This is a genomic window from Mesorhizobium sp. CA8 (assembly GCF_020164955.1).
GTDB lineage: Bacteria > Pseudomonadota > Alphaproteobacteria > Rhizobiales > Rhizobiaceae > Mesorhizobium.
Genome location: NZ_JAIUHG010000007.1, coordinates 55,186 through 112,856 on the forward strand (window position 1 = coordinate 55,186; position 57,671 = coordinate 112,856).

Sequence of the window (57,671 nt, forward strand, 5' to 3'; positions counted from 1 at the left end):
CGAGGTGATCTTCAAGGAAGCCGGCCTCGGCACATTCGATCCGCTGGCGCAGCGTCGCCGCGCCTGGATCTGGCGCGGCGCGGCGGCCGCCTGCGCGCTCGCGGCGCTGCTCGCCGGCGGGCTATTCACCTGGTCCTATCTCGACAACCGCAATGCGATCACCGAACAGGCCGGCCAGTTCGAAGCGTTGCAGCAGCCGCTGACCGACGTCGCCGCCACGCCGGCCGCGGTCGAGCAGCCGGCCATGGACGGCGCGCTGGCGGCGATGGACGCGGTGGCGGCGGCAAGAACCGCGCCGCCGGATGCGATCCATAACCTTCTCGGTCCGACCGCTTCGGCCGAGCTGGTGCGCGCGCAGACCGACACTTACGACCATGCCCTGCGCAACGTGCTCGAGCCGCATATGGTCGCGCTGCTGGAGGCCACGATGTGGCGGCAGATCCGCGATCCGGATTTCATGCTCGGCGCGCTGAAGACCTACCGGATGATGACCGGCCTGTCGCAGATGGACACCGATTTCGTGCAGAACTGGTGGGTGAACAGCCTGCCGCAATTTGCGCCTGCCGCACCCTTCCCAACCGCGGACGCCGAAGAGCACCAGCTTGCCGCGATCCGCCGCATGGCCGTCGACGACAGCTACGTCGCGCCGGACAAGGAGCTGGTCGCCGAGGCACTGAAGACGGTCTGCACGATCTCGCTGCCGGAGCGCGCCTACAAGCAGCTTCTGGCCGACCCGGAAGTAGCGGCGATCAAGGAATGGGTGCCGGCCAATTTCGCCGGACCGAACGGCGCCAAGGTGTTCGCGCGCCGCTCCGAAAAGACCCTGCGCGTCGGTGTGCCGGGCCCCTACACCTATGCCGGCTTCCACGACGCGATCCTCGACCGGGTCGAGGATGTCGCCGGACAGGCGGCGCTCGACCGCGCGGTGTTTGCCGGCGGCTGTTCGGAGAATTCCGAGACGTCGGTCTCGGCGCTGTCGGAAGACATACTGAAGCTCTATTACGACGACTATATCGCGCAGTGGGACAGTTTCCTGCGCGACATGCGGCTGGCGCCGCTGACCGACCTCAACGTCGCCAGCGAAAACCTCAAGGACCTGTCCAGCGCCGATTCGGCGCTGAAGCGCCTGCTGACCGCGGTGGTGCAGGAGACCGACCTGACCCGCTCCGACGAAGCGGCGGCCGACGACAAGACCGGTTCGAAGCTGCTCAGCAAGCTCGGCAAACTGGGCAAGGTGGTGAAGACGGGCGCGAAGCTCCTGCCCCGCGCGGGCTCGGCCGACCAGGTCGACATGACCGGCAGCCTCGTGGCCGAGCATTTCAAGCCGCTCAAGGGCACGATCGCCCAGGTCGACGGCCAGCCGCCGGCGCTCGACGCCGCCATCGTGGCGCTGACGGCGCTGTCCAATGTGTTGCAGACGGTGACCGCCAATCCCGATCCGCAGGACGCCATCAAGAAGCAGGGCGGCCTTGCCGAACTGACAGGCGCAGTCGCAAGGCAGGCGCAGATCCTGCCCTCGCCGATCAACGACTGGCTGGGCGGAATTGCCGGCGACACAAGCGGCCTGTCGCAGAAGGCCGTCACCAACGAGCTCAACGCCATCTGGCGCGCCGACATCCTGCCCTTCTGCCAGGCCGCGCTCAACAACCGTTATCCGTTCAGCCCCGATAGCGCGGTCGACGTCAATGTGCGCGACTTCCAGCGCCTGTTCGGGCCGACCGGGCTGATCGACGCCTTCACCAACGACCACCTGATCAACTATGTCGACACCGCCAGCGAGCCATGGAAATGGCGCGCCGATTTCGGTCTCGACCCGGCGGCGCTCGCCGCCTTCGAGCAGGCGCGCCACATTCGCGACGATCTGTTCCCCGGCGGCACCGGACCGGTGATGAATTTTACGCTGGAGCCCAAGGACCTGTCGCCCAACGTGGCGCGGGTGACGCTCAACCTCGATGGCCAGAACCTCGTCTACTACAACAACGCGACGAGGCCGCAGCCGATGACATGGCCGGGCAAGGACGGCACCGGCGTGATCTCGCTGGCCTTCCAGCCGGTCGACGGCTCGCCCGAAGTGATGCTCAACGAGACCGGCAGCTGGGCGTGGCTGAGAATGCTGCGCGGCGGCCGCTTCAACGCGACCAAGCTCACCGACGTCTACAGCCTGCGGCTCGGCACAAAGGGGATGTGGGCGGACTTCGAGCTCAAGGCTGCCAGCGTCGAGAACCCCTACACGCTCGAAATGTTCAAGAAGTTCACATGTCCGCCGCAGATCTGATCCTGCCCGGCTTCTACGGCAAGATGCCTGCCGCCGGCGACTTCGTGACGCGGCGGCTGCCGGGCGATTTCGTACGCGTGTGGGACCGCTGGCTGGCGCAGCACATCGTGCCACTGTTCGGGCTCGAAGCCTGGCCGCAGAACACGGCGCTGCGTTTTCTGGCCGGCCCGGGTTCCTTCGGTGCCTCGGCGGGCATCGTGCTGCAGAGCGCCGACCGGGTCGGCCGGCGGTTCCCGCTCAGCGTCGTCGCCCGGCTTTCGGAGGCGCCGCTGAAGCTGGCTTATGTGGATAGGTGGTTTGACGGCATCGAGAATGCCGCCCTCGCCGCGCAACGGGGCGAGCTGACGCCCGACGAACTCGACGCGGCGCTTGCGGCCCTGCCCATTCCGCCCGTCGAGGGTGAGGGCGATGTCATCGACGGCCTCGTGGCATGGACGGCGCATACGGATATTTTCGACGTCGATCCGCAGGCGCCGCAGCCGGTGCTGGAGCAGATTTTCGCGGCTGGTTGGGAGACCAGCTGATGCAGATCTGGAACCAGATGGGCTATCCGCACCAGTTCACTATGGGCATGGACAAGGCCGGCCATGAATGGCTCGTGGTCGTGGTGAAGGGTACGTTCGACTTTCCTGAGAAGCCTGGCGGACTGGTGCAGAAATCGGCCGAGCAGGTGCCGCTGGTGATGGCCGACACGCACACCGGCGTGCCGGGCTATTCGGCGACGCTGTGGGAGACGGATTTCGCCTTCCGTAAGCCGCGCTGCGATGTCATCGCCAATGGCTGCGCCTATGCGCCGGGAGGGCGCCCAGCCGAGCGCGTGCCGGTCGGCATCAAAGTCGGCAACTGGTCGAAGCTCCTCGAGGTCGTCGGCCACCGCGAGTGGCGCGCCATCGGACCGGTGTTCAACGCGACGGCGCCGCAGCCCTTTTTGAAACTGCCGATCTCTTACGATGTCGCCTGGGGCGGCATCGATCGCCTGGATCCGGAGGACGAACTGCCCGCCAGCTACAAATACAACCCGGTCGGCACCGGCTGGTCGCGAACGAAGAACCAGCGTCTCATCCCAGGCCTGCGGCTACCGAACACGCAAGCTGTCAACGAGGAAATCCGCTCGCCCTTCGGCGACTACAAGCCGATGAGCTTTGGGCCGATGGGCCGCGGCTGGCCTGGCCGCATCGAATATGGCGGCACCTATGACGACAACTGGACGAAGAACATTTTTCCTTTCCTGCCGCCGGACTTCGACGAACGCTATTTCCAGATGGCGCCTGAGGACCAGCAGATCGATCACCCGCATGGCGGCGAGGAGATTGCGCTTGTGAACCTCACGCCCGATGGGCGTGTTAGCTTTCGGCTGCCGTCGACTGCATTGCCCATCACCTTGTTCAAGGGGAACCAAAAGGCCTACGAAGGTGATATTTTTCCCGACACCGTCCTCCTTGACCCCGAAAGGCGTCGCTTCTCGCTGGTCTGGCGCGTCTCACAGCGAATCCAGCGGACCGTCCTCGATTTCTCCGAGTGCTGGGTCGGTCCGCCCACGCCGGCAATGCTGAAGGCGCGCGCGACAGGCCGCACCTATATCCGCGCCAACGGCACGGCGCCGGAGGAGGAGGAGGAGGAAGCATGACCTCCCCGGTCGAGATCGTTTCGGTTGGTATGGTGACGGCCGTTGGCCTTGACGCGCCCTCAGCCTGCGCAGCGATGCGCGCTCGGCTCGATGGCTTCCAGGAAACCCGTTTCGTTGGCTCACCCGCGGGCTGGCTTACGGGTGCGCCGGTGCCGCTGCCACGCAACTGGATCGGCGAAAAACGAATGGCCCACCTAGCAGCAGGGGCGATATCGGAAGCGTTCGAAAATCGTCCGCAAGCTCGAGGGCAGACGGCGCTCATCCTCTGCCTACCGGAGGAGGATCGCCCCGGCCGCCCGGTCCGGGACAATCTCGCCTTGCTCCGCCGGATCAGCGAAATCGTCGAGATCGAACCTCATCTGCGTTCTCGCATCGTGGCTTATGGACGTCCTTCCGGGCACGTAGCGTTCGATCAAGCGCGCAGACTGCTTGCATCTGGCGAAGCTCCCTATGTCATGATTGCAGGCGTCGACAGCTATCTGACCGGATCAACAATTTCCCACTACCTCAGCAAGCGCCGCTTGCTTACGGCGGACAATTCCAACGGCTTCATTCCAGGCGAAGCCGCTGCGGCCATTCTCTGCTCGAGACCGCAGGGTAACGGTTTCCGGCTGTTCGGCCTCGGTCTTTCGCGCGAGGAGGCTTCTATTTACAACGACCAAGATCTGCCGTTGCGCGCCGATGGCATGACGGCTGCCTACGATGCGGCGTTCCACGAAACCGGGATTGATATGAACCGGCTCGGCTATCGCATCGCCGACCTGATCGGCGAGCAATACTGGTTCAAGCAGACCGCGCTGACCTCGATCCGCCTGCTGCGGGGGCGCCATGAGTTCCAGGACCTATGGTCGCCCGCGGAGTCTCTGGGCAACATCGGTGCCGCAGCCGTTCCGCTTATGGTAGGCATGGCGTGGACCGCAGCCGGCAAAGGATATGCCGCCGGCAATCCGGTCCTCATCGAGGCGTCTTCCGACGCAGGTGCGTGCGGCGCCGCGGTGTTCGCTTACGGGAGAAGGGCATGACCGTCTACGCCAATAGTCTTGAGATTGCCTGCAAAGCGCAGGCTAACCAGGTCATCGCGGCCTTTCCTTACGTCTGCTTCACCCCGCCACAAACTCCGGCAACACCGCCCGGCGTCCCGGTACCCTATCCAACGTTTGGAATGGACAGCGACACGGACAACGGAACAGGCACAGTCAAGATCGGCGGAAAGACTGTCACGCAGAAAAACAAATCTTACTACACCAGATGTAGCGGCAACGAGGCGGGCTGCGCGCCAAAGAAAAACATCATCACCTCGGTCAATACGGGCAAGGAATACGCCCATGCCTGGTCCGGCGACGTCAAGATGGATGGCGAGCCGATCAGCCGTTTCACCGACATTTCATCGAACGATCACGCCTCCCCTACCGCGGGCGGACCTCCAATGCCGAAGGTCGCTACGGCCACGCCGGCAACCTTCAAATGCTCGGATCTCGAGATAAAGCCGTACAAGGAGCTGGAATGCCCGGAAGGCTATGAAAAGGAGCATACCGTTGAGGTCCAGTTCTTCACGGCCGAAGGTGTGCGCGACCTGACTCTGGACTGCTGCAAGGACTACGACGACAAAGAAGCGCCATGCATTTGCATGAAAGCGAAATGGATGGCGGGCGAAGCGGCAAAAGCCAAGGCTGCGGGCGCGCCCGGCAAAAAGGTGGTCGGCAAGAAGCGCAAAACCCCGCACAATAAAAAGTCTGCGGATGCCCGCAACTGGCTGAGCAACAATTCTGCCGGCAAGCTGGGCGATTTTACTGACGAATGCGTGAACAGCACGGTGAAAAACCTTGACGACCCCAAGATTCCGCCTGCCGTGCACGCCGCTGCCACAGAATGCCTCAAGACTGCGAACATGGAATACTTGAAGAAGAGCATGAATAAGTCCGAGAAAGAGGTGAAAGACAAGAAAGCCTGCCACGGGACTTGCCCTAAGGCGAAGGATCAGGCTCGTCTTGTTCAAGTCGCCAAAAAGCGCCTCAGGAAGGCGGCGGGTGGGGAATCCGTCGTTGTGACAGCCGCGGATGTAGCCCCCTCGAAAGTTTCCTGCTAGCCGGAAAGGACGAAGCGAATGAAGATGGACAAAGAAGACCTCGAGGGATTCGCAACCGATCCGGACACCGACATCGAATGCCTGCAGGTTGCGCCGTTGAGCGGCAACAAAGTGGCCATCCTGTTCCTGCTCAGCGATGCCGACTACGTCACCACTGTCTCGGTGATTTTCGTCGTCGAGAATTTCGACCCCAAGAAATCCCGTGGTGCCCTGGTAACGTCTGAATGGCTGATGGCGCTCTCAGCCGCGCCTTCTGGCGAGTTGTTCGCACTTGAGGCGACCACCTGGATCTGGCGATACGCTGGTACGACTTGGACACGTGACAAAGTCAGCGACAAAAGCCTCAGGCAGGTCTGGGCAGAGGATGCCGGAGGGCCGATCACGGTTGGCACGGACGGCGTGGCCTTCCGGCTCGTTGGGCCGCGATGGCAGGCGATTACGCCGCTCGGATCCAACGAGTACTTGGATATTCATGGACACCGCAAGCACGGCATCTATGCATGCGGTGAGATGGGCACTCTCCACCGCCTGATGGGTGCAGGCTGGCAGTCCTTGGAAACACACCGGCACGATCAGTTGCGCGGTATCGACGTCGCGCCTGACGGCAAGATCAGGGTCGCCGGCGATGACGGCGTCTGCCTTCGAATTGCAAATGACGAAATAACCGAGATAACCGCTACCGCCGACATGACTTATCTCTCCGTGCGAACCTTCAATGGCAATGCCTATTGGGGCGACGAGGCCGGGCTGAACATCGAAAAGGCCAACGCGCTTCTGCCATTCGAGGACACCGGCATTGCCTCAGACCTCCGCACGGATGGCGAGTTCCTGTACGTCGCCGGCATCGACACGGCGTGGCGGTTCGATGGCCGCAGATGGAAGACGCTGACTCTTGTCTACGATGACGGCCTTCGACTTATCTGAAACTGCACAGCGGGGGCCGTATTTCTTTACCTCCGCAGACAAGGTTCACACTACGGACGTCTCACCAGACTGATGGCCGTTCTGCGACAGGTACGCTCGCACCTTGGCAAGGTCGAGGTCGGCAACGCGTTTCGGCGCGCCGTCGATCAGCATGCGCAAGACGAACATCTCTCCCGCTTCGGGATACTCGGCATAGAGGGCCTCAGCAATTTCCCGTCCGGCATCGCCGGCGGTCCGGAGGCCATCGAGATGAGCATCCAGCCTTTCGGCAAGGCGCTCGAGCCGCTCCTCGTCCATATCCGGATTCTCGTCGGGATGCAGCAAATGATGGTCATAGACGGTCCAAAGAAACGCCGCCATTTCCGCGTGCTGACGCACGATCTCGCGCAGGACAACCATGGGCATCAGTTGAGATTCACCGATGCCCCACGAACACGGTTGGTTGCGCTGGCATGGCTCGTTACGTAGGTGCCGCGGATCGTGATGCGTCCGTCTTTTTCCATGATGATCGTGGCCTTTCCGCAGCGAAGTTCAATGCGCTCATTTGCGTTGATCCTCACACGTTCTCCGTCCCGAACCACGTGCGGCGCATCAGATTTATGCGCGGGGTCAACAATCCGCCCGACAATCAGCGGCCGGCCTGGATCGCCCTCCTGGAAGAGCAGTGCCACCTCGGCGCCGATCATGTCCGAGGTCAATTCCGCGAGGCTTCGCGCCGACACGGCAGTTTCCTTTCGATTGCCCGGGAAAACCACAAGGGGGGAATCCTCACCGAAGCCCAGGAAAATGCCGATCACAACGCCATCAATCCGTTCTTTTGTCACCGCCATGGCCAGCCCTCAGTTCTGCTTTATCTCTGACCCCTTCATCGTGATGTCGCTCGAGGCCTTAACATTGATCTTGCCGGAGCCCTTGATGGAGATGTCGTTGCCTTCGATGGTTATGGTGCCGTCTTTCTTCATCGTAATCGCTGCGGAGCCGCATTTGAGGGCAATCGAATCGCCGGCCTCGATCAGGAATGTCTTGCCGACATTTATCTTTCCGTCCTCGCCGATTTGAACCATGCTCCCTTTGGCGATCCGCAACTCGTAGGCGCCCCCCACCTTGGTTCCGTCGTCGGCGGCGATTTCGGCACGCCTTCCCTTGCCGATCTTCGACTTCTGATCGCCGGCGATGTTGACGCTTTGGCCGCCGCCGATCGTTACGTCCTGATTTGACGCGATGTTCCAGCTGTCGTCGGCACCAATTTGGTGGCTCTGCGCCGACCCCACAGTGACCGACCGTGTCGCCCCAATCGTGTTCGTCTGCGAAGCGCCGACAGTTCGCGCTTCAGCCGCCCCCACCGTATCCACACGCGCCGCGCCCACCGTGACCGTCTGCACCAGCCCCACCGTCTGCGAATGGTTGGCGTCGATGTTCTCCGTCGAATTCGAAACGACGTGAATCGTCTCGTTGGCCAGCACCGTCAGCGAGCGATTCGCGCCCACCGTCTCGGTGTCGTTGCTGCCGATGTTGGTGGTCTGGTCGACTCCGATCTTGACCGTCTTGTTGTTGCCGACGTCCTCATCGAGGTTGTGGCCCACGGAGTGCTTGGCATCGTGGTCGATGCGGTCGGACTGGTCGTGCTGGACCGTCTTGTTGCGGTCGTGCTTGATCAGCAGATGATGGTCTTTTTGGGCTTGGAAATTGACCAGCTCGGAGCCGGCCTTGTCCTCGAACATCAGCTCGTTGTAACCGCCGCCGCCTTTCGAGGAATTCGACTTCCAGCCGGATTGCGTGGCGTTGCCCGGCAGCCCGTAGGGTGGCATCTGCGAAGCGTTGTAGACTCGGCCGGTGATGATCGGCAGGTCCGGATCGCCCTCAATGAAGTCGACGATGACCTCCTGGCCGATGCGCGGGATCTGGATGAAGCCCCAGTTGCTGCCGGCCCAGGTCTGCGAGACGCGCACGAAGCAGGACGAGTTCTGGTCCTTCTTGCCGAGCCGGTCCCAGTGGAACTGCACTTTCACCCGCGCATATTTGTCGGTGAAGATTTCCTCGCCCGAAGGACCGACGACGGTCGCTGTCTGCGGGCCGCGCATGATCGGCCGCGGCGTGATGCGCGCCGGCCGGTAGGGCAGTTTGGCGGGCGCAACCCCCAGAACCACCTTGAAGTTCTCGCTGTGGGCCTCGTTCTGGGTGCGGTAGCCCGGATCGAACAGCCGGTACTCGGCGCTGACCACCAGATAATCCTGGTTCTGGTCGTCGCGCGGAAAGCTTTCAAGCGTGAACTTGCAGCCGGAAAAAAGGCCGCGCACGGTGCCAACCGCCGTGCTGTGCTGGTGCACCGCCTGGAGTTCCTCGCGGCGGATCCCGGCGATCTTGTCGCCCCGCCCGACATCGAGATGCGCGCCGGGCTGGCGGTAGTTCTCGCCCGAGGCTTCTTTATGGGCGAAAGGCTGGGCGGATTTCGCCATCAGATCGGCGCCGGGCTTCTCGAAGTCGTAATCCGTATGCGCATAGGCGCCCGGCCGCACCGCGCTGCCAGGTATCCATTCGGTGATGTACTCGACATCGCGCCGCGAGGCCTGGCCCTCGAAATTGTAAAGCACCTTCTCGTAACCGGGCGCCGGCTTCAGCTTGCTCATCGCGTCGCACAAGATGAGCGTATGCTTGCCCTCGTCATGCTCGAAGAAATAGAAAATGCCTTCGTGCTCGAGCAGCCGCTGCACGAAATCGAGATCGCTCTCATCGTACTGGACGCAATATTCGCGCTGGGGATAGGACCCCTGCAGCCGCTTCTCGAATTTGGCGATGCCGTATTTCGAGAATATCTTCTCAACAATCTCCACCGCGGTCATGTTCTGGAAGATACGGCAATCGGTGGTGTTGCCGAGGAACCAGAGCCATGGCCTGACGGTCGCCTCGTAGAAGGCCAGCCGGTCCTCGATGCGGGTCAGCTTGAAATCCGACACGAGACCGCTGAACCAGCGCTTCGGATCGGATTCGCCCTCGACCGAAACGACGCCGCCCAGCATCTTCAACGGATCGACGTCGCGGTTCTTCGAGACGAAGCCGACCGTATAGGCAAAACAGCGGCTGATCTCATCGCGGCCGATGAGATGGGTGAAGGTCAGGTCGGCGCCAGCCGGCGTCTGCACAACCGTGGCGCGTTCGTTCGGCATGGTCGTGCCCCTCCTGGACGCGGCCGCCAGTATGATGGATTGAAGCCCCCGCTATGTTAACCGCATCACGTTCGGGAACTTTTCACGCCCACCGCACCGGACCGCTTTCAGCCTAGCACATGTTTGGCGGCGGCCAAATAACAGCTGTGGCTAAACTGGCCCGTGCGCCGGTGTGAAACGCTCCTCTCCCGCCGCGCTCGCAAGCTGCTAGAATGTCAAGGCAATTCCAGGAAAGGTGCGTTGGCGTTTCCGCCTGGAATTGCGCGGAAAATAAGCATTTGTTGACCAAGTTGGGCGACGCTTCCGGATGTTCATCTCGCTCCAGATCAGCAATGTCGACAGGCTGCCGGCCGGCACGGCCGCCAGCTATGCCGCCCGCGACCGCAGTTTCGAGATCGGCCGCGAGAATTGCGACTGGACGTTGTCCGATCCGGACAAGGTCATTTCGGGCCGGCACTGCGAGGTCCGCTACCAGGCGGGTTCATTCTGGCTCTACGATGTCTCGCGCAACGGCACTTTCATCAACGGTTCGAGCCAGCGCATGGCCGGGCCGCATCGGCTGGCCCAGGGCGATCGGCTGCTGATCGGCCGCTACGTCGTCGGCGTTTCGATCGAAGAGGAACGGGCCGCGACCGGACATCCGCAGGCCAGTACGGGATCGACGCAGCGCGAGCTGCCGCCCTCCACCGGCGGCCCGCCGGATCCCGGCCATGAGCCGTTCTTCACTCCGGCGGAACAGCGCTCGACGGGGGCGGCGCCCGCCTCCAGATCTTCGGCCCCGCAGCCCGGTCCGGCGGCCTCGGCCAATCGGCCGGCCGAAGCGGACGCGATGCTGCGGGAGATCGCCAGGGCGGCGGGCATCGCGCCTGAATTGCTGCAGTCGCGCGACCCGCACGATGTCGCGGCCGAGATCGGCGCGGTGCTGAGGACCACGGTCGAGCAACTATCCCTGCTGCTCAAGGCGCGCGCGGCGGCAAAGGTGCTCGCCAAGAGCGCGCACCGCACGATGATCGGCGCCGAGGACAACAACCCGTTGAAATTCGTGCCGGGCACCGACGACATATTGGAGATCATGTTCGCCAAGCGCAGAGCCGGCTATCTCGATGCCAGGCGCAGCGTCGAGGATGCGTTCCGCGATCTGAAGACGCATGAGATCGCGACCTATGCCGCCATGCAGGCCGCGCTGTCCAGGCTGCTCGACGATCTGTCGCCCGAGGCGATCGCCAGGAAGATCCCGCCGGCGTCCTTCTCGTCCAGGAAGAGCCAGGCCTGGGATGCGCTTGTCGCGACCTGGCGGACGATGGAAGACAAGCATGAGAACGGCATGCTGGATGTCTTCCTCACCTATTTCGCCGAAGCCTACAGCAAGGCCGACAAGCAGAAATAGCCGCACGGCACAGACCCCGCCAACCGTATGTGACGGGTCTCATAGAAGAAGCCGCCTCTTCGAGCATCTTGCTCTCCGATTTCAATCGGCGGCCCGTTTCAATTGGCTATCCGGGCGACTAGAATGCACAAGGACGCCAGCCCGGCGGGCAAGGCGGCGAGGCTTGGGGCGTGTGCAGCAATGTCATGTTTCGGCGAGATGAGCCTTTCCATGCGGCCCGCCGCTGAGGCTCAGGCTGAAACGCATTTTCCCGGGCAAAAACCTGCTCATTGCAATTCGACGGCGGGGCGTCGCCGATGAGCTCCAAGGACGATCCCTCCAGGCCGGCGGACAAGACCGTCATCCGCGCGCCGCGGCCGAAGCAGAAGCCCCTTGCGGCTCCCGAGAGATCCGGTCCGGAAGGCGCACGTCCTGCTCCACCGCCTGCCCGCGAAGCGACAGTGTTCGACCCCGGCGGCGGTCGGCAGATGCCAACCGGCTGGTCGTCCGGAACCGTGCTGTTTCAGGGGCCAACCCCGGGAGCGGAGGACAATGCGACGCCGGGACTGCCGCAGGACACCTTGCTCGCCGCCGCCGAGGGCGTGCAATACGCCGCGACAAATCCGATCCTCGCCGCGGCGGCGCCGCTGCTGATGCTCTTCGGCCAATTGCGGCTGATGCCGGTCGAACGGCAGGCCGCACCCCTGGCGGAGCGTATCGCTGACGCGATCGAATCCTTCGACCGCGCGATCGCCAAAGCCGGCGTAGCCGAGGAAGACGCACGCATCGCCAAGTTCGCCCTTTGCGAAACCGCCGACGACCTCGTCGGCAATCTACCTTGGCCGGACAAGGACAGCTGGCCTCAGCACAGCCTGGCCGCGCGGTTCTTCCATACCCAACCGACGGGCACGGGCTTCTATGGAGCGTTGAACAAGATTCTCGCCAAGCCGGAAGCGCATTACGACCTACTCGAATTGATGCATGCGTGCCTGTCGCTGGGCTTCGAAGGCCAGTATCGGGGGCTGACGGGCAAACGAAACATGCTCGAACGCGTCCGGCGCGACGTCTACGACACGCTGCGCTACTTCAAGCCGCGCGCCAACGATGACATCTCGCCACGCTGGCAAGGCATGGCGGCGGCGCTGCCGAAGCCAAGGGCGCGGCTGCCGCTCTGGGCGGCAGCGGCCGCCGCGGCGACGCTGGTGACAGCGGCCTTCTTCGGGCTGCGGGTGCTGATCACCGACGAAGGCGACGCGACCGCCGGCGAATTGCTGGCGCTCAACCCGTCGACGCCCGTCACCATCGAGCGCGCCAGCGTGGCGGCGCCCACTGAGCCCGCGCAAGCCAGCCCGCCGCCGCCCGCGGTTCCGGACACCACCCAGATCGACCGCATCCGCGCCGCACTTGCCAAGGAGATCGCCGGCGGCGGACTGAGCGTCGGCGAGAAGGGCGAGTTCATCGTCGTCGAGATCAATAATCAGCTTTTGTTTGCGCCCGGCCAGGCGGAGCTGAAGCCGCAGTTCCAGCCTGTCGCCGCCGACATCGCCACGGCGCTCGATGCTGAACCGGGGCCCATCAATATCATCGGCCACACCGACAATGTGAAGCCGAAGAAATCGAGCACATTCAAATCGAATTTCGATCTTTCCATCGCTCGCGCCAACGCTGTCCAGGCATTGGTGGCCAAGCAATTGAAGGACCCGTCGCGGCTGAGCGCCGAGGGCAGGGGCGAGGATGAACCGATCGCCGACAATGGCACGGCGGAAGGCCGAGCCAAGAACCGCCGCGTCGACGTGATGATCCCGAAACAGGAGACCTTGCAGACGAGCGCGGCGGCGGAGAACGGCGACTGATGCGCTGGATGCTGCGGATCTTCAGCCTGGCCGCGCTTGCCGGTTTCTCGGCGGCGGTCTGGTATGCCGGGCCGCTGATCCGCTTCGCCGATACGCGCCCGCTTGGACCTGTGTGGCTCAGGGCCACGATCATCGGCGTCACCGTTGCGGTGCTTGCGCTGTTCTACGGGGTCCGCTTCTGGCAGCGGCGCAAGGCGCAAAAGGCGCTCGAAACGGCCATCGTACGCAGCGACGAGCGCAACGATGATTCACAGGTGCTCGAAGCGCGCATAAGCGAAGCCATCGCGACGCTGAAGCGGACGAGCGGCAAGCGCAATTTCCTCTATGACATTCCCTGGTACATCATCATCGGCCCGCCAGGCGCCGGCAAGACGACGGCGCTGGTCAATTCCGGGCTGAAATTCCCGCTTTCCGGCTCCGGCAGCGCGCAGCCGCTGGCCGGCGTCGGCGGCACGCGGTCCTGCGACTGGTGGTTCACCGACGAGGCGGTGCTGATCGATACGGCCGGCCGCTACACGACACAGGAATCGGACCGCGAGCGCGACAAGGCGAGCTGGCTCGCCTTCCTGGGACTGCTCAAGAAGCACCGCACCCGACAACCGATCAACGGCGTGATCCTCGCCATCAGCCTTGCCGACCTGATCGGCTTCGACGACCGGCAACTCGACGCGCATGTCACCGAGATCAGGAGCCGCCTGCGCGAATTGCACGAGACGCTGAAGGTCCAGTTCCCGGTCTATCTGTTGTTCACCAAGGCCGATCTCATCGCCGGCTTCATGGATTATTTCGGCGATTTCGATGAAGCGCGCAGGCGAAAGGTATGGGGCGCGACATTCCAGACCGCCGACCGTACCAGAAACATGGCCGGTGAGGCGCCGGCAGCCTTCGACGAACTGGCGAAGCGGCTCGCCGAAGAACTCGCCGACCGTTTGCAGGAAGAGCCCGACCCGGTGGCGCGGATCGCGCTGTTCGGTTTTCCTGCCCAGTTCGGCGCGCTGAAGAATCGGATAGCGCGGTTTGTCGGCAGCCTGTTCGACACCTCGCGGTCACAGGTCAATGTCAGCCTGCGCGGGCTCTATTTCTCTTCGGGCACCCAGGAAGGCACGCCCTTCGACCAGGTGCTGGGCGCGATCGGACGCAGTTTCGGCAACGCCTCGCAGGCGCATCTTTCCGGCGCCGGCAAGAGCTTCTTCCTGCACGACCTGCTGGCCAATGTGATCTTCCCGGAATCGGGCTGGGTGTCGTTCGACCGGGCGGCCGAGCGGCGCGCGAAGCTCGCCAGGTTCGGCGGCCTGGCCGCGATCGCGCTGGCGGCCCTGGCGGCGCTCGGCCTGCTGGGTCTGAGCTTCTTCGCCAACAAGCAGCTGGTCGCTTCCACACGCCAAGCCATGGCGCATTATCGCGACAGCGCCGATAGCCTGCTCAAGAGCACCACGGTGACGGACGTCGACCTCGAAAACGTCATCGGTCCGCTCGACCAGCTGCGCAACCTGCCGGCCGGTTTCGAAAACAGCGACCAGGGAAAGCCGATCGAGGAGACGTTCGGGCTCAGCCAGCGCGATAGGCTGCTGTCGGCCTCCAAGACGGCCTATCGGCAGGCGCTGGAGCGGACCTTCCGCTCGCGGCTGCTGGTGCAGGCCGAACGGACGATCCAGGCCAGGATGGCCGATCCGGTCGCGCTCTACGAGCCGCTCAAGATCTACCTGATGCTGGGCGGCAAGGCGCCGAAGGTCGATGACGAGCTGATCGTCTCGTGGATGAAGCAGGACTGGGAGGAAAACCGCTACCCCGGCGAGAACAACCGCGAGGGCCGCGCACAGCTCGAAAAGCATCTGCGCGCCATGCTGACGCTCGACGACGCCTACGATCCAAGCTTCGAGCTCAACCAGCCGCTGATCGAGGCCGCGCAGCGCTCGCTCGGACGCATGAGCCTCGCTGACCGCGCCTCGGCGCAAATCAAATCGGCGGTCTACGCGGCAAAGCTGCAGGATTTCTCCATCGCCGCGAAAGCCGGTCCGGAAGCGCAACTGGCGTTCGAGCGCACGGATGGCAATGAGCTCGCCGATCTCCACGTTCCCGGTCTTTACACGCGCGCCGGGTTCAATCGCTTCTTCCTGCCGCAGCTCTCGCGCATCGCGCAGATGCTCGTAGACGACCAGTGGGTGCTCGGCGGCGGCGGGGAACAGGGCGGCATCGACCAAGACCTGCCCAAGCTCGGTCCCGAACTCATCGATCGCTACGGCAAGGAATTCGCCGCCGCCTGGAACGGGGTGCTCGACCAGCTGAAGCTCAGGGCGATGCTGAAGGACAAGCCGCAGCATCTGGCGCTCTCCGCCCTCGCGGCGCCGGACTCGCCCCTCGATCAGCTCTTCACCGCGATCGCCGACGAAACCGCATTGACGAAGGACAGCGGCGCCGAGAAGGATATCGGCACGGCGCAGCAGGATCCCGCCAGCATGGCCAAGGGCCTGGCCCGCATCGGCCTGCAGATCGCCGGCGGCAAGTCGCAAAGCCGCGCCGGCGCAAGCTCGGCCGTTGCGCAGAATGCCGGCGCGAGCGTCGAGGCGCAGTTCCGCTCGTTCCAGGCGCTGGTCGGCGGGGCCGCCGGGCGCCGGCCGCTCGATGCGCTGACGCAGAACTTCCACGACATCTTCCAGAGCCTGAAACTCGCGGCCGATGTCCCCGCGCAGACCGAACGTGTCAACGCAAACCTGCAACTGCAGATCTCGACGCTACGCGCCAATGTCTCGCGCCTGCCCAAGCCGCTGGCGCGCATGGTCAACGCGGCGGCGGACGAGCTCGAAGCCAATGTCGCCGAGGCATCCGTCGCCAACCTCAACCAGACCCTCGACCAGACGGTGACGCGCGTCTGCGAGGAGGCAGTCAACGGCCGCTACCCCTTCACACGCGACGGCACCGACGAGATTTCGATGGCGGATTTCACCAAGCTGTTCGCGCCTGGCGGCCTGATGGACCGCTTCTTCGCGCAGAACCTCGCACGGCTGATCGACATGACCGGCCAGGAATGGACCTGGAAGCAGGATGCGCGTTCCAGCAAGGACCTTGCAAAATCGACCTTGAAGGCGTTCCAGTCGGCGGCGGAAATCCGCAGCGCCTTTTTCCCTTCCGGCGGCTCGGTGCCCTCGGTGTCGATCACCATCACACCCACGTCGGTGAACAGCGAAGTCGACATCGCTGTGCTCACTATCGACGGGCAGATGGTCCAGAGCGCGCAGGCCGGCAACGCGCCGAGCGTCGTGACATGGCCAAGCGGCGCCGCTTCCGGATCGGCGAGTCTTACCCTCGTGCCGGAAATGCCCGGTCGCGAGTCCGCACTCAAATTCGACGGGCCGTGGGCGTTGAAGCGGCTTTTCGACAAAGCAACTATCACCAGCGACGGCGCCAACGCCGAAGCGCGTTTCGTCATCGGCGGACGCGATGTCGCCTACACGATTCAGACGGGATCAGGCGCCAATCCGTTGCTGCTGCCGGCCTTGTCCGGCTTCAGCTGTCCGAAGGCGTTCTGACATGGCCGGCTCGAAGCTTCATTTCGATACTCTAATGTACACGCTTGTGGCAGAGTGGCGTGGGCACGCGGCCCGTGGCTGGTCACAGAGGACGCTCACGAAGCGCTTGGTGGCAAATTGAGCACTGTCGCCCTCCCCATCGAAAGCTTCGGCGTAAGCCACAAGGGCTGCGTGCGCGACCACAACGAAGACAACTACCTCATCGAACCGCAGACCGGGCTCTGGGTGGTGGCCGACGGCATGGGCGGGCATGAGGCCGGCGAGGTCGCCTCGGCCAGCATCGTCGACCATCTGGCGACGATCGGTATTGCCAGCTCGGCGCCGGATCTTCGCGCCCGCTTCGAGGACCGGCTGAGCCGCGCCAATGCCGAAATCCGCGATATATCGCGCTCGCGCGGCACCACCATCGGCTCCACTTTCGCGGCCCTGCTTGCCATGGATGGACGCTTCGCCTGCCTGTGGGCCGGCGACAGCCGCATCTACCTCGTGCGCAACGGCTCGATCTTCCAGGTTTCGAAGGACCACACCGAGGTGCAGGAATTGCTCGACCGCGGCATGATCAGCGCCGAGGAAGCACGCAACTGGCCGCGCCGCAATGTGATCACGCATGCGGTCGGCGTCAGCGACGAGCTCGAGATCGATTTCCAGCAGGGCGAGCTGATGGCGGGCGATGTTTTCGTCCTGGGCACCGACGGACTGACCGCGCATGTCAGCGACGCCGAGATCGAGGCCGCGGTCAAATCCACCACGCCGCGGGCGGCATGCCAGACCCTGCTGGACATGGTGCTGGCGCGCGGCGGAACCGACAATGTGACCATAGTGCTCGTGAAGATCGGCGGCGGGCAGAGTGGCGCGCTCCATCGGGATCGGTCCGCAGCGGAGGGCCTGGCCAGATGAGCGACGACGACAGGACGCGAATTTCGGCGAACGTCACCTATGCGGGTGTCGGCACGCAACTCAGCGGCATCTACGAGCTCGACGAGAGGATCGCCTCCGGCGGCATGGGTGAAGTCTATCGCGGCCACAACATCCAGACCGGCGACCATGTGGCGATCAAGATCGTGCTGCCCGAATTCGCCCGCGATCAGACGATCCTGTCGCTGTTCCGCAAGGAAGCATCGATCCTCAACCATCTGTCGCACGACGCGGTCGTGCGCTACCACGTGTTTACGATCGATACGGGGATCGGCCGCCCCTATCTGGCGATGGAGTTCGTGGACGGCCAATCGCTGTTCGACGTCATGCGGCGCGGCCCGATGCCCGGAGAGGACGTGCGCCGGCTTTGCCATCGGCTCGCATCGGGGCTCGCCGCGGTGCATAAGGCCGGCGCGGTGCACCGCGACCTCTCGCCGGATAACATCATTCTGCCGGGCGGGCAGGTCGAGCGCGCCAAGATCATCGATTTCGGCATCGCCCGGTCGGCCACCGTCGGCGGCGAAACGCTGATCGGAGGCAAATTCGCCGGCAAATACAACTACGTCTCGCCGGAACAGCTCGGCCTCTATGGCGGCGAGGTCAGCGAGCAATCCGATATCTACAGCCTCGGCCTAGTGCTGGCCGCGGCGCTGCGCGGAAAGCCGCTCGACATGAGCGGGTCGCAATATGAGGTCATCGAAAAGCGCCGGGCGGTGCCGGACCTGTCGGATATCGATCCCGATTTCCGCGAGCTGATCGAAGCCATGCTGCAGCCGGATCCGCGCGACCGGCCGGCCAGCATGGCCGAGATAGCCAGGGCCTCGCGCGGCGAGAATCTCGAGGCGACATTGCCGCCGCCGGTGTCGTTTGGCGCACGCGAACGCTCCGGCCTGCCGCGCGCCGGTTGGACGGCGCCGCCCGATTCCAAACCGCAGCCGCCGGCGTCTCCCGGCGAGCCCCGCTTCGTTGAGCATGTGCGTCCCGCATTTCTGTCGGAGCCACGGCCCGCGCCGGCAGCCGCCCCGGCCAGCGCGCCCGCACCGGCCGCACCCAAAAAGACTTCGCGCATACCCGCCATCGCCGGAGGGGTCGCGGCTCTCGCTGTGCTGTTTGGGGGCGGCGTTTATTTCAGCGGTGTCCTGGCGCCCCCGCCGGCAGCGGGAACATCCAAGCCGCTGACGCCGAAGCCGGTCCCCGAGACCGCCAAGCCGGTGGCCGAGGCGCAGCCACCGGAGGCGCCGAAATCTCAGCCGCAGGCGCCGGCCGCGGCTCAGCCGCAGGCGCCGAAACCTGACAGCGCCGCCACCATCGAGACGGCGAAGCCGCCCGCCCAACCCGATGCGGAGGCCAAGACGCCCGTCGAGAAGCCGGCCCTGCCTGCCACTCAGCCGGAGAGCGAGGCCAACAGCCAACCGCATCTGCCACAGGTCGAGACCAAACCGGCGCAACCGCCGGCGGCGCAATCGCCGACGCCTGCGCCGGCTCCGGCGCCAGCGGCGGCCGAAAACCAGAAGCCGGCGCAGCCTGCAGGCAAGCCGGCGGCCAAGACGCCGGAACCGAGCCGGGCAGCTGAGAACAAGCCGGCGCAAGAGGCAAATCCGCCCGCGGCCAAGCCGAGCGTAAAAGATCTCGTGGAGATGCTTTCCAAGTTGCCCAAGCCGGCAGCTTCCCCGCCCCCGGCTTCGCAAAGCCAGGCATCGACGCAGCCGACCCCTCCGCCGGCCGAGCCGAAGGCGCAGACCCCAACATCCAGCCAGCCGGAAACGCCGATCGCGCCGGCACAGCCAGCGCAGCAAGCGCAGAGACCGGCGGCCAAGCAGCCCGACAACGCCGACGTTGCCATCAATGTGCCCAGGCCGGCGCTTCCGTCAGCGGAAGACGATATGACCAAGTGGAACGACCAGCGCTCCTGGGTGCGTGATTTCAGCGGCGGCAGCTGTTTTTACGCGAACGTCACTTCCGGACCTGGCGCCACCCCGACGATCGAGGGATACGCAACGGCGGTGCAGCCCTTCGAACAATTGCTCAGCGATTTCCAGACGAGGTTCCATGTCGAGCCGGATATCAGCGTGCGCCTCATTACGCTCTCGCAGTGCGGCGTGCCCACTTTCCTTCGCTTTCTCGACCGGAGTTCTGCCGCGAAGCCACAGCTTGTGCTCGACCGGACAGCGGTCCCGGACGGCTCGCCGGTCAGCGGCGCGCTCTATACGGGCGGCGGGCTGATCTCGAACGTCATGCTGATCGACCATAAGGGCATCGCCTTCAACCTCGATGACCGCATGGTGCCGCAAACCGACAAGGTGACCTTCAACATCCCGATCGGCCTTGCCGCCGCGGACAAAGCAGCCGGCAAGGCGGTGCCGCAGATCATGCTGGTGATCACCGGGCCCAAGGACATCCAGGCCGCCATGTTCTCCAGGCCGACGCCGGCCTCGGAGCTTTTGCCCAGGATCCTCAAAGAGATCGAGGCCGACGGATCGCAGTTCTCCGCCACGGCCACCTATTTCCGGCTTGGCGGATAGCATGCACGCCGATGGATCTTCGCCGCCCGCGTACCTTGAGCCGGTTCTCGCCACGCAAGCAGCGTAGCCGGGTCCGATTGCTGTTCCCGGGCCGCATGTCGCTTGCGGCGCTCGGCGCGGCGCTGCTCTCGATGCTTTCGCCCGGCAAGGCGCATGCCGAATTCACCGTCTGCAACCAGACGCTCGACGTCGTCAATCTGGCGGTCGGACAGAAGGTCGACAATGCCGACCAGACGGATGGCTGGTGGACGATCGGCGCCAACCAATGCGTCAACGTCATCCGCGAGGAGCTGACCAACCGCTACATCTATCTCTATGCGACGGACGTCTTTGGCCACGCGATCGTAAACGGATCGACCGAGATGTGCATCGACCGGCGGCGCTTCTCGATCCGCGGCATCGAGGAGTGCTGGCAGCGTGGCCATATCGCGGCGCGCTTCGTCGAGGTCGACACGCTCGAGCAGGTGCGCTGGACCTATTTCCTGACCGGAAACAGCCCGTGACGCACTCGATCGACGCGAGCTTCAGGCAGAAGAAGCTGGCGCGGCTGGCCGAGCGGCGGCGCAAGCTCTGGCGCCGGGCGCTCGCCGTTCTTGCGACGCTCGCCGTCGTCGCCTTAGCCACCGGCTTCTACCTGACCAAGGACTATTGGTCGTTCGGCGATGAGGACGAGGAGCTGCACCCCGTCGAGGGCATGGAAGACGTGCCGCCCGACGCCTCGGTCTATGTACCGGCGATCATCGATCTCGCCGGCGATCCGATGTGGATCACGCTGGCGCCCGATGCCGACACCGCGACGAAAGGCAAGACCGTCGCGCGCCCTGCCGAGCTCGACAGTTCGGGCGCCTCGCCGCAGATCGAAATCCTCTCCGACGTGATGCTGAGCGCCAGCGAAAAGTTCATGACCACGATCCCGTCGACGCAGGAGGATTTCGCTTTCTTCCAGGCGCAGCGGCAAGCCGCTCCCAAGCCTTCCGCAGCGGCGCCGGGTGATGAGCAATCGGCCCCGCCCGCTCCGGCCGCAGCCCCGGACGATCAGCAGGGCGCTTCGCAAGGCGACCTGCAGAACGACTTGCAGGCGGCGCCGGACGAGAGCGAGGCCGGCTCGGCGCCCAAGGCCGACGCCGACGACCCTGAGGCCGGCTGGGGCGAGACCATCGACCAGGGCGAAGCGGCGCTCCCGGCTTTCAAAAAAACCGCGATCGAGAACAATACGACCGTTGCGACTGTCACCAGCGAGTATCAGCGCTTCGAGGCGACCGAGGACACGTTCGTGAAGATCCTCAACGACCGCAGCCTGGATAGCGTGGCGCTCGATGCGCATTTCTCCGCCGACGATGCGAAGCTTGCGGGCGAAGCGCTGAAGACGCTGTTCAATCGCGATGGGCTGGAGTCCGGCTTTGTGGTGGCCATGCGCGGGTTCCGTCCGAACCGCGAGACGACAACCATGTCGCTGATGCAGGTCTCGATTTATGCCAAGAATGTCTATGTCGGCACGTTGACTCGCAATGCGGCCGGTACCTTCGTGTCGGGCGTCGACCCCTGGGTCCGCGAGGATCTGTTCAACTATTCCGGCGCCTCCGACCAGGGCGGGCCCAAGCGTCAGTACCGCCTGCTCGACGCGATCTATTCGACCGCGGTGCGCAACAAGGTGCCGACCAGCGTCATCGGCGAGGCGATCATGTATCTGTCGCGGGGGCAGGATCTCGACGCCTTCGCCAGCGAGGATCAGCGCCTGGTGCTGATCTATTCGCAGACGCCGCGCGGCCAGGGCGAGATTTCCGGACGAGTGCTCTATGTCGGCGTCCAAGGCACGGATAAGAGCCTCGACTGCTTCGTCTTCCGGCAGAGCGATGGCCAGTATGCCTGCGTGACCGGCGACGATCAGGTGCGGTCGTTGACCGTCACCAACGGCATGGTCACGCCGGTCGCCGGGGTGATGACCTCGACCTTCGGCCCGCGCAAGCATCCGATCCTGGGCACGGTCCGCATCCACAAGGGCGTCGACTGGGCGGCGCCGGTCGGCACGCCGGTGATGGCCGCCTTCGACGGCGAGATCTCCTTCCAGGGCGATGGCGGGAGCTACGGCAATCTGGTGAAGATCACGCATGCCAACGGCCGCGAGACGCGTTATGCGCATATGCAGAAATTCGCCATCACCAACGGCGTCGGCACCAAGGTGAGGGCCGGCGACGTCATCGGCTATATCGGCACAACAGGGCTTTCGACCGGCCCGCATCTGCATTTCGAGCTCTACCAGAACGGCGAAGCGATCGACCCGCTGGGCACGGTCACCTCGGTCGCCACTTCCGTCTCGGTCAGTTCCGGCGGCTCCGGCGATGCCGCGGTCGAGACGCTGACCGACCGGATCGTGCATGTCGAAAGCGGCGGCAGCGCCCGCGCCAAGAACCCGCTTTCCTCGGCAACCGGCGCCGGACAGTTCATCTCCAAGACCTGGATCCGGATGATGAACACCTATCGGCCCGACCTTGCCCGCTCGCTGTCGACCGCCGACCTGCTTGCGCTTCGCTACGACGCGACGCTGTCGCGTGAAATGGTGCGCAACCTGGCGCGCGAAGGTGAAGCCTATCTGCGCGCCCGCGGCCACCAGATTTCTGCCGGCCGGCTCTATCTGTGCCATTTCCTCGGCATGGAGGGGGCGCATCAGGTGCTGGCGGCGCCGGGTTCGTCGCAATTGAGCGCCGTTCTGGGATCGGCCGTCATCCAGGCCAACCCGTTCCTGACCGGCAAGACCGTCAGCTACGTCGTCGACTGGGCCGAGCGGAAGATGGGGCAGAAGGTGCCGCGCGTGGTGACCGATCAAGGCCAGCCGAGGACGACCACGACCGAAGTCCGGCAGACCTCTCCCGAGTTCGAGAAATACAAGCAGGCGGTCACCGCGCTGATTGGTTCAATCCAGAATACGCTGGCGCCCGGCTAACCGTGGTCTTTCGGCTCATCAGGCAACAACGTTTTTTCGACGCGCGGCGAGCTGGAACATTTCACGGGATTCGACGTTGCCGGCCATGGTCAAAAAGCAATCCAACGACAACGGTTCATACTTCGAATTCGACGTCATGCGCGAAGCGTTCAGGCGCTGGGTCGACGAGGATAAGGTTCCTGAAGATCAATGGCGGCCGCGCGCGACGAAGCTGGTGCGTATCATGACCGGGGACGATTACGTCGACCCCAACATAGTCGAATGGATTATGCGTAAAAAACCCCAGCGCTGAGGGGGATCGGCGCTGGGGCTCTGTGGGCATGTACGCTGTACCGGCATGGCCGAACATCAGCCTGCGCTAATATCGTAAACGAGTGGTAAATCGCTTCCCCCAAAGGCGCATCGCGCTGAAACGGTTTCAATCGACGCGTTTTAAGCCATTGTTTTGATGCGTCTCGTCACCCAACCGCGGTGCACCTTTGGGCGACATGCATTAAGGCCGCGAAGGCCTCGGCTGTACGAGGTTTCCATCGACCGCGTTTGGCAAATGCGGATGTGTAGTCGCTTTGATCGATCCCGTTGTGATCGCGTCGGCGGGCGGGAGAACCACCATCTGTCCCTTGTGGTGGTCTGGCCAAATCGGCTGCGTGGCGACAAGGAAAACGGCCCCGAGAATACATGCCAGCAACAGGGCGGCGAACAGGTTTGCAATGATTTCGCCAAGCTGCATGCGGGCACTTTCCTGACAAAGAAACACCCGCCGCTTCGCAGGTCGCGGCGGGTGTTTTCTTCTTGCAATCGCAACTGACGATGAAGGGACGATGCTCGCCAGTCTGAGATTCAAATGGAATAGCTGACGGTTTGTTTCAGCCGATGGACCATTGCGCAGCAACATCCGACTTCGGTCGGAATCGAAGGTCGAGGGGGCCGGGAAAGAAGGGCTGCCGACAGCCCGGACCAGCGGATGAACGCGGTATCTTGCCGATGAAACGCCTTGCCAAAATCAGCTAACCGGCCCGGCCGGAGATGGGCAGCATCCACGGTCTCAGCATCATGTGTTTGATGAGGGCCGCCTGATGTTGCGGTGGGCGGCGCGCTTTAGAACTGATCGAGCATGCGAGCCCTGCCTGTCGGCAGGACCGGCAGTTCGCTAAGAGCTGATCGGCGCCGGCAGCCTATTCCGTCCTGATCCGCATTTCGACGCGGCGGTTGACCGGGTCGTAGGGATTGGCGACACGCGGGTGCGACTTGCCAAGGCCGATCGCTTCGAGCCGTGCCGATTCAACGCCGTTCGCTTCGAGGAAGGCGGCCACCGATTGCGCCCTTCGCTGCGACAGGTCCTGGTTGTAGCGATCGGGCCCGGTCGCGTCGGTGTGGCCTTCGACGACGAAGCTGAACGTGCTCAGCCGATTGTCTTTCAGCGCCTTGGCGAACTCGTCCAGCTCCTTGCGCGCGGTCTGGTCGAGCTGGGCCGAGTCCAGGGCAAAATTGATCATCATGTCGAGCCCGGCCTTCTGGGGCGGCGCTTCGTTCTTTTCGGCCTTGCTCTTGCATTCTTCCTCCGTGCCGACGCAGATGCCGCGCGACGCGCCGAGGTTGCTCTGGCCGGCGAAGAATTTTACGATGTCTTCGGATTTCTGAAGCGGATCGGCGTAAACGTGCGTTGAAAAAAGCACGACCGCCAATGCCAAGGCTGAGCTGCCCCACCGCATGACCGTCACTCCTGTTTGAACGGGCCTGTTTGAACGGGTTTTTGCTGGCGCGACTATATCAAATCTTGAAACGATTGTCTGTGAACAAGCGCACGTTGCGAATGGCTGCGGCCTGTTAGAGGTTAAGGCTTGACCGCCGCTTAGCCGCGGGTTTCAGTGCTATTTGTGCCGGTGCTCGGGGTGTGGCAGCGATGGCCAATGAACTCGGATACAGAACGGCGAGGGATTTGTTTCTTGCCTGTCCCGCGATCGCCCGGGACATGAAATCGCCAGCCGCCACCCAACCCCCGTTGGAGTTCTGCCGCGCCTTGCTCGCCGGGCGGGTGCCGGAGGAAGCCGTCACGTTCTGCGCCTACCTTCTGCCCGAGCGCGCCGCGGTCTGGTGGGGACATGAATGTCTGAGCAATGTCGCCGAGCTCCTTGCCGAAAGGGATCTCGAATTGCTCGCTCTCGTCAATGACTGGGTGGGCGAGCCCGGCAATCCCCGCCATCGGGCAGCGCTCAGCAGCGCCGTCGGTCCGTCGCCAGCGACGCCGGCTGCATGGATCGCCCTGTCTGCGGCGTGGCGTGACCCGACCTTCGATATGCTGTCGACGGGATTTCCTGCCGCCCACGCCGTCAATGCCGGGATCCTGGCGGGGCTGGCCCGCGTCTCGACCGCGGACCGCTTTGGCGTGCTTTCCGCCTTCGTCGAAATGGGCATCCAGATGGTGGAGATGGAGGCGCAACGCCAATCGGTCGACGCGTATTAGGGCGGGCTTACAGGCCGCCGCCGAAGCCTGAGAGGCGAGCTCGACCGCCTGGGCGCGCCGTTCGACGACCGCCTTGTTCGCCTCGGGAGACCCGTCGGAATCGGCGAACGCAGCGGGCGTTACCACCCGCCGCCGCCACCGCCGCCGCTGCCACCCAGCGGCGCAATCACGGGCGCGGTTTCGGTCGTGACCGGTTTGACCAGCTTCTTGGCGGCAACCTTCTTCTGCTGGACCACCTTAACTTTGGGCTCGGTCGTCGTCTGAACGGCCTTCGTACGATATTTCGTCGTTGGCGCCGGCTCGACCGTAGGCGCCACGGTCGTGCACCCTGCAACCGCGAACGATAGGAATGTTGCGATGACCGCCTGCTTCAATGCCCTGCCCACCACTGCCTCCTTCTTGATCAAAACAGGTCCCGACGCGGATTGGCTTGCTCCCAGACGGCCCTGGCCGTCTTGATCAGTTGGTCGTCGACCGAGCCGCCCGCCGGGATCTTCGATTTGAGTTCCGAGCGCAGTTGCTTCAACGCGGCCGACTTCGGCTTCACGCCAAACTGCGCCAACGTCTTGCGCGCGCCCGGCAACTCGTTGCGGAGATCAAGCCCTGCGGCAAACGCCAGATACCGGACGGCTATGGCCTGATCGGATTTGTCGCCTTTCTGCATTTCGATGGCCGCGCGGTCGTATGCCGCCGAGTAGTCGCCGCGGTCCGTCGCCAGTTCGAACAGCCTCTGCGCCTCAGCAAGGTTCCGGTCCACGCCCTCACCGTCCCTGTACATGCGCGCCAAGCTGCCGGGCGCATAAGGCTGGCCGAGCTCCATCGCCTTCTGGAACAGCGCCTGCGCCTGCTTGGTATCCTTCTCGACGCCGCGTCCGCTGAGATAATTGCGTCCGAGAATGTTCATCGAATACATATCCTGGCGCTCCACGCCAGCCTTCAGGAAAGCGACAGCGCGCGCCGGGTCGGCAGGCACGCCGTTGCGGCCTTCGGTGAAGATCGCGGCGAGATCGTTCATGGCGTAGGTGTGTCCCATGGCCGCTGCTTTCAGCAGCAGGTCCAAGCCCTTGCCGGTATCGCGCTGGACGCCGAGACCGTTGAACAGGGCACGTCCCCAGGCGGTCATTCCATAGGGGTCCCCTTTGTCGGACGCCTTCGCATAGAAGCCATTTGCCTTCTTGGGGTCCACGGCCGTTCCTATGCCGGACGAGGCGATATAGCCGAGCTCGAACACCGCGCGGACATGACCCTTGTCGGCAGCCTCCTCGATCGCCTTCTTCGCCTCGTCAACTTTGCCGGCGGCAAGCAACGCGCGGCCGAGTTCGTAGTGGAAGCGGGCGACATCGGGATAGGCCTTCACCGCCGCTCGGCAGGCCTCCACCGCGCCTGCGCCGATCTCGTTCGGCAACAGACCAGGGACGACGCCCTGCAGGTCCAAGGGTTCGCCTGCTTGCGTGTCGCACGGGTCGACACTCGGCGAAAGCTTCATCGTCGCCGGCTTCGACGGCGTGTTGTCAGCCGTGACCTCGAAGCCGACGATCAACGGTTTTGCAGCGCCTATCTGCGGTTCGTAGCGCAGTTGATCGACTTCATCGGCCATTAGGCTCGATTGGGGCGACAAGGTCCGATCCGGCAGGGACAGCGTCCCGGTTGCCGGATAATTCGCGAGCTTCACGCTGACGCCCGGATCCTTGGTCGGGACATCCAGCTTCAGCGGCACGGGGCCGACACCGACCGGAACCTTGACGTCGCGGTTCTCGATCGCCTCGGCGGCGCCGGCGATGTGGATGCCGCGCTCCACCACCTCCTGCTTCTGCTCGGACTCCAGCGAGGCCACGAGTTGCTTGCCCGCGGCGCCATCGCCATTCTTGACCCGGAACACCAGTATGCCCTGCGATCCGCCGCCCCACTCGTCATGCGCGGCATAGGCCAGCATATCGACCTGGTCCTCGGCGTCGGCGCCCTTCGGCACATCCATCGCGAGTCGCGGCAGATCCTTGCCCTCTATCGGCTCGCCCGTTGCGACCGGCTTGCCGTCCAGGATCAGACGCCCCAGTGCCGGCGGTCTTTCGATGCTGATGGTGACCGCGCCGCCGTCGACATCGACCGGCACCGGCAGGTCGAGCGCGACCGGTCCGACGCCCGACGGCACGGTCTTTTCCAGCACTGGCGGCAAAGCCGGCCGGTTGGCGCGGCGCATCAGCACCACCTCGTCGATCAGCGAGGAATTCTCCCACGGAACCTGCGCGCCCTTGGTGGCCTCGACCACGTCTCGGCGCACGGCCGCCATCACCGAGCGTATCTCCTGGTTCGGCGCCAGCGCGCGGCGGGAGAAGGCGGATGAAAACGGACTGAGATCGCCGGACCCGTCATAGGCGACGGCGCCGGGCTCCGTGGCGAAGGCGATCAGCGTGTTCAGCGAACTTTTCACCTGCGCTAGGCCGGTGCCGCCGGCCGCGATCAATTGGTCGCGCAGCCAGTAATCCTTGCGCGGGAACGGGTTGTTGCGGCAGGCATCGAGGATGATGACCTGGATCTTCGATTTGGCGCGTAATTGCTGAAGGACGTCATCCAGCTTGACCGCCTGGACCTCGATGTCGGCCGCGTCCTTGAGCGACGCGTCGACCGGGATCAGGAAATTCTCGCCGCCGATCTGAAAGCCGTGGCCCGAATAATAGACGACCGCCAGATCGGCGCCGTCGGCCGCCGCGAGATAATTGCGGAACTCCTTCTCGAACTGGAGCTTGGTGAGGTCCTTGGCGACGAACACATCGAAGCCGGCCAGCCGGAACGTGTTCGACACGTCTTCGGCATCCTTGTCGGGATTCTTCAGGGCCGGGATTTCGCGGTATTCGGAATTGCCGATGACAAGGGCAACCCTTCGATCGGCGTGCGCCTGCACAGTCGTGAGGCCCACGAGGATCAAGGCTGCAATCAGCGCGCAGCATCGCAGCATGGCAAAATCCCTAACTGCTATCATCCTGTCGGCCACAAGAACGCAGCTTGCGGCATCGTGGTCTGTTAAAGACTTCACAATCTGCCACGACGGCAAGGCGACGCGCCGCCGATGGCAAGGCAGATCGCATATCCAATAAACTGCTAAAATAACTCAGAGGCCCGGTCGCCGCAATGACCTGGGCAAGCGCATCGCTGCCGTTCGGCGCAGGATCGCCATCAGCGAGCCATGCCGGCCCTGGCAAGCATCCAGCTCACCGGCCATTGCCTCCGCGCCGCACTCCGCGTTTATTAAAAGCGCCGAATGCAACTGCCGAGAACCGGATGCTGATAGAGACGAAGCTCCAGCCGCCTTATTTGCGCGACGTCCTGGTGCGCAGGCCTCGGCTGCTGCGCACCCTGGACACTGCGACCGCGGGAAAGCTGACTGTGGTGACCTCGCCTGCCGGCTTCGGCAAATCGACCCTGCTCTCGCAGTGGGCGACCGGGATATCCGGCGGCATAGCCCAGGTCGCGTGGCTATCGATCGACCGGCTCGACAACGATCTCGCCCGCTTCCTCAAATATCTCGCCGCCGCCTTCCACCGCGTCGACCCGGACATTGCCGCCAACGCGGAATCGCTGATCGACTCCAGCCCGGTGACGCCGGTCGATTCCATCCTCACCGCCATTATCAACCAATTGTCGCGGCGCACCGCGCCGATCTACCTCGTCCTCGACGACGCGCACCTGATCGTCTCCGGCGAGATCGCCGCCTGCATCAACATGCTGGTCGCCTATGCGCCGCCGGCTTTGCGCATCGTGCTCGCAACCCGCGGCGAGCTGCCGCTCGAGCTCGCCCATATGAAGATGAAGGGGCATGTCGTCAGCCTCGGCGACAGCGACCTGCGCTTTTCGCTCGAGGAGACCGAGGATTATCTTGCCAATGTCTGCGGCCTCGACCTCGCCATCTCGGCCGTTGTGGCGCTCCACCACAAGACCGAAGGCTGGCCGGCCGGGCTGCAGCTTGCCGCTTTGGCGTTGGCGCATGAGGGATCGAGAGAAGCCTTCATCGCCGAATTTTCCGGCAGCCAGCGCGACGTGGCGATGTTCCTGACCCATGACGTGCTCGCCCGGCAGGCGCCCGAAATCCAGGATTTCCTGCTCAGGACCTCGATCCTCGACCGCTTCTGCCTTGGCCTCGTCGAGGCGGTTTGTCCCGGACGAGACTGCGCCGCGGCGCTGGCCTCCATCGAGCACTCAAATCTTTTCCTGATCGCGCTCGATTCCACGGGACAATGGTTCCGCTATCACCACCTATTCTCGGAATTCCTGCGCAACAGGCTGGATGCGTGGGGGCCGGAGGCACGCAGAGAGCTGCATCGCGCCGCCGCCGCCTGGCTGGCGGCCCGGGGCCATATCTCCGACGCGGTCGACCATGCGCTTGCAAGCGGCGATGCCGACCATGCCGCGCGCCTTGTCGAGGAATGCGCCATGCCGCTCACCATGCAGGGTCACATTCCCAGGCTGACGGAGTGGCTGAACCAGCTTCCCCCCGAGCTGATCGCCGTCCGCCCTCGCCTGCTCCTGGCGCGTGTCTGGGCACAGTTCCACATGAGCAGGCCGCGCCAGGCGGTTCGTATCCTCAAACAGGCCAAAACCCTGGTCGGGCAGCTTTCCGAGCGCGGCGAGATCGACCGTGCGACCACCCGCTCGCTGAAGGCCGAGCTGCAGACGCTGACGGCCGGCGTCATCAGCGCCACCGACCGCTCCCGCACCGCGACTCGCGTCGCCTCGCGCTGGCTGGCGGACTTTCCCGAAGACGAGCCTTTCGCGCGCGGCACGCTCGCCAATATCTGCGCCTTCAGCCACTATTCGCTTGGCGAGCTGGACGCCGCGCGCCTGCGCAGCCTCGCGGCGCGCGACCATCACGCCGCCGCCAATTCCGTCTTCGGCATCGTCTATTGCGACCTCTTGCTGGGACTGGTCGAGATTTCCGCCGGCAATCTCGCCGAGGCGCACCAATTGCTCGACCGTGCCTGCCGGCTCGCCCGCGAGCGCCTGGGGTCCGGTTCCTACGCGGAGGCGATGACGGCGATCTTCCACGTCGAGCTCGCCTATGAATGGAACGACCTGCAGGGCGCAGAGCGCATTCTGCACCAGCACCGGCAGATCATCGAGGAATGCGGACTGGTCGTGCACGAGATGGCCTGCAAGCTGCATCTGGCGCGACTCTCCGCCGCGCATGGCCGACACGACGAGGCCATCGTCTTCCTCGAACGCGCCGAACGGCTGGGCATCGAGAAGCGTTACCGCCGGCTGACGGCAGCCGCGCTGAACGAGCGGGTGCGGCTGCTTCTGTCGCGCGGCGACGTCCACGCCGCCCGGCTGGCGCTGCGCTCGCGCGGCATCGAGCCTTCGGCTGAAAGCCGGCCCGCGCCGATCCATCCGCTCGACGAATACGCCCATATCGGCGCCGCGCGCGTTCTGATCGCCGAAGGTCATCCGGCCAAGGCCATTGCCGTGCTGGACCGTATTGCCGAACGCATGCGCCGCGACGGCCGCCTGCGGGGCTTCATGCAGGTCCGCGCACTTGTCGCGATCGCCGCGCACAGCGCGGGCGAAACTCTGCTGGCACTGGCAGCAGCAGTCGATGTCGTCACCCTGGCGCTGCCGCAGAACGCATTGCGCTCGCTGATCGATGAGGGCCTGCCGATGCGCGAGGTGCTCGAATTCGCCCGCTCACGAATTCCGGCCTGGTCGCGCAATTCCAGCACGGCCACTTTTGTCGACACGCTTCTGCGCGAACTGAGCAAGGCCGCGCCCGAACGCGCGCGTCCGATCGCAATCGCCGGGAGGAAGCAAATCCTGAGCAGCAAGGAAACCGATGTCGCCGCCCTGCTTCTGCGCGCCTACACCAATCGTCAGTTGGCCGAAACGCTGTCGATGGCGCCCGACACGGTGAAATGGCACTTGAAGAACATCTTCGGCAAGCTCGGCGTCTCAAGCCGGACGGAGGCCGTCCTCAAGCTGAAGGAAATCGGGCTCGACGCCGCCACCGAGCGGCAATTGGCGGGCTAACCACCCGAATGGGTGGGCTTAAAAAACCACCCATTACCCGAAGGTGTCGGGACAGCGCTCATGCAGCGGGCCATCATCCGGCCGAAATATGCTGGGTGGGAGCCGCATGGCGACTGGTTTCGTTTTCCACGAACTTTATCTTTGGCACAACACCTGGAACTGGGCCCAGGTCTTTCCGCCGAGCCTGACGGTCCAGCCCGGCACCCATGCCGAAAATCCCGAGACCAAGCGTCGCCTGCGCAACCTTCTGGAAGTGAGCGGCATCCTCGACCATCTGATCGCCATCAAGCCGCGGCGCGCCACCGTCGAGGAACTGTCGCGGGTCCACACGCCGGCGCATATCGCCAAGATCAGGGAGATCAGCGACCGCGGGTACGGCGACGCCAGTTCTCTGACGCCGCTCGGCGCCGGCAGCTATGAGATCGCGCTCCTGGCGGCCGGCGGCGCCATCAAGGCCATCGAAGCCGTCATCACGGGCCAGGTGGACAACGCCTATGCGCTGATCCGCCCGCCCGGCCATCACGCCACCTCCGATATCGGCATGGGCTTCTGCCTGTTCTCGAATGCCGCCATCGCCATCCGGCATGCGCAGCAACTGCACGGGCTGACCCGCATCGCGACCGTCGACTGGGACGTGCATCACGGGAACGGCACACAGGCGATCTTCTACGACGATCCGAGCGTGCTTTCGATCTCGCTGCATCAGGACAATCTGTTCCCGGCCAATTCCGGCGCGATCGCCGAGAATGGCGAGGGCAAGGGCAAGGGTTTCAACATCAACGTCCCGCTGCCGCCGGGGTCCGGTCCCGGCGCCTACGCCGCGGCGTTCGAGCGCGTGGTGATCCCGGCGCTGACGCGCTTCAAACCGGAGCTGATCGTGGTGCCTTCGGGCTTCGACGCTTCCGGCGTCGATCCGATGGGCCGCATGCTGATGAATTCCAGCGGCTACCGCAGACTGGCGCGCATGCTGCTCGACGCGGCGCGCGAGCTGTGCGGCGGCCGGCTGGTGATGACGCATGAGGGCGGCTACTCCGAAATGCACGTGCCCTATTGCGGCCTTGCCGTGATCGAGGAGCTTTGCGGGCACCGCACGGGCGTCGAGGACCCCTGGGACCAACTGATGGGACAATGGGGCGGGATGTCGGCGCAGCCGCACCAAACGGCGATCATCGACCAGGCGGCCGAACTGGTCAAAAACATAAGCTGACAAAAACTCACAAGGGGAATTGAGATGAAGCGCAGTTCGAAACTCACTCGGCCGAATGTGATTGCCGGCTCGCGCCGCAATTTCCTGATCAAGGGCGGACTTGCGACCGCCGCGACGCTGACCGGCATGCCGGCCATGCTCTTTGCGATGAACAACGAGGCGCGCGCCGAAGGCGATCCCATCCCGGTCGGTCAGTGCGGCCCGACCACCGACTTCGCCGCGCCCGACGGCATCGAGTTCAAGAACGGCCTGACGCTCGCCTGCGAGGAGATCAACGCGCTGGGCGGCATCCTGGGCCGGCCGCTGGAACCTTCCTTCGAAGACACCGCGCAGATGGGCGACGCCACCAACGTGCAGGCGGCCCAGCGCCTCGTCGACCGGCATGGCGTGCATGCCATCCTCAACGGCTACAATATCGGCTCGGGTGCCGCGATCCAGGAGGTCGCCGCCGACAACGGCATCATCTACGTCCATTACGACACCACGATCGGCCACAACAATTTGGTGAAGTCGAACCCGGACCGCTACTGGGGCTCCTTCCAAGGCGATCCCGCCGAATACTGGTATGGTCCCGGCTTCCTGAAGTTCCTGCAGCAATTGGAGGAAAACGGCGAGTGGAAGCGCAAGAACAACAAGATGGCGGTGATCCTGTCGGCCGGCGTCTATGCCTCCAACATCGCCAACGCCGTCAAGGAACAGGCCAAGAGCTACGGCTGGGACATCAACCTGTTCGAGACCGTCAGCGTGCCCGCTTCCGAATGGGGACCGACGCTCGCCAAGATCCGCCAGGATCCGCCGGCGGTGATCTGCATCACCCACTTCCTGCCCGCCGATCTCGGGCAGTTCGCGCTGCAGTTCGCCTCGAACCCGACGCCGAGCCTGGTCTACATGCAATATGGCCCGTCGATCCCGGCCTTCCGCGACATCGCCAAGCAGGCGGCCAACGGCATCATCTACGCAACCGTCGTCGGCGCGCTGCAGGACGAGATCGGCACCGCCTTCGAGAAGCGCTACAAGGGGAAGTTCGGCCCGAACGCAGGCCACAATTCCGGCGCGCAGCCCTATGACGGGGCCTATGTCTGGGCGACCGCCGCCGCACTTGCCGGCGGCACGGGCGAACCCGGCAACAATGACCAGAACCGCAAGGTTGCGGCCCGGATGAGCGCAATGATATGGCGCGGCGTGACCGGCACGACCCGCTTCATGCCGCTCGAGAACGCCGCCTACACCTATCCGACCCAGGTCAACGATTCGTCGCTCGGCATGCCGCATCAGTTCCTGCAGATCCAAGACTACACCAAGGGACCCGGCCTGATCGCGCCGGCGCCATACGGCACGACCAAGTTCATGATGCCGCCATGGATCAAGGCCTAGCCGTATGACGGGAGACGCCGCCGCGACGCCATTGCTGTCGTGCAGGCATGTCGGCAAGTCCTTCGGCGCGCTCGCGGCGGTCCGCGATCTGTCCTTCGATGTCGGAGCCGGAGAAATCCTCGGCATCGGCGGGCCGAACGGCGCCGGCAAGACGACGCTGTTTGAGGTGATATCGGGCCTGAACCCGGCCACCAAAGGCGCGATCGTGCTCGACAGCGAGGACATCACGGGGCATGCGCCCGAGCAGATCTGCCATGCCGGCGTTGCCCGTACCTTCCAGCTCAACGCCGGCTTCGACAGCATGACCGCGCGCGAGAACGTGCTGGTCGGCGCTTATTTCGGCCGGAGCAACCGGGCCGTGCCGACGCTGCGCGCCGGCCGCGCCGCGCATCAGGCCGCCGATGCCGCGCTCGAGATGCTCGGCATCGCAGACCGCGCCGACAAGGTTACCGGCAAGCTGCCGGTGCTCGACCGCAAGCTCTTGATGATGGCGAGCGCCATGGCGACGAAGCCGAAGCTGCTTCTGATGGACGAGCCGGTCGGCGGCCTCACGGCCCGCGAGGTCGACCGTGTGATGGATGCCGTGCGCGCCATCAAGGCGGCGGGCGTCACCATCATCCTCATCGAGCATGTGATGCGCTTCCTTGTGCGCCTCTCCGACCGCATCATGATCATGCATCATGGCGAAAAGATCTTCGAAGGCCTGCCGACAAAGCTCCTCGACGACCGCACCGTCGTCGAAGTCTATCTCGGCCAGGGCGCCTCCGAGCGGCTGCGCTCCTTCATGGAAAACACGCATGGCTGAAGCGGCGCTCGAGATCGTCGACGCCAGCGCCGGCTATGCCGGCCGCATGGTGCTCGACGCCATCACATTGTCGGCAAGGAAGGGCGAACTCACCGCCATTGTCGGCCCCAACGGCCATGGCAAGAGCACCCTGCTCAAGGCGATTTCCGGACTGGTCCCGGTGACGTCGGGCGAGATCCGCCTCGGCGGCTCGCGCATCGACCGCCTGCGCCCCGACCAGATCGTCGAACGCGGCGTCATCCAGGTTCCGCAGGGCGATCTGCTCTTTCCGGCGATGACCGTGCACGAGAACCTTTTGATGGGCGCCTATGCCAACAGCGGCGGATTGGCCGAGCGGCTCGACTTCGTTTTTGCGCTTTTGCCCAAGCTGAAGGAGCGCCGCAACCAGACCGCCGGCACGCTTTCGGGCGGCGAACGCCGCATGTGCGGCATCGGCCGCGGCCTGATGGGGGGCGGCGAGGTGCTGATGCTCGACGAGCCTTCGCTCGGACTGGCGCCGATCGTCATCGAGCATATCTACGAGGTCATCTTCAACCTCAGACGCGAGGGCCGCACCATCCTTCTGGTCGAGGAGAATGCCGTGCGGATCGCCGAGCATGCCGACATGATCCACCTGCTCGACAATGGCCGCATCGCCTGGTCGGGCCTGGGCGCGGAACTGATGGCGCGCCCAGAAATCGTCGAAACCTATCTCGGAGTGTGAGCGATGGACGTCCTGATCCAGATCGTCGCTTCCGGCCTGACGCTCGGCGCCATGTACGCGGTCGCCACCATCGGCCTCTCGCTGGTCTACGGCTCGCTCAACATGCTCAACATGGCGCATGGCGCCATCCTGACGCTGGGCGGCTATATCTGCTACGCGGTGATCGTCCACGCCGGCCTCAATCCTGCGCTGGCGCTTCTCGCCGCAGCATTCGTCTGCGCGCTGGTCGGGCTGCTGATCTATTTCAGCGCGGCCCTGCCGCTGCTCAGGGCCGAGAATTTCGAGACCAACATCTTCATCGCAACGATCGGCATCGGCAGCGTCATCGAGAATTTGATGCTAAAGGGTTTTGGACCCTATCCGATCCCGCAGCCGCTCGCGGTCGGCGGCCAGGTCGTCATCGGCAATGTGCACATTCCGCTGCAGAACGTCTTCATCCTCGGCGTCGCCATCGTGCTGATGGTGGGGGTCGCGATCCTCCTGCAGCGCACAAGCGCCGGCCGCGCCATCCGCGCCACCTCGATGAACCGCGAGGCGGCGCAGCTTATGGGCGTCAGGGTCGGCCGGGTCTACGCGCAGGTGCTGGCGCTCTCCGGCGCGCTCGCCGCCGTTTCCGGCATCATGATCAGCTCGATCGCCACGCTGACGCCGGTGATGGGCGGCGACCCGATGCTGAAAGCCTTTATCATCTGCGTGGTCGCGGGGCTCGGCAATGTCTACGGCGCCGTGATCGCGGCGATCGCGCTCGGCCTGCTCGAAGCGGCTACCCAGTATGTGCTCGGGGTGCGCTGGAGCTTCGCCACTTTGCTGCTTCTGGTGATCCTCGTGCTCATCTGGCGGCCCTACGGCCTGTTCGGCAAACAGCAGGTGGTGCGCCTATGACGTCCATCCGCCGCGATGTCCTGATCGGCCTTGTCTGCCTGGCTCTCGCTATCGCGCTGCCGGTCGCCATGCCCGGGCGCTACGTCATCACGCAGTCGACGCTGTTCTTCATCTGGGCGATCGTCGTGGTGCAGTGGAACCTCGTGCTCGGCATAGGCGGCATCTTCTCCCTGGCACAGATGGCGCTGTTCGCCACCGGCGCCTATGCCGCCGCGATGCTGGGTTTCTACTGGAAGGTGCCCATGCTTGCCGCCATCCTGATGGCCGGCGTGATCACCGTCGCGGTAGGCATGCTGATCGGCCTCGCATGCCTGCGCCTGCGCGGCCCTTACGTGGCGCTGCTAACGCTGGCGATCGCGCAGGTCATGTATGTGCTTATCGTCAACGACACCGACTGCTTCACCACCGCCGGCGGCTGCATGCCGCTGTTCGGCGGCGTGCGGGGCATCGGCCAGTTCGGCGACATCGGCCTGCGCGCGCTGTTCCCGTCGAAATGGTACATCGCCCACTATTATGTCGGGCTGGCGCTGCTGGCTGTTGCGGTGACGATCTCGATCGTCGTCATCAGGGGACCGCTGGGCCTGGCCTTCCGGGCGTTGCGCGACAATCCGGGCTACGCCATGTCGCGCGGGATCAGCCGCTTCAAATATCAGCTCTGGATCTTCGCCGTCTCCGCCTTCTTCACCGGCATCGCGGGCGGCTTCTATGCAGTGCATTTCCGCGTCGTCGGCCCGACGGTGTTTTCCTTCTCGACGCTGCTGTTCCTGATCGCCATGATCGTTGTCGGCGGCCTCGGCTCGATATGGGGCCCCCTGCTCGGGGCCGCCGTGCTGATGTTGGCCGACGAAGGCATGCGGGAATTGTCCGACTACCGCAACATCGGCCTTGGGCTGCTGCTTGCGGTCTTCGTCATCGCATGGCCGAACGGGCTGAACGGCTGGCTGCAAAGGAGCCGAGCTAGCCGCAATTGACGACAGTCGCGGCGGCGCCTGAAGCCGAATAAAGTATCCCCGGCCGCTGACCGCGCCGGCCTCTTTCCTGGGTTCAGGCGCCGCTCCACATCGCGTCCGGCACCACCACCAGCTTGCCGACGAAGCCTTTGCCCATGAAGTCGGTCTGGGCGCGGTGGAAATCCGACAATTTGTAGACGCCGCCAACCAGCGGCCTGATCTTCTTTTCCTCGATGTAGCGCACGATGCGGCGGAAATCCGCCCGCGTGCCCTGGCTTGAGCCGTGGAGCTGCAGCTGCTTCAGATACATGGTGCGGAGGTCCAGCTGCACGACCGGGCCGGCAATGGCGCCGGCCGTGGTGTAGCGACCTTCGGGCCGCAGGATGCGCAAGAGGTCATTGAAGATGGCGCCGCCGACCAAGTCGGCCACCACATCGATGGGCTGGCCATTCGTCGCTTCGTTGACGGCGGTGAGCAGGTTGGCCACGCCGCGCGTGATCACCTTCTCGGCGCCGACGTCGAGCACGGCCTGTTCCTTGCCCTTGCCGACGACGGCGTAGGGGATGGCGCCCCGCGCCCTTGCCAGTTGCACGATGCCGGAGCCGACACCGCCGGAGGCGCCAGTGACCAGCACACGCTCGCCGGCCTTCAGCGCCGCGCGCTCCAGCATCTGCTCGCCGGTGAGATAGGCGCAGCAGAAGGTGGCGAGCTCGACATCGCTCAGATCGGTATGGACGACATGCGCGTTCTCGGCCGGCAGCGCCTGGTATTCAGCATAACCGCCGTCGCGGCCGTGGCCCACATAGTCGATATCGGCCAGCGAATCGTCGTCGCGGTTGTAGATCGAGAAATCGACCATGACGCGCTCGCCGATGCGGTTCGCAGGCACGCCGTCGCCGACGGCGACGATCGTGCCCACCGTGTCGGTGCCCTGGATGCGTGGAAAGGTCAGAGTGTTGCCCTGCCGGCGCCAGGTCGATACCGCCCCGGCATCTTCCTCCGTGCCATACGCGCCCTGGCGCACCCAGACATCGGTGTTGTTCATGCCGCAGGCGCTGACCTTGACCAGCACCTCGCCGGCGGCCGGCGCAGGTACTTTCACATCTGTGCGGTAGACGAGTTTCTCCAGGCCGCCATGGCCGATGAGCTGCACGGCGGCCATCCTGGCGGGAACGGTGGGATAGGACTTCATAGATGTTACTTCCAACTGTGCAGGTTGGCGCTGCCCCTCACCCTTACCCTCTCCCCGTGAAGACGGGGGAGAGGGGTCGCCAACGCCGGAGCTTGTCCCTTCTCCCCGCCCTACGGGGAGAAGGTGCCGGCAGGCGAATGAGGGGCAGCGCCAACGACCAAAAATCAGAGAGCTGAGAGCACGCCGTTCACCGCGTCGGCGGTCTTGGCGACGACGATGTCGGCTTCCTCGCGCGTCAGGCAGAGCGGCGGCGCGAAACCGAGAATGTCGCCCTGCGGCATGGCGCGGCCTATGACGCCGCTTGCCGCTAGCGCGGTGGCGATCTGCGGCCCGACCTTCAGCGCCGGATCGAAGAAGACCCGGTCGTCGCGGTCCTTGACGAACTCGATTGCGGCCAGCATGCCGTCGCCACGCACCTCGCCGACATTCCGGTGGCCGCCCACGGCCTTGGCGAGCTCGGCGCGGAAGTAAGCGCCGGTCTCGCCGGCGTTCCGCACCAGGTCCATCTCGTCGATCAGTTCGAGATTGGCCACACCCGCGGCAACGCAGATCGGATGCGCCGAATAGGTCCAGCCATGGCCAAGCGAGCCCAGCTTGTCGGAGCCCTTGACCAGCACCTGCCAGACCTTGTCGGCGACGATGACGCCGGAGAGCGGCGCATAGGCCGAGGTCAGGCCCTTGGCGATGGTGATCAGGTCCGGCTTGATGCCGTAATGGTCGGAGCCAAACATGGTGCCGAGACGACCAAAGCCGGTCACCACTTCGTCGGCGACGAGCAGCACGTCATATTTGTTGAGCACACCTTGAATCTTCTCCCAGTAGCCAGCCGGCGGCGGAACGATGCCGCCGGTGCCGAGGATCGGCTCGCCGATGAAGGCCGCGACCGTGTCGGGGCCTTCGGCCAGGATCATCTCCTCAAGCTTGTCGGCGCAATGCTGCGAGAACTGCTCCTCGCTCATCGAGCGGTCGGCGCGGCGGAAATAATAGGGCGCCTCGGTATGAAGGATCGGCGCGCGCGGCAGGTCGAAGGCGTTGTGGAACAGCTCGAGCCCGGTCAGCGACCCGGTCATCACGCCCGAGCCGTGATAGCCGCGCCAGCGCGAGATGATCTTCTTCTTTTCCGGCCGTCCGAGGACGTTGTTGTAATACCAGATCAGCTTGATGTTGGTCTCGTTGGCATCGGAACCCGAGAGGCCGAAATAGACCCTCGACATGCCTTTCGGCGCGCGGTCGATGATCATCTTCGCCAAAGTGATGGAGGCTTCCGTGCCATGCCCGACATAGGCATGGTAGTAGGCGAGGTTCCTGGCCTGCTCGGCGATGGCGTCGGCGATCTTCTGACGGCCGTAGCCGACATTGACGCAATAGAGGCCGGCGAAGGCATCGATGCTCTTCTTGCCGGTGTTGTCCCAGATGGTGACGCCTTCGCCGCCGGCCATGATGCGGGCCGGCGATTCACCGCGCGCGTGCGTGCCCATATGCGTCGAGGGATGGAAGAAATGGTCGCGATCCCAGGCCGAGAGTTCGTTGGACTGTTCGAGCATTTTTGACTCCTGACGAGAATGAGGCCTGCGTAGCTTAGGCTACGTCGAGGCAAAGGTATTTGAGGTCTGTAAAAGCTTCGAGGCCGTGGCGAGAGCCTTCGCGGCCGATGCCGGATTGCTTGACGCCGCCGAAGGGGATCGGCGCGCCGGTGATCTTGACCCGATTGATCGCGACCATGCCGTATTCCAAGGCGCGGCCCATGCGCGCCTGGCGCGCGCCGTTTTCGGTGACGACATAGGCGACCAGGCCGTATTCCGTGGCATTGGCGCGGGCGACGACTTCCGCCTCTTCGTCGAACGGCGTCACAGCCGCGACAGGGCCGAAGGTTTCTTCGCGCATGATCAGCGCTTCGTCCGGCACATCGGCGAGCAGCGTCGGCTGGTAGAACAACGGACCGGCCGCATGACGCTTGCCGCCGGTCAGGCAGCGCGCGCCGTGGGAGAGCGCATCGGCGACTTGCTCCTCGACCTTCTTGACCGCGCGCTCATGCATCAGCGGCCCGATATCGGCGTCTGCGGATAGGCCGTTGCCGATGCGGAGCTGATCAATGCGGCGCGCGAAAGCGGCGCAGAAGCGATCATAGATCGGCCGCTGCACATAGATGCGGTTGGCGGCGAGGCAATCCTGTCCGGAGGTGGCGAATTTGGCATCGAGCGCGATCGTCACCGCCTTGTCGATCTCGGCGTCGTCGAACACGATCAACGGCGCATGGCCGCCGAGTTCCATCACCAGCCGCTTCATAGTCGGCGCACTCTGCGCGGCGATCAGCCGGCCGACCTCGGTCGAGCCGGTGAAGCTCATGGCTCGGACCCTGGCGTCGGCGCACATCGCGCCAACGATGGTGCGCGCATCACCCGTGACGACGTTGAAGACGCCCGCCGGCAGCCCGGCACGCTCGCCGAGTTCCGCCAGCGCCAGGGCCGACAGCGGCGTTTCCGAAGACGGATGCGCAACCACCGTGCAGCCCGCAGCCAAAGCTGCGGCCGCCTTGCGGGTCAGCATGGCCGACGGAAAATTCCAGGGCGTAACGACGCCGACCACGCCGAGCGGCTCGCGGCGCACCGACATCTCGGCATTCGGCAGATGGCTGATGACGCTTTCGGCGTTGAGGCGTTTCGCTTCCTCGGAATACCACTCGACAAAGGACGCGGCGTAGTCGATCTCGCCAAGCGATTCTTTCAACGGCTTGCCCTGCTCGAGCGTCATCAGCAGCGCCAGATCCTCCTTGGCGGCGATGATCAGATCGAACCATTTTCGCAGGATTTTCGAGCGTTCCTGCGGCAGCGCCGAGCGCCAAGCGGGAAACGCACGGGATGCAGCGTTGATCGCCTTTGTCGTCTGCCCGACATCGAGCGCGGCGACAAAGGCGATGGTAGCGCCGGTCGCCGGATCGGTAACCTCAAAACTTGCCGCCGCTTCGCTCGCCGTCCAGTGGCCGTCGACATAGGCGAGCGCGCGCAGCAGCCGGCGATCGGCGAGGCGGTCGAGCGCGTCATGGTGGTTGGTACGTGCAAAATGCGCGGACATCAGTCGGGTCTCCCGGTACCGAGGCGATACGGAGAGACTAGTCGCGCGATCGAGACAAAGAGGCTGTTTCGACAAGCTGGCAGAGAGACATTATCTCTATTGCCCGGACGCCGCAGACAATCTCTCTACCTCAGGATTGCTCCGGCAGCAGATCGGCCACCGGCAGCACGGTCTCGTCCTTGACCGTCTTGGTGACGATGTAGGTGAAGTAGCGGTCGATGCCGATCTCGCGCTCAAGCAGGCCGTCGACCAGCCGCTGATAGGCGTCGATGTCGCGCGCCATTACTTTCAGCACGTAGTCGACGCCGCCGCCCACCGACCAGCAGGCAACGATCTCCGGGATATCGCGCACCACTCGCTCGAAACGGTCGAAGTCAGCCTGGCGGTGGTTGGCCAGGGTCACCTCCATCAGCACCGTCGCCACCGGCGCGATAATGCGCATGGCGATCGCGGCGTGATAGCCGGAGACGATGCCGGCTTTCTCCAGCTTGCGCAGCCGCATCCAGCACGGCGTCGGCGACAGGCCGACCTTCTCGGCCAGGGCCAGCTTGGTGATGCGCCCGTCGCGCTGGATGGCGTCGAGAATCCTGAGGTCGATCGGGTCGAGTTTCGCTGACGCCATGCGGGATCCGCCTTTCGTTGCGGACACCATGACGGTGCATTATTTCGATTGTCAATTGCACTGATTTCGATCTCTAATAGGTCATGACATTATGGCAGCCAGATCCTGCTCTCATCCGTCGGCCGGCCTATCTCTCGCTGGCCGACCAGTTCGCGCGCGCCATCCACGATGGGCGGCTGGCCAACGGCACGCGGCTGCCGACGCATCGCCGGCTGGCGGACGATCTGAAGCTTTCGGTGCAGACCGTCAGCCGCGCCTATGAGGAGTTGATCCGCCGGGGAATGATTTCCGGCGAGGTCGGCCGCGGCAGTTTCGTGCAGACGCAGCGTCGCGAGCCCGAACCGCCCTATATCCCGGAGCGGCTGGGTGAGGTCATCGACCTCTCGATCCTGAAGCCGGTCTGCGAGCCGATGCATCTGGAGAAACTGAAGCAGGCGCTGGGGTGGCTGGCCGAGAACCTGCCGTCGAGCTCGGCGCTGTCGTTCCGGCCCAACATGGTATTTCCGCGCCACCGCGCGGTCGCGGTCGAATGGCTGAAGCTTTGCGGACTCGAGGCGTCGCCGCAGAATATCAGCCTCACCAACGGCGCCACCGCCGGCATGACGGTGGCGCTGATGAGCGTGGCGCCGCCCGGCTCGACGGTCGCCACCGAGGCGATCGGCCACCACACGCTGATCCCGCTCGCCCGCTATCTCGGCTTCAACCTCGAGGGTCTGCCGATCGACGGCAACGGGCTGGTCCCCGAAGCGCTCGACGAGGCCTGCCGTCTCTCGGACATCCGCGCCGTCTTCGTCCAGCCCTCGGTGATCAACCCGACGGCGACGTTGATGGACGCCACAAGGCGCGAACAGATCGCGGCGGTTGCGCGCAAGCACGATATCGCCATCATCGAGAACGACGTGCTCGGGCCGCTGGTCGAAGGCCGGCCGCCGGCCGTCGCCGCCTTCGCGCCGGAGCGGACGCTCTATGTCACCTCCTTCACCAAAATCGTCGTGCCCGGCCTGCGCATCGGCTATCTCGCGGTACCGGACCGCTATGTCGCGGCTGTCGCCAACCGCCACCTCGTCTCGAACTGGATGGCGACCCCGATGGTGGCGGAGATCGCGACGCGCTGGGTGAATGACGGCACGGCTGTTGAGCTGGTCAAGTGGCAGCGCGGCGCGCTGAGGCGCCGGCAGGAGATTGCCGCCGAAATGCTGGCCGGCGTCGACTATCGCTGTCACCGCGACGGGCTGCATCTCTGGCTCGAACTGCCGGGCGGCCGTGCGGAGGAGAGCTTCGTCGCCCAGGCGCGCCTGCGCGGGGTGGCGATCGCGCCGGGCACCTCGTTCCGCATCGCCGACACGCCCTGGCATCCGGCCGTGCGCATCTCGCTCGGATCGACCACCGAGGGGGAACTGCGGGCGGGCCTGAGCGTTGTCGCCAAACTGTTGCTCGGCGATCCGGAGCATCTCCTGCTCGCCATCTGATGCACAAAGGAAGCTCAGATTGCCCTGAAATCGTGCCGCGCCGGAAATATTGTCATGATATTATTTTCCCAATTGACATGATTTGGCACGTTTCGCATCGTTAAGGGGATAGACTTCTCCAGAACGGGGACATGGATTGCCCGCGCCCATCATCAAGGTTGATGCGATTTCGAAGAGCTTCGGCGCCTTCAAGGTGCTGGACGGCCTGTCGATGCAGGTCATGCCTGGCGAGAAGCTGGCGCTGATCGGTCCGTCCGGTTCAGGCAAGACGACGATCCTGCGCATCCTGATGACGCTGGAGAAGATCGACGGCGGCCATATCCAGGTCGACGGCGAGCAGCTCTACCACTTGGAGCGCAATGGCCAGTTGCTGCCGGCCGACGAGCGGCATCTGGCCAGGATGCGCCAGAAGATCGGCATGGTTTTCCAGCTGTTCAATCTCTTCCCGCACAAATGCGTCATGGACAATGTGACTTTAGCGCCAATGCTGACCAAGGGCGTCGCGCGCGCCGCCGCCGAGAAGCGGGCGATGGAACTGCTCGACATGGTCGGACTTGCGGACAAGGCGAAGGCGATGCCGGCGCAGCTCTCCGGCGGCCAGAAGCAGCGCGTGGCGATCGCAAGGGCACTGGCGCTGTCGCCCAAGATCATGCTCTTCGACGAGGTCACCTCGGCGCTCGACCCCGAGCTCGTCGAGGAAGTGCTCAACGTCATGCGCAAGCTCGCCGCCGAGACCGACATGACAATGCTTCTGGTCACCCATGAGATGGGCTTCGCCCACGACTTCGCCGACCGCGTGCTGTTCTTCGACCGCGGCAGAATCGTCGAGGAAGGCAAGCCCGATGAGATTTTCCGCCATCCCAAACAGGAAAGAACGCAGAGCTTCCTGAAGAAGATCATCGCGGCCGGACATCGCGTCTGACCGCAATGCGGGCGGCGTAAGCCGTCCACGGGCGGCCAAAGGCTGTCCCGAACCAGGCAAACCAAGAAGACAAACAAGGAGTTGGGAACGATGAAGAAACTTGGCATTCTGGCTGGCGTCGCCGGCCTCGCGATCACCGCGATGTTGCTCGCCCCCGGCGCGCGGTCGGCGGATGACGCCAAGCTGGAGCAGCTCAAGCAGCAGGGCTTCGCCCGCGTCGCCATCGCCAACGAACCGCCCTACACGGCGGTCGCGGCCGACGGCAAGGTATCGGGCGCGGCTCCCGACGTGGCGCGCGAGATCTTCAAGCGTCTCGGCGTCAACGACATCGTCGCTTCCATCTCCGAATACGGGGCGATGATCCCCGGCCTGCAGGCTGGCCGCTTCGACGTCGTCACCGCGGGCTTGTTCATGAAGCCAGAGCGCTGCGCGGCGGTCGCCTATTCCGAGCCGGTGCTTTGCGATGCCGAAGCGATGCTGGTGAAGAAGGGCAACCCGAAAGGCTTCAAGAGCTACGAGGACATCGCCAAGGACAGCTCCGCCACGGTCGGCGCGCCGGGCGGCGGCACCGAGGAGAAGCTGGCGCTCAATGCCGGCGTGCCGCGCGATCGCGTCATCGTCGTGCCAGACGGCCAGAGCGGCCTGAAGATGGTGCAGGACGGCCGTATCGACGCCTATTCGCTGCCTGTGCTCTCGATCAACGACCTGGTGAAGAAGGCCAACGACCCGAACCTCGAAGTGATCGCGCCGGTGCAGGGCGCGCCGGTCTATTGCGATGGCGCGGCCTTCAAGAAAGGCGACGAGGCGCTGCGCGACGCCTATGACGTCGAGCTCGCCAAGATGAAGAAGTCCGGCGAGTTCGCCAAGATCATCGAGCCCTACGGCTTCTCCGCCAAGGCGGCGATGTCGACAACGCGCGAGAAGCTCTGCGCGGCGAAGTAGTGCTCCTTTGCTTTCTCCCCGGTTGCGGGGAGAAGGTGGCTCGAAGAGCCGGATGAGGGGCGGCGCCAAGTTCTGCAAGGCTGGCTCCGCCCCTCATCTGCCTACGGCATCTTCTCCCCGTGAACGGGGAGAAGGGGCTGTCACGGCGACCTCGCACAAACGCAAACGTTGGAAACTTCTAGTTTTATGACCCAGTGGTCCGGCTATCTCGGCCTGATATTGCAGGGAGCGCTTGTCACCATCGAGCTGACGCTGATGGGGTCGGTGCTTGCGCTGATCATGGCCTTCCTTGCCGGCATGGGGCGCGTGTCGCGCTTCTTCATCATCCGCGCGTTGGCGACGACCTACATCGAATTCTTCCGCGGCACCTCGATCTTCGTGCAGTTGTTCTGGGCCTATTTCGTGCTGCCCTTCGCCGGCCTGTCGCTGACGCCGCTGCAGGCCGGCGTGCTGGCGCTGGGCTTGAATGTCGGCGCCTATGCGGCGGAAGTCGTGCGCGGTGCCATCCTGTCGGTCGGCCGCGAGCAATATGAGGCCTGCACGGCGCTCAATCTCGGCCGCTGGCAAGGCATGCGCCACGTCATCCTGCCGCAGGCGCTTCTGGTCATGCTGCCGACCTTCGGCAACAACGCGATCGAGCTGCTCAAGGCGACGTCGGTCGTTTCGCTGATCTCGCTCGCCGATCTCACCTTCCAGGCGCAGGTGGTGCGCTCGCAGACGGGCAGCACGCTGATGCCCTTCCTCTCCGTTCTCGTCATCTATTTCGCGCTGGCGCTGGTCATCTCCTGGGGCATTCGCACGCTGGAGCGCCGCATGGCGCGCGGCCTCGACGGAGTGCGCGTCTGATGGAATGGGATTGGAATTTCGTCTGGGAGATTATGCCGACCCTGATCCAGGGGGTGAAGATCACCATCCTGGCGACGGTGCTCGGCTCGATCCTGGCGGCGATCGTGGGGCTTGGGATCGCGCTGGCGCGTCGATCGGAGAACCGGATCGTCGCGCGCAGCGTCGGCTGGTTCGCCGAGTTCATCCGAGGCACGCCGCTCCTGGTGCAGCTCTATTTCATCTTCTACGTGCTGCCCGATATCGGCATCCTGCTGCCGCCGCTGGTGGCGGGCGTCATCGGGCTCGGCCTGCATTACGGCACCTACACTGCCGAAGTCTACCGCGCCGGCATCGACAATGTGCCGCGCGGTCAGTGGGAAGCTGCCAAGGCCTGTAATCTGGGCGGCCGCCACACCTGGACGCATATCATCCTGCCGCAGGCCATCCCGCCGATGATCCCGGCCTTGGCCAACTATTTCATCGCCATGTTCAAGGAGACGCCGCTGCTGTCGGCGATTACCGTGCTGGAACTGATGAACCAGGCCAAGAGCGTCGCCAACACCTACTACCGCTACATCGAGCCGATGACACTGGTCGGCGCCTTTTTCCTCGTCATCAGCCTCTGCTCCGTCGTGCTGTTGCGCTGGCTGGAGCATCGCTACGGCAGGATCGAAAGATGAAAGTCATGAAAGCATTGCCCGAGATCCGCCTCGAAACGGCGCGCCCCACGCTGAACGCGCGGCCGCTGGAAAAGCGCATCGGCCTGATTGCTTTAGCCACCGATCACACAAGCGAAGTGGACTTCCGCCGCATGGTGGCGAGCGAGCAGATCGGCGTCTATGTCGCGCGCATTCCCTATGCCAACCCGACGACGCCGGAAAATCTGCGCAAGATGCAGCCGTCGCTTTCGGCGGGCGCGGCGCTCATCCTGCCGGACGAGCCGCTCGATGCGATATGCTATTCGTGCACCTCTGCGTCGGTGGTGATCGGCGACCCCGAGATCGAGCAGGCGATCCATGCAGCCAAGCCCGGCGTGCCCGTCGTCACCCCGCCGATGGCCGGCGTGCGCGGCCTGAACGCTTTCGGGGTGAAGCGCATCAGCATCCTGACTCCTTACACCGTCGAGACCAGCCGGCCGATGGCCACCTATTTCGCCGCGCATGGCTTCGACATCCAGAGCTTCTCCTGCCTCGGTTTCGAGGACGACCGCGAGATGGCGCGCATCACGCCGGCGTCCCTGGTCGAGCTGGCGCGCAAGGTCACGCATCCGCAGGCCGATGCATTGTTCGTCTCATGCACCGCGCTGCGCGCCGCGCTCGCGGTTCCTGCTATGGAAGAGGCGATCGGACGTCCGGTCGTCACCAGCAACCAGGCCAGCGCCTGGAACTGCCTGCGGCTCTGCGGCGACGAGACGCCCCGGCCCGAATTCGGCCGGCTGTGGACGAAGCCGCTGGCCCAGTGAACGAGTGCCCGTGATCGAAATGATTGTTGAGCTTCAGCATATTCGCGCTGCGCGCGAACGCATTGCCGGCAAGGTCGAGCGGACACCCATGGTGCTGTCGCAAAGCCTCTCGGACCGCGCGGGCCGTCCTGTTCATCTCAAGCTGGAGCATCACCAGACCACTGGCGCCTTCAAGCTGCGCGGCGCTTCCAATGCGATCGCAGCATTGGGCGCGGAAGAAAAATCGCGCGGCGTCGTCGCCGCCTCGACCGGCAATCACGGCCGCGCTCTGGCGCATGCGGCGAAGCTCGAAGGCATCCGCGCGGTGATCTGCATGTCGAGGCTGGTGCCGGAAAACAAGCTCGACGCCATCCGTCGCCTCGGCGCGGATATCCGCATTGTCGGCAACAGCCAGGACGACGCCCAGCAGGAAGTCGACAGGCTGGTCGCGGAAGAAGGACTGGTCATGCTGCCGCCCTTCGACCATCCCGATATCGTTGCCGGGCAAGGCACGCTCGGGCTGGAAATCATGGAGCAGGTTCCGGATGCGGCAAGCGTGCTGGTGCCGCTCTCGGGCGGCGGGCTGGCGACTGGCGTGGCGGCGGCCGTCAAAGGTATGAGCCCGGGCACCAAGGTCATCGGCATCTCGATGGCGCGGGGCGCGGCTATGAAGGCCAGCCTCGACGCCGGCCGGCCGGTGCAGGTCGAGGAACTGCCGACACTGGCGGATTCGCTCGGCGGCGGCATCGGGCTCGACAACCGGCTGACCTTTGCCATGTGCCGGGGACTGCTCGACGACGTCGTCCTGCTTGCCGAGGAGGAGATCGCGGCCGGCATCCGCCATGCGTATGGAGTGGAGCGCGAGATCGTCGAAGGCGCCGGTGCCGTCGGCATCGGCGCGCTGCTTGCCGGGAGGGTCAAAGTGAGCGGCACCACTGTTCTCATCCTCTCCGGCAAAAACATCGACATGGGCCTGCACCGCCGCATCGTCTGCGGCGAGACAATCGCGGAGCGCGCAGCATGAGCCGCATAACCATCCTCACCGACGCGGAGCTTCGCAAGATCGTGACGCTCGACCTGGACGCCGTCGCCTGCGTCGAGAACGCTTTTCGCGCCTTGGCCACGCTGCCGGTGGCGATGCCGCCGATTCTGCGGCTCGACATTCCCGAACATCGCGGCGAGGTCGACGTGAAGTCCGCCTATGTGCCCGGCATAGACGGCTTCGCCGTCAAGATAAGCTCCGGTTTCTTCGACAATCCGACGCTCGGCCTGCCAAGTGGCGGCGGCATGATGGTGTTGCTTTCGGCCAAGACCGGCGTGGTCGAGGCGCTTCTGCTCGACAATGGCTATCTGACCGATATCCGCACGGCCGCCGCCGGCGCGGTCGCGGCCAAGCATTTGTCGCGCCAAGGCTCAAGCGTAGCCGCGATCTTCGGTGCCGGCCTGCAGGCCGGCCTGCAGTTGGAAGCGCTGCGTCTCGTCAGGCCGATCGAGGAAGCGCGCATCTGGGCGCGCGACGCCGCCAAGGCTGAAGCCACCGCCGCGCGCCTGCGCGAGAAGCTCGGTATCCTCGTGCGGGCCGAGCCGGATGCGGCGAACGCGGCAGCGGGCGCCGACATCATCGTCACCACCACGCCGTCGACCGAACCGCTGATCAAGGCCGGTTTCGTGACCGCTGGCCAGCACATCACCGCCATGGGCTCGGATGCCGAGCATAAGAACGAGATTGCGCCGGCAGTCCTGCGCATGGCCGATCTCTATGTCGCCGACAGCGCCAAGCAGACGCGGCGCCTGGGCGAACTCCATCACGCCATCGAGGCGGCGGTCTTCGCCGCCGACGCCGAAGTGACGGAGCTCGGCCAGATCATCGCCGGCAGCAAGCCCGGCCGGCGCTCGGCGAGCGACATCACCATCGCCGATCTCACCGGCACCGGCGTGCAGGACACCGCCATCGCCACTTTGGCTCGCGACTGTGCGCGCGCCGCCAATGCCGGGCTCGCTTTCGAAAGTTGATGCTGGCCGCCAGGCCCAACAAACGAGGACAACAAAATGCAGCCAAACCTGAAATTCTCGCGGAGCGAATTTGCCGATCGCCTCGCCAAGACGCGAAAAGCCATGGAGGCTAAAGGCGTCGATCTGCTGATCGTCAGCGATCCTTCCAACATGGCCTGGCTGACGGGCTATGACGGCTGGTCATTCTATGTGCATCAGGCCGTCATCGTGCCGCCTTCCGGCGAGCCTGTCTGGTACGGCCGCGGCCAGGACGCCAACGGCGCCAAGCGCACCGCCTATCTCGCGCATGACAACATCATCGGCTACGCCGACCATTATGTGCAGTCGACCGAGCGGCATCCGATGGATTACCTCGCCAGCGTGCTGGCCGAGCGCGGCTGGGACAAGCTGAGCATCGGCGTCGAGATGGACAATTACTGGTTTTCTGCCGCCGCTTTCGCGTCGCTGCAGAAGCACCTGCCCAACGCCCGTTTCGCCGACGCCACGGCGCTGGTCAACTGGCAGCGCGCGGTGAAGAGCCCGACCGAGATCGACTATATGCGCAAGGCCGCCCGCATCGTCGAGGCGATGCACCAGCGCATCGTCGACAAAATAGAGGTCGGCATGCGCAAATGCGACCTGGTCGCCGAGATCTACGATGCCGGCACCCGCGGCGTCGCCGGCATCGGCGGCGACTATCCGGCGATCGTGCCGCTCTTGCCGTCGGGAGCGGACGCCTCGGCGCCGCATCTCACCTGGGACGACAAGCCGATGAAGGTGAACGAAGGCACATTCTTCGAGATCGCCGGCTGCTACAACCGCTACCACTGCCCGCTGTCGCGCACTGTCTTCCTCGGCAAGCCGACGCAGGCGTTCCTCGATGCCGAGAAGGCCACACTTGAGGGCATGGAAGCAGGTCTGGCCGCCGCCAAGCCGGGCAATGCCTGCGAGGACATCGCCAATGCCTTCTTCGCCATCTTGAAAAAGTACGGCATCGTCAAGGACAACCGCACCGGCTACTCGATCGGTCTTTCCTATCCGCCGGACTGGGGCGAGCGCACCATGAGCCTGCGCCCCGGCGACCGCACCGAGCTCAAACCCGGCATGACCTTCCATTTCATGACTGGACTGTGGCTGGAGACGATGGGTCTGGAGATCACCGAGTCGATCCTGATCACCGACACCGGCGTCGAGTGCCTGGCCAATGTGCCGCGCAAGCTGTTCGTGAAGGACTGAGCCGATGTCCGCTTTGCGTCCGTCGCCGATCGCGCCGACCGTCGACTTCGAGCGCGACGGCGTCCAGCACGGCTTCCTGCGCCTGCCCTACAGCCGGGACGATTCCGCCTGGGGCTCTGTGATGATCCCGGTCTGTGTCGTGCGCAACGGCAAGGGCTCGACGGCGCTGCTCACCGGCGGCAATCACGGCGACGAGTATGAGGGGCCGCTGGCGCTTTACGAACTCGCCCGCACCCTCGATCCGAAAAATGTCTCCGGCACGGTCATCATCGTGCCGGCGATGAACTATCCGGCGTTCCGCGCCGGCACGCGCACCTCGCCGATCGACAAGGGCAACATGAACCGCTCTTTCCCTGGGCGGCCGGACGGCACGGTGACGGAGAAGATCGCCGACTATTTCCAGCGCGAGTTGCTACCGCGCGCGGACGTCGTCTTCGACTTCCACTCGGGCGGCAAAACGCTGGATTTCGTGCCGTTCTGCGCGGCGCACACGTTGCCGGACAAAGCGCAGGAGAAAAAGGCCTTCGCCGCGGTCGCGGCTTTCTCGGCGCCGTTCTCCATGCGCATGACCGAGATCGACGCGGTCGGCATGTATGACACGGCCGCCGAGGAGATGGGCAAAGTCTTCGTCACCACCGAGCTCGGCGGCGGCGGAACCTCGCGCGCCGAAACCGTACGCATCGCCCGGCGCGGCATCCTCAACGTGCTGCGCCACGCCGGCATCGTCGATGGTGCGATCGAGAAGGACAGAACTCAGTGGCTGGACATGCCGTCCGGTGATTGCTTCGCCTTCGCCGAGGATGACGGCATGATCGAGACGATGGTCGATCTCGGCGAACCCGTGAAGGACGGCCAGGTTGTCGCGCGCATCCATCCGGTCGGCCGCACCGGGCAGGCGCCGCAGGAGATCAGGGCCAGGATGTCAGGGCTCCTCGCCGCGCGTCATTTCCCCGGCCTTGTCAAGGCGGGCGACTGCGTCTCGGTGCTGGGCGTGGCCGTTCGGGAATAATCCTGGCGCGGCGCCCTACTGCACCACGCGCTTCTCGAGCTTGCGGGCGAGCGTGCGCCGGTGCAGGCCGAGCCGGCGCGCGGTTTCGGAGATGTTGAAGCCGGTCTCGACCAGCGTTTCGTGGATGCGCTCCCATTCGAGATTCTTGATCGAGGTGGGGCGGCTGGTGAGCGCAACCGAGACATCGCCCTCGGCACGGCCGAAGGCGGCTTCGATGTCATCGGTGTTGGCAGGCTTGGCCAGATAATGGCAGGCGCCGAGCTTGATCGCCTCGACCGCCGTGGCGATGCTGGCAAATCCCGTCAGCACCACGATGCGCATCGACGGATTGCGGGCGCCGAGCAGCTTGACACATTCGAGCCCCGATCCCGCTCCGAGCTTGAGATCGACGACGGCGTAGGCCGGAACCACCGTTTCCAGCGCGACCAGCAGCGCCTCGCGGTCGTGGCAGACCACGACGTCGTAGTCGCGCTTTTCAAACGAGCGTTTGAGCGTCCGCGCGAAAGTCGCGTCGTCCTCGACAATAAACAAGGATCGATCAGGCTTCACGATCGCCTCCATCGGTCAACGCCGCCAGCGGCAGCGAAAGGGTAACGCAGGCGCCCTTGGCCATGTTGCGCGCCGAAACGTCGCCGCCGAGCTTGCGCACCACGTTGAACACCAGGAAGAGGCCCAGGCCGCCGCCCGGACGCCCCTTGCTCGACATATAGGGCTGGCCGAGCGTTGCCAGAATATCCTTGTCGAAACCCGGGCCGCGATCCTCGACGGAGAGCACCAGCTTCTCATCCTGCCGCTCGGCAGTGATGCCGACCCAATCGTGCGATGCTTCCTGCGCATTGTCGAGCACATTGAAGATCACTTGTTTCAGCGCCGTGTCGGACACGATCGGCTCGTCCGGCTCGAAACCATTGCCGTAGTCCAGCTTGATAGGCTGGCGGCTGACGCGCCATTCCTCGACGAGATCGTCGAGGAACCGGCGGATCGTGGTGCGGATGGTGCCCTCGCCCCGCGCCTGGCCGGAGGACATGAGAATGCCCGTGACGATGCCTTTGCAGCGTTCGATCTGCGCCTGCATCTCGGCCACGTCCTCGGAAAGCTCGCGGTTGCGCCTGACGCCGCGCATCTGGCGCCAGTCGGACAGGATGACCGATATGGTCGAGAGCGGTGTGCCCAGTTCATGCGCGGCACCCGAGGCCAGCAGCCCCATGCGCACGATGTGATCTTCCTCGGCCGAACGCTGGCGCAGGTCGGCGAGATAGGCGTCGCGTTCGCGCAGGTTGCGGTTGATGCGCGTCATGAAGATCACGATCAGCCCGGCCGCGAGCACGAAGCAGATGAACATGCCGCGCAGATGCAGCGCCAGGAGATCGCTGCCACCGTGATGCGGGAGCGCGATCGGCTGGAAGACGAAGATGAGGAAGACGAAGCAGGCGGAGGCCGCCACCACCAGGAGCCAGGTCGACCATGGGGCCAGCAGCGCGGCGCCGAGCGTGATCTGCAGCAGATAGAGCGACACGAACGGATTCGAGGCGCCGCCGCTCAGGTAAAGCTCCGTCGTCAGCGCCGCCATGTCGAAGATCAGCGCGACGAAGAGCTGCGCGTTGGAGATGCGGCGATTGCCGCGTAGGGCGAGCAGGCTGAAGATGTTGAGCCCGACGAGGAAAAGCACCACGCCGGCCATCTCGGTCAGCGGCAAAGGGATGGCGAACCAGTATTGCGTCACCAGGATGGTCAGCACCTGCCCCGCCACCGCCAGCCAGCGCAGTTGGATGAGCAGGAGCAGGTTCTTCCTGTTCGTGACATCGGCGTTCGAGGCGACGCCTCCCCGCCCGGTCGGAGGAACCGTCAGGAACGGCTTGTCGCGATGGGGCCTGGCTATCGAGATGCTCATCTCGGCGCTTCCCGCTGGGGGCGACCGGGGACCTGCCTGGCAAGCGCCACCGCCAGCATCCCTGCCAGGGCAAACCAGGTCAAGGCATAGATCAGATGGCTGTTGCGAAAGGTGACGACGGTGAGCCCGCCGCGCGGCCAGCCAGCAGCGCCGGAGGCCTCGGCATCGACAAAATAGGGCGCGACGTCGGTCAGGCCGCGTGCCTTGGCGATGGCATCGATGTCGCGCGAATACCAGCGATCGACAGCGGGATCGTTGCTGCGCAGGAAACCGCCGCCGGGCTCGCTGGTGCGCAGCAGCCCGTCAACCGTCGCCGGCGAGGTGAGCGCGGCATTCTCCCGTTCGAACTCCGCCTTGCGCTCCTGCGGGATCAAGCCGCGGTTGACGAGGACCGTGAAACCGCGGTCGTCGCGCATCGGCGTCAGCACCCAGTAGCCGCTGCCAAGCTCGGTCACTGCCTGCACCAGCGTGTTGGCGCCCCCGAGGAAATGCCCGGCCAGGCGCACATGGCGATATTCGTACTCCGGCGCGCTCAACCCGTTCCAGTCTTGCGGGCCAGGCGCATCGCCGGCGGGAGCATGGATGCGCTGGTCGACGCGGGCGATCAGGTCGAGCTTCCAGACCCGTCTTTCCAGCTGCCAGATGCCGAGCCCGAGAAACACCAGGACGCCGAGAAGCCCAAGCAGCGCAAGCAACAAACGCGACGCGGAACCCTTCGAGGCCGCATGAGAGCCGATACCTGCCCGGCTGGTCATGTCCTTTGCCTCGACTTTGGCCCTCTCCGCGCCCGACGCGCCCGAAATGGGGTTCATGGCATCTGCCGCATCTCGTGGAGCCCGGGCATCATGTTGGCGTTGAGGTGGTACATCACCCAGAGCGAGCCGCTCAGCACGATGACGACGAGGATGACCGTGAAAATGAGCGCCAGCATCGACCATCCGCCTTCCGAGGCGGGGTTCATATGCAGGAAGAAGACCATGTGCACCACGATCTGCACCACCGCGAACGCCATGATGATGGTGGCCGTGGCCTGCTTGTTGTCGAGGGCGCCTGTCATGACCATCCAGAACGGGATGGCGGTGAGGATCACCGACAGGACGAAGCCGATCAGATAACCCCTCAGCGTCCCGTGCGCGGCGCCGCCATGGGTGTGGTCGTGATCGGCATGATCATGAGCGCTCATCTGAGCATCCCCATCAGATAGACGAAGGTGAAGACGCCAATCCAGACGATATCCAGGAAGTGCCAGAACATCGAGAGGCACATAAGCCGGCGACGGTTGGCTTTGATGAGGCCGTATCGCGCGACCTGCACCATCAGCGTCAGCATCCAGACGATGCCGAAGGTGACGTGCAGGCCGTGCGTGCCGACCAGCGTGAAGAAGGACGACAGGAAGGCGCTGCGCTGCGGCGTCGCGCCTTCATGGATCATATGCGCGAATTCGTAGAGCTCGATGGACAGGAACGCCAGGCCGAACAGCATGGTCACCGCGAGCCAGCCTTGCGTCGCGCCGACGCGACCCTTGTCCATGGTCAACATGGCAAAGCCATAGGTGATCGAGGACAGGAGCAGCATGGTGGTGTTGACCGCCACCAGACCAAGATCGAACAGGTCCTTCGGCGCCGGACCCGCCGCGTAATTGCCGCCGAGCACGCCAAAGGCAGCGAACAGCATGGCGAAGATCAGGCAGTCGCTCATCAGATAGAGCCAGAAGCCGAGCATGGTGCTGCCGCCTTCGGCGTGCGCATGCTCCTCTTCCAGGTGGAAGACCGGCTCTGAGCCGGCCGTGATCGCCGTCGATGCCATGCTCAAGCCCTAGCCCCCTCAGCAACGAGGAGCGTCGTCCTCGCCTCTTCCGTTTGGGCGACCTCGGACGCCGGGATGTCGAAGTCGCGATGATAGTTGAAGGTATGGCCGATCGCGGTGGCGATCAGGCAGACGAAGCTCAGCGCCGCCAGCCACCATATGTACCAGATCAGGCCGAAGCCCAGCGCGACGCTGAAGGCGGCGAGGATCACCCCTGTGCCGGTGTTTTTCGGCATATGGATCGGCCTGAAGCCGGAGAGCGGGCGCCGGTAGCCGGCCTTCTTCATGTCCCACCAGGCGTCGTTGTCGCGGATGATGGGCGTGAAGGCGAAATTGTAGGCCGGCGGCGGCGAGGAGGTCGACCATTCGAGCGTGCGGCCGTCCCACGGATCGCCGGTGACATCAACCAGTTCCGCGCGCTTGCGGATGGAGACGAAGATCTGGACCAGGAATGCGGCGATGCCGCAGGCGATCAGCACCGCGCCAAATGCGGCGATCACGAACCATATCTGCAGCGAGGGATCGTCGAACGCGCGCATGCGGCGCGTCACCCCCATCAGGCCGAGGATGTAGAGCGGCATGAAGGCGAACCAGAAGCCGAGCACCCAACACCAGAACGAGACCTTGCCCCAGAACGGATCGAGCTTGAAGCCGAAGGCCTTGGGCCACCAATAGGCGATGCCGGCGAACAGGCCGAACAGCACGCCGCCGATGATGACGTTGTGGAAATGCGCGATCAGGAACAGGCTGTTGTGCAGTACGAAGTCGGCCGGCGGCACCGCAAGCAGCACGCCGGTCATGCCGCCGACGACGAAGGTGAGCATGAAGGCCACCGTCCACATCATCGGCAGCTCGAAGCGGATGCGGCCGCGATACATGGTGAACAGCCAGTTGAATATCTTCGCCCCGGTCGGGATCGAGATGATCATCGTGGTGATGCCGAAGAAGGAATTGACGCTGGCGCCGGAGCCCATGGTGAAGAAGTGGTGCAGCCAGACGAGGTAGGACAGGATGGTGATGACCACCGTGGCGTAGACCATCGAGGTGTAGCCGAACAGGCGCTTGCCGGAGAAGGTCGAGGTGACCTCGGAGAAGACGCCGAACAGCGGCAGGATGAGGATGTAGACCTCGGGGTGGCCCCATATCCAGATGAGGTTCACATACATCATCGGGTTGCCGCCGAAGTCGTTGGTGAAGAAGTTGGTGCCGACATAGCGGTCGAGCGCGAGCAGCGTGAGCACCGCCGTCAGCACCGGGAAGGACGCCACGATCAGCACGTTGGTGCAGAGCGAGGTCCAGGTGAAGACGGGCATGCGCATCATGGTCATGCCGGGGGCGCGCATCTTGATGATGGTGCAGATCAGGTTGATGCCGGACAAGGTCGTTCCGACACCCGCCACCTGCAGCGCCCATATGTAATAATCGACGCCGACATCGGGACTGTAGTTGATGCCCGAGAGCGGCGGATAGGCCAGCCAGCCGGTACGGGCGAACTCGCCGACGAACAGCGAGGCCATCACCAGTATGGCGCCGCCGACCGTCATCCAGAAGCTGAAATTGTTGAGGAAGGGGAAGGAGACGTCGCGCGCGCCGATCTGCAGCGGCACGACGAAGTTCATCAGCCCGGTGACGAAGGGCATCGCCACGAAGAAGAT

At 64.5% G+C, this 57,671-nt stretch carries 49 protein-coding genes (2 of these 49 only partly in view); 32 read left to right on the forward strand and 17 right to left on the reverse strand.

Annotated features, from left to right (window positions below):
• The 6 genes in view from tssM (LB553_RS10100) to LB553_RS10125 are tightly spaced (at most 18 nt apart) and all read left to right on the forward strand, a layout consistent with a single transcriptional unit that may run on beyond the window.
• On the forward strand, nt 1-2,275 hold the 3' portion of the coding sequence (gene tssM / locus LB553_RS10100) for a type VI secretion system membrane subunit TssM (protein ID WP_224512800.1). 1,250 nt of this gene lie to the left of the window's left edge; 2,275 of the gene's 3,525 nt are visible here — the last part of the coding sequence; its start codon lies beyond the left edge, outside the window; it ends in the stop codon at nt 2,273-2,275.
• Nucleotides 2,257-2,799, forward strand: coding sequence for a type VI secretion system-associated protein TagF (gene tagF, locus LB553_RS10105; protein WP_224512801.1), 543 nt, complete (start codon nt 2,257-2,259; stop codon nt 2,797-2,799). Before tssM (LB553_RS10100) ends, tagF begins: the two co-directional genes overlap by 19 nt.
• Nucleotides 2,799-3,902: a DUF2169 domain-containing protein gene (locus tag LB553_RS10110; protein ID WP_224512803.1), complete on the forward strand. Its 1,104-nt coding sequence runs from the start codon at nt 2,799-2,801 to the stop codon at nt 3,900-3,902. The genes tagF and LB553_RS10110 overlap by 1 nt, the downstream gene beginning before the upstream one ends.
• Nucleotides 3,899-4,924, forward strand: a complete 1,026-nt coding sequence (locus LB553_RS10115; protein ID WP_224512805.1) for a beta-ketoacyl synthase N-terminal-like domain-containing protein — start codon at nt 3,899-3,901, stop codon at nt 4,922-4,924. The genes LB553_RS10110 and LB553_RS10115 overlap by 4 nt, the downstream gene beginning before the upstream one ends.
• Nucleotides 4,921-5,988, forward strand: a complete 1,068-nt coding sequence (locus tag LB553_RS10120; RefSeq protein ID WP_224512806.1) for a PAAR-like domain-containing protein — start codon at nt 4,921-4,923, stop codon at nt 5,986-5,988. Before LB553_RS10115 ends, LB553_RS10120 begins: the two co-directional genes overlap by 4 nt.
• A gap of 18 nt (nt 5,989-6,006) precedes the next feature.
• Nucleotides 6,007-6,912: a hypothetical protein gene (locus LB553_RS10125; RefSeq protein ID WP_140844106.1), complete on the forward strand. Its 906-nt coding sequence runs from the start codon at nt 6,007-6,009 to the stop codon at nt 6,910-6,912.
• Nucleotides 6,913-6,957: 45 nt separating this feature from the next.
• On the opposite strand, the gene LB553_RS10130 is transcribed toward LB553_RS10125, so the two are convergent.
• The 3 genes from LB553_RS10130 to tssI are packed head-to-tail and all read right to left on the reverse strand — an operon-like array spanning nt 6,958 to nt 10,076.
• Nucleotides 6,958-7,317, reverse strand: coding sequence for a hypothetical protein (locus LB553_RS10130; RefSeq protein WP_224512809.1), 360 nt, complete (start codon nt 7,315-7,317; stop codon nt 6,958-6,960).
• Nucleotides 7,317-7,742 carry a DUF6484 domain-containing protein gene (locus tag LB553_RS10135; protein ID WP_224512811.1) on the reverse strand — a complete coding sequence of 142 codons (426 nt, stop codon included), beginning with the start codon at nt 7,740-7,742 and terminating at the stop codon, nt 7,317-7,319. Before LB553_RS10135 ends, LB553_RS10130 begins: the two co-directional genes overlap by 1 nt.
• 9 nt (nt 7,743-7,751) lie before the next feature.
• Entirely contained in the window at nt 7,752-10,076 is a 2,325-nt protein-coding gene (gene tssI / locus LB553_RS10140; RefSeq protein ID WP_224512812.1) for a type VI secretion system tip protein TssI/VgrG, read from the reverse strand.
• 307 nt (nt 10,077-10,383) lie between these two features.
• Between tssI and tagH the strand changes: the two genes are divergently transcribed.
• The 8 genes from tagH to LB553_RS10180 all read left to right on the forward strand — a co-directional run bounded on the left by tagH (nt 10,384) and on the right by LB553_RS10180 (nt 23,492).
• Nucleotides 10,384-11,463: a type VI secretion system-associated FHA domain protein TagH gene (gene tagH / locus LB553_RS10145; RefSeq protein WP_224512814.1), complete on the forward strand. Its 1,080-nt coding sequence runs from the start codon at nt 10,384-10,386 to the stop codon at nt 11,461-11,463.
• Between the two features lie 296 nt (nt 11,464-11,759).
• Entirely contained in the window at nt 11,760-13,295 is a 1,536-nt protein-coding gene (gene tssL / locus LB553_RS10150; protein WP_224512816.1) for a type VI secretion system protein TssL, long form, read from the forward strand.
• A complete protein-coding gene (gene tssM, locus LB553_RS10155) occupies nt 13,295-16,822 on the forward strand; it encodes a type VI secretion system membrane subunit TssM (protein ID WP_224512818.1) in 3,528 nt (1,175 codons plus the stop codon). The genes tssL and tssM (LB553_RS10155) overlap by 1 nt, the downstream gene beginning before the upstream one ends.
• 117 nt (nt 16,823-16,939) lie before the next feature.
• Complete coding sequence (locus LB553_RS10160; RefSeq protein WP_224512820.1) at nt 16,940-17,719, forward strand: PP2C family protein-serine/threonine phosphatase; 780 nt, start codon at nt 16,940-16,942, stop codon at nt 17,717-17,719.
• A complete protein-coding gene (locus LB553_RS10165; protein ID WP_224512822.1) occupies nt 17,716-20,259 on the forward strand; it encodes a serine/threonine-protein kinase in 2,544 nt (847 codons plus the stop codon). The genes LB553_RS10160 and LB553_RS10165 overlap by 4 nt, the downstream gene beginning before the upstream one ends.
• An 11-nt stretch (nt 20,260-20,270) precedes the next feature.
• Entirely contained in the window at nt 20,271-20,762 is a 492-nt protein-coding gene (locus LB553_RS10170; protein WP_224512824.1) for a DUF1036 domain-containing protein, read from the forward strand.
• Complete coding sequence (locus tag LB553_RS10175; protein WP_224512825.1) at nt 20,759-23,200, forward strand: M23 family metallopeptidase; 2,442 nt, start codon at nt 20,759-20,761, stop codon at nt 23,198-23,200. The genes LB553_RS10170 and LB553_RS10175 overlap by 4 nt, the downstream gene beginning before the upstream one ends.
• Before the next feature lie 76 nt (nt 23,201-23,276).
• Nucleotides 23,277-23,492 carry a hypothetical protein gene (locus LB553_RS10180; RefSeq protein WP_224512827.1) on the forward strand — a complete coding sequence of 72 codons (216 nt, stop codon included), beginning with the start codon at nt 23,277-23,279 and terminating at the stop codon, nt 23,490-23,492.
• 201 nt (nt 23,493-23,693) lie between these two features.
• On the opposite strand, the gene LB553_RS10185 is transcribed toward LB553_RS10180, so the two are convergent.
• Both LB553_RS10185 and LB553_RS10190 read right to left on the reverse strand, forming a co-directional pair.
• Nucleotides 23,694-24,095: a hypothetical protein gene (locus LB553_RS10185; RefSeq protein ID WP_224512829.1), complete on the reverse strand. Its 402-nt coding sequence runs from the start codon at nt 24,093-24,095 to the stop codon at nt 23,694-23,696.
• Between the two features lie 280 nt (nt 24,096-24,375).
• Entirely contained in the window at nt 24,376-24,912 is a 537-nt protein-coding gene (locus LB553_RS10190; RefSeq protein WP_224512831.1) for an OmpA family protein, read from the reverse strand.
• 191 nt (nt 24,913-25,103) lie between these two features.
• Between LB553_RS10190 and LB553_RS10195 the strand changes: the two genes are divergently transcribed.
• Nucleotides 25,104-25,664, forward strand: coding sequence for a DUF6931 family protein (locus tag LB553_RS10195; RefSeq protein WP_224513031.1), 561 nt, complete (start codon nt 25,104-25,106; stop codon nt 25,662-25,664).
• Between the two features lie 119 nt (nt 25,665-25,783).
• On the opposite strand, the gene LB553_RS10200 is transcribed toward LB553_RS10195, so the two are convergent.
• Together LB553_RS10200 and LB553_RS10205 are read right to left on the reverse strand one after the other, a co-directional pair.
• Entirely contained in the window at nt 25,784-26,071 is a 288-nt protein-coding gene (locus LB553_RS10200) for a hypothetical protein (protein ID WP_224512833.1), read from the reverse strand.
• Complete coding sequence (locus LB553_RS10205; RefSeq protein ID WP_224512834.1) at nt 26,068-28,617, reverse strand: caspase family protein; 2,550 nt, start codon at nt 28,615-28,617, stop codon at nt 26,068-26,070. Before LB553_RS10205 ends, LB553_RS10200 begins: the two co-directional genes overlap by 4 nt.
• Nucleotides 28,618-28,940: 323 nt before the next feature.
• Here LB553_RS10205 and LB553_RS10210 point away from each other — a divergent pair, with 323 nt between their 5' ends.
• The 7 genes from LB553_RS10210 to LB553_RS10240 all read left to right on the forward strand — a co-directional run bounded on the left by LB553_RS10210 (nt 28,941) and on the right by LB553_RS10240 (nt 37,618).
• Nucleotides 28,941-31,676, forward strand: a complete 2,736-nt coding sequence (locus LB553_RS10210) for a LuxR C-terminal-related transcriptional regulator (RefSeq protein WP_224512836.1) — start codon at nt 28,941-28,943, stop codon at nt 31,674-31,676.
• Nucleotides 31,677-31,782: 106 nt separating this feature from the next.
• Nucleotides 31,783-32,883 carry a class II histone deacetylase gene (locus tag LB553_RS10215; RefSeq protein WP_224512838.1) on the forward strand — a complete coding sequence of 367 codons (1,101 nt, stop codon included), beginning with the start codon at nt 31,783-31,785 and terminating at the stop codon, nt 32,881-32,883.
• A 24-nt stretch (nt 32,884-32,907) separates the two neighbouring features.
• A complete protein-coding gene (locus LB553_RS10220) occupies nt 32,908-34,257 on the forward strand; it encodes an ABC transporter substrate-binding protein (protein ID WP_224512840.1) in 1,350 nt (449 codons plus the stop codon).
• A gap of 4 nt (nt 34,258-34,261) precedes the next feature.
• Nucleotides 34,262-35,062, forward strand: coding sequence for an ABC transporter ATP-binding protein (locus LB553_RS10225; RefSeq protein WP_224512842.1), 801 nt, complete (start codon nt 34,262-34,264; stop codon nt 35,060-35,062).
• Entirely contained in the window at nt 35,055-35,765 is a 711-nt protein-coding gene (locus tag LB553_RS10230; protein WP_224512843.1) for an ABC transporter ATP-binding protein, read from the forward strand. Before LB553_RS10225 ends, LB553_RS10230 begins: the two co-directional genes overlap by 8 nt.
• A 3-nt stretch (nt 35,766-35,768) precedes the next feature.
• Complete coding sequence (locus LB553_RS10235; RefSeq protein ID WP_224512845.1) at nt 35,769-36,647, forward strand: branched-chain amino acid ABC transporter permease; 879 nt, start codon at nt 35,769-35,771, stop codon at nt 36,645-36,647.
• Nucleotides 36,644-37,618 carry a branched-chain amino acid ABC transporter permease gene (locus LB553_RS10240; protein ID WP_224512847.1) on the forward strand — a complete coding sequence of 325 codons (975 nt, stop codon included), beginning with the start codon at nt 36,644-36,646 and terminating at the stop codon, nt 37,616-37,618. The genes LB553_RS10235 and LB553_RS10240 overlap by 4 nt, the downstream gene beginning before the upstream one ends.
• A 73-nt stretch (nt 37,619-37,691) precedes the next feature.
• Here the strand turns inward: LB553_RS10240 and LB553_RS10245 are convergent, their stop codons facing one another.
• From LB553_RS10245 to LB553_RS10260, 4 genes are all read right to left on the reverse strand, one after another.
• Entirely contained in the window at nt 37,692-38,789 is a 1,098-nt protein-coding gene (locus LB553_RS10245; protein WP_224512849.1) for an alcohol dehydrogenase family protein, read from the reverse strand.
• Nucleotides 38,790-38,953: 164 nt separating this feature from the next.
• Complete coding sequence (locus tag LB553_RS10250) at nt 38,954-40,333, reverse strand: aspartate aminotransferase family protein (protein WP_224512851.1); 1,380 nt, start codon at nt 40,331-40,333, stop codon at nt 38,954-38,956.
• A gap of 34 nt (nt 40,334-40,367) precedes the next feature.
• Entirely contained in the window at nt 40,368-41,861 is a 1,494-nt protein-coding gene (locus LB553_RS10255; RefSeq protein WP_224512853.1) for an NAD-dependent succinate-semialdehyde dehydrogenase, read from the reverse strand.
• Between the two features lie 130 nt (nt 41,862-41,991).
• Nucleotides 41,992-42,483 carry an Lrp/AsnC family transcriptional regulator gene (locus LB553_RS10260; RefSeq protein WP_224512855.1) on the reverse strand — a complete coding sequence of 164 codons (492 nt, stop codon included), beginning with the start codon at nt 42,481-42,483 and terminating at the stop codon, nt 41,992-41,994.
• An 83-nt stretch (nt 42,484-42,566) separates the two neighbouring features.
• Between LB553_RS10260 and LB553_RS10265 the strand changes: the two genes are divergently transcribed.
• From LB553_RS10265 to doeB, 10 genes are all read left to right on the forward strand, one after another.
• Nucleotides 42,567-43,952, forward strand: coding sequence for a PLP-dependent aminotransferase family protein (locus LB553_RS10265; RefSeq protein ID WP_224512857.1), 1,386 nt, complete (start codon nt 42,567-42,569; stop codon nt 43,950-43,952).
• Nucleotides 43,953-44,088: 136 nt separating this feature from the next.
• Nucleotides 44,089-44,874 (forward strand): ectoine/hydroxyectoine ABC transporter ATP-binding protein EhuA, encoded by a 786-nt coding sequence (gene ehuA / locus LB553_RS10270; protein WP_263483995.1) that lies wholly within the window; start codon nt 44,089-44,091, stop codon nt 44,872-44,874.
• 90 nt (nt 44,875-44,964) lie between these two features.
• Entirely contained in the window at nt 44,965-45,816 is an 852-nt protein-coding gene (gene ehuB / locus LB553_RS10275) for an ectoine/hydroxyectoine ABC transporter substrate-binding protein EhuB (RefSeq protein WP_224512859.1), read from the forward strand.
• Between the two features lie 186 nt (nt 45,817-46,002).
• A complete protein-coding gene (ehuC, locus tag LB553_RS10280; RefSeq protein ID WP_224512861.1) occupies nt 46,003-46,662 on the forward strand; it encodes an ectoine/hydroxyectoine ABC transporter permease subunit EhuC in 660 nt (219 codons plus the stop codon).
• On the forward strand, nt 46,662-47,321 hold the full coding sequence (ehuD, locus tag LB553_RS10285; protein ID WP_224512863.1) for an ectoine/hydroxyectoine ABC transporter permease subunit EhuD: 660 nt from the start codon (nt 46,662-46,664) through the stop codon (nt 47,319-47,321). The genes ehuC and ehuD overlap by 1 nt, the downstream gene beginning before the upstream one ends.
• Nucleotides 47,322-47,326: 5 nt before the next feature.
• Nucleotides 47,327-48,103: an ectoine utilization protein EutA gene (gene eutA, locus LB553_RS10290; protein WP_224513033.1), complete on the forward strand. Its 777-nt coding sequence runs from the start codon at nt 47,327-47,329 to the stop codon at nt 48,101-48,103.
• A gap of 19 nt (nt 48,104-48,122) precedes the next feature.
• A complete protein-coding gene (gene eutB / locus LB553_RS10295; protein ID WP_224513034.1) occupies nt 48,123-49,106 on the forward strand; it encodes a hydroxyectoine utilization dehydratase EutB in 984 nt (327 codons plus the stop codon).
• Nucleotides 49,103-50,095: a cyclodeaminase gene (locus LB553_RS10300; RefSeq protein WP_224512865.1), complete on the forward strand. Its 993-nt coding sequence runs from the start codon at nt 49,103-49,105 to the stop codon at nt 50,093-50,095. Before eutB ends, LB553_RS10300 begins: the two co-directional genes overlap by 4 nt.
• A gap of 36 nt (nt 50,096-50,131) precedes the next feature.
• Nucleotides 50,132-51,310 carry an ectoine hydrolase DoeA gene (doeA, locus tag LB553_RS10305; RefSeq protein WP_224512866.1) on the forward strand — a complete coding sequence of 393 codons (1,179 nt, stop codon included), beginning with the start codon at nt 50,132-50,134 and terminating at the stop codon, nt 51,308-51,310.
• A 4-nt stretch (nt 51,311-51,314) separates the two neighbouring features.
• The gene (gene doeB, locus LB553_RS10310; protein ID WP_224512869.1) at nt 51,315-52,319 is read left to right on the forward strand and encodes a N(2)-acetyl-L-2,4-diaminobutanoate deacetylase DoeB; all 1,005 of its coding nucleotides are present in this window, start codon (nt 51,315-51,317) and stop codon (nt 52,317-52,319) included.
• Between the two features lie 15 nt (nt 52,320-52,334).
• Here the strand turns inward: doeB and LB553_RS10315 are convergent, their stop codons facing one another.
• The 6 genes in view from LB553_RS10315 to cyoB are tightly spaced (at most 53 nt apart) and all read right to left on the reverse strand, a layout consistent with a single transcriptional unit that may run on beyond the window.
• Complete coding sequence (locus LB553_RS10315; protein ID WP_224512871.1) at nt 52,335-52,868, reverse strand: response regulator transcription factor; 534 nt, start codon at nt 52,866-52,868, stop codon at nt 52,335-52,337.
• A complete protein-coding gene (locus tag LB553_RS10320) occupies nt 52,858-54,210 on the reverse strand; it encodes an ATP-binding protein (protein WP_224512873.1) in 1,353 nt (450 codons plus the stop codon). Before LB553_RS10320 ends, LB553_RS10315 begins: the two co-directional genes overlap by 11 nt.
• A complete protein-coding gene (locus LB553_RS10325; protein ID WP_224513035.1) occupies nt 54,207-54,965 on the reverse strand; it encodes an SURF1 family protein in 759 nt (252 codons plus the stop codon). The genes LB553_RS10320 and LB553_RS10325 overlap by 4 nt, the downstream gene beginning before the upstream one ends.
• A 53-nt stretch (nt 54,966-55,018) precedes the next feature.
• A complete protein-coding gene (cyoD, locus tag LB553_RS10330; protein ID WP_224512874.1) occupies nt 55,019-55,393 on the reverse strand; it encodes a cytochrome o ubiquinol oxidase subunit IV in 375 nt (124 codons plus the stop codon).
• Nucleotides 55,390-56,016 carry a cytochrome o ubiquinol oxidase subunit III gene (cyoC, locus tag LB553_RS10335; protein WP_224513037.1) on the reverse strand — a complete coding sequence of 209 codons (627 nt, stop codon included), beginning with the start codon at nt 56,014-56,016 and terminating at the stop codon, nt 55,390-55,392. Before cyoC ends, cyoD begins: the two co-directional genes overlap by 4 nt.
• 2 nt (nt 56,017-56,018) lie before the next feature.
• On the reverse strand, nt 56,019-57,671 hold the 3' portion of the coding sequence (gene cyoB, locus LB553_RS10340; protein WP_224512876.1) for a cytochrome o ubiquinol oxidase subunit I. It continues 354 nt past the right edge of the window; only the last 1,653 of its 2,007 coding nucleotides appear in the window; its start codon lies beyond the right edge, outside the window — the gene reads right to left on this strand; it ends in the stop codon at nt 56,019-56,021.

Bases quoted from the DNA above. Each gene is read 5' to 3' on its own strand.
- LB553_RS10195 (WP_224513031.1), top strand. From the start codon at position 25,104: ATGGCCAATGAACTCGGATACAGAACGGCGAGGGATTTGTTTCTTGCC.
- tagH (WP_224512814.1), top strand. From the start codon at position 10,384: ATGTTCATCTCGCTCCAGATCAGCAATGTCGACAGGCTGCCGGCCGGC.
- LB553_RS10130 (WP_224512809.1), bottom strand. From the start codon at position 7,317: ATGCCCATGGTTGTCCTGCGCGAGATCGTGCGTCAGCACGCGGAAATG.
- tssI (WP_224512812.1), bottom strand. From the start codon at position 10,076: ATGCCGAACGAACGCGCCACGGTTGTGCAGACGCCGGCTGGCGCCGAC.
- cyoD (WP_224512874.1), bottom strand. From the start codon at position 55,393: ATGAGCGCTCATGATCATGCCGATCACGACCACACCCATGGCGGCGCC.
- LB553_RS10235 (WP_224512845.1), top strand. From the start codon at position 35,769: ATGGACGTCCTGATCCAGATCGTCGCTTCCGGCCTGACGCTCGGCGCC.
- LB553_RS10260 (WP_224512855.1), bottom strand. From the start codon at position 42,483: ATGGCGTCAGCGAAACTCGACCCGATCGACCTCAGGATTCTCGACGCC.
- LB553_RS10165 (WP_224512822.1), top strand. From the start codon at position 17,716: ATGAGCGACGACGACAGGACGCGAATTTCGGCGAACGTCACCTATGCG.
- LB553_RS10230 (WP_224512843.1), top strand. From the start codon at position 35,055: ATGGCTGAAGCGGCGCTCGAGATCGTCGACGCCAGCGCCGGCTATGCC.
- LB553_RS10240 (WP_224512847.1), top strand. From the start codon at position 36,644: ATGACGTCCATCCGCCGCGATGTCCTGATCGGCCTTGTCTGCCTGGCT.
- LB553_RS10110 (WP_224512803.1), top strand. From the start codon at position 2,799: ATGCAGATCTGGAACCAGATGGGCTATCCGCACCAGTTCACTATGGGC.
- LB553_RS10120 (WP_224512806.1), top strand. From the start codon at position 4,921: ATGACCGTCTACGCCAATAGTCTTGAGATTGCCTGCAAAGCGCAGGCT.
- tagF (WP_224512801.1), top strand. From the start codon at position 2,257: ATGTCCGCCGCAGATCTGATCCTGCCCGGCTTCTACGGCAAGATGCCT.
- doeA (WP_224512866.1), top strand. From the start codon at position 50,132: ATGCAGCCAAACCTGAAATTCTCGCGGAGCGAATTTGCCGATCGCCTC.
- LB553_RS10265 (WP_224512857.1), top strand. From the start codon at position 42,567: ATGACATTATGGCAGCCAGATCCTGCTCTCATCCGTCGGCCGGCCTAT.
- LB553_RS10115 (WP_224512805.1), top strand. From the start codon at position 3,899: ATGACCTCCCCGGTCGAGATCGTTTCGGTTGGTATGGTGACGGCCGTT.
- ehuD (WP_224512863.1), top strand. From the start codon at position 46,662: ATGGAATGGGATTGGAATTTCGTCTGGGAGATTATGCCGACCCTGATC.
- eutA (WP_224513033.1), top strand. From the start codon at position 47,327: ATGAAAGCATTGCCCGAGATCCGCCTCGAAACGGCGCGCCCCACGCTG.
- ehuB (WP_224512859.1), top strand. From the start codon at position 44,965: ATGAAGAAACTTGGCATTCTGGCTGGCGTCGCCGGCCTCGCGATCACC.
- LB553_RS10135 (WP_224512811.1), bottom strand. From the start codon at position 7,742: ATGGCGGTGACAAAAGAACGGATTGATGGCGTTGTGATCGGCATTTTC.
- LB553_RS10125 (WP_140844106.1), top strand. From the start codon at position 6,007: ATGAAGATGGACAAAGAAGACCTCGAGGGATTCGCAACCGATCCGGAC.
- LB553_RS10205 (WP_224512834.1), bottom strand. From the start codon at position 28,617: ATGCTGCGATGCTGCGCGCTGATTGCAGCCTTGATCCTCGTGGGCCTC.
- LB553_RS10215 (WP_224512838.1), top strand. From the start codon at position 31,783: ATGGCGACTGGTTTCGTTTTCCACGAACTTTATCTTTGGCACAACACC.
- LB553_RS10185 (WP_224512829.1), bottom strand. From the start codon at position 24,095: ATGTTGCTGCGCAATGGTCCATCGGCTGAAACAAACCGTCAGCTATTC.
- LB553_RS10190 (WP_224512831.1), bottom strand. From the start codon at position 24,912: ATGCGGTGGGGCAGCTCAGCCTTGGCATTGGCGGTCGTGCTTTTTTCA.
- cyoC (WP_224513037.1), bottom strand. From the start codon at position 56,016: ATGGCATCGACGGCGATCACGGCCGGCTCAGAGCCGGTCTTCCACCTG.
- LB553_RS10225 (WP_224512842.1), top strand. From the start codon at position 34,262: ATGACGGGAGACGCCGCCGCGACGCCATTGCTGTCGTGCAGGCATGTC.
- LB553_RS10210 (WP_224512836.1), top strand. From the start codon at position 28,941: ATGCTGATAGAGACGAAGCTCCAGCCGCCTTATTTGCGCGACGTCCTG.
- LB553_RS10300 (WP_224512865.1), top strand. From the start codon at position 49,103: ATGAGCCGCATAACCATCCTCACCGACGCGGAGCTTCGCAAGATCGTG.
- LB553_RS10220 (WP_224512840.1), top strand. From the start codon at position 32,908: ATGAAGCGCAGTTCGAAACTCACTCGGCCGAATGTGATTGCCGGCTCG.
- tssM (WP_224512818.1), top strand. From the start codon at position 13,295: ATGCGCTGGATGCTGCGGATCTTCAGCCTGGCCGCGCTTGCCGGTTTC.
- LB553_RS10325 (WP_224513035.1), bottom strand. From the start codon at position 54,965: ATGACCAGCCGGGCAGGTATCGGCTCTCATGCGGCCTCGAAGGGTTCC.
- LB553_RS10245 (WP_224512849.1), bottom strand. From the start codon at position 38,789: ATGAAGTCCTATCCCACCGTTCCCGCCAGGATGGCCGCCGTGCAGCTC.
- eutB (WP_224513034.1), top strand. From the start codon at position 48,123: ATGATTGTTGAGCTTCAGCATATTCGCGCTGCGCGCGAACGCATTGCC.
- LB553_RS10320 (WP_224512873.1), bottom strand. From the start codon at position 54,210: ATGAGCATCTCGATAGCCAGGCCCCATCGCGACAAGCCGTTCCTGACG.
- LB553_RS10170 (WP_224512824.1), top strand. From the start codon at position 20,271: ATGGATCTTCGCCGCCCGCGTACCTTGAGCCGGTTCTCGCCACGCAAG.
- doeB (WP_224512869.1), top strand. From the start codon at position 51,315: ATGTCCGCTTTGCGTCCGTCGCCGATCGCGCCGACCGTCGACTTCGAG.
- LB553_RS10250 (WP_224512851.1), bottom strand. From the start codon at position 40,333: ATGCTCGAACAGTCCAACGAACTCTCGGCCTGGGATCGCGACCATTTC.
- LB553_RS10255 (WP_224512853.1), bottom strand. From the start codon at position 41,861: ATGTCCGCGCATTTTGCACGTACCAACCACCATGACGCGCTCGACCGC.
- tssL (WP_224512816.1), top strand. From the start codon at position 11,760: ATGAGCTCCAAGGACGATCCCTCCAGGCCGGCGGACAAGACCGTCATC.
- ehuC (WP_224512861.1), top strand. From the start codon at position 46,003: ATGACCCAGTGGTCCGGCTATCTCGGCCTGATATTGCAGGGAGCGCTT.